Origin of the sequence: Bacillus sp. 220_BSPC (assembly GCF_001054655.1) — a bacterium.
GTDB classification, from domain to species: domain Bacteria; phylum Bacillota; class Bacilli; order Bacillales; family DSM-1321; genus Peribacillus; species Peribacillus frigoritolerans.
Window position 1 is genome coordinate 1 of sequence record NZ_JVPL01000185.1, and the last position, 57,671, is coordinate 57,671.

Annotated in this window: 60 protein-coding genes and 2 pseudogenes (1 of these 62 running past the window's edge); 46 read left to right on the forward strand and 16 right to left on the reverse strand. The window is 41.1% G+C overall.

All coding sequences use genetic code 11. The features are described from left to right. Nucleotides 1-81: 81 nt before the first annotated feature. Nucleotides 82-510 carry a hypothetical protein gene (locus tag ADA55_RS13110; RefSeq protein WP_048684511.1) on the reverse strand — a complete coding sequence of 143 codons (429 nt, stop codon included), beginning with the start codon at nt 508-510 and terminating at the stop codon, nt 82-84. A gap of 993 nt (nt 511-1,503) precedes the next feature. Between ADA55_RS13110 and ADA55_RS29400 the strand changes: the two genes are divergently transcribed. Beyond that, complete coding sequence (locus ADA55_RS29400) at nt 1,504-1,659, forward strand: hypothetical protein (protein WP_153246131.1); 156 nt, start codon at nt 1,504-1,506, stop codon at nt 1,657-1,659. A gap of 18 nt (nt 1,660-1,677) precedes the next feature. Here the strand turns inward: ADA55_RS29400 and ADA55_RS13115 are convergent, their stop codons facing one another. Both ADA55_RS13115 and ADA55_RS28495 read right to left on the reverse strand, forming a co-directional pair. Beyond that, complete coding sequence (locus tag ADA55_RS13115) at nt 1,678-2,295, reverse strand: YktB family protein (protein WP_048684513.1); 618 nt, start codon at nt 2,293-2,295, stop codon at nt 1,678-1,680. A 114-nt stretch (nt 2,296-2,409) separates the two neighbouring features. After that, nucleotides 2,410-2,609, reverse strand: a pseudogene (locus ADA55_RS28495) (DUF1054 family protein); the annotation flags it as partial. A 194-nt stretch (nt 2,610-2,803) separates the two neighbouring features. Between ADA55_RS28495 and ADA55_RS13120 the strand changes: the two are divergent. Continuing rightward, complete coding sequence (locus ADA55_RS13120; RefSeq protein ID WP_048684515.1) at nt 2,804-3,001, forward strand: hypothetical protein; 198 nt, start codon at nt 2,804-2,806, stop codon at nt 2,999-3,001. A gap of 394 nt (nt 3,002-3,395) precedes the next feature. Then, entirely contained in the window at nt 3,396-4,199 is an 804-nt protein-coding gene (locus ADA55_RS13125) for an inositol monophosphatase family protein (RefSeq protein WP_048684518.1), read from the forward strand. An 88-nt stretch (nt 4,200-4,287) separates the two neighbouring features. Here ADA55_RS13125 and ADA55_RS13130 read toward each other — a convergent pair whose 3' ends face one another. Continuing rightward, the gene (locus tag ADA55_RS13130; protein ID WP_034314013.1) at nt 4,288-4,470 is read right to left on the reverse strand and encodes a YlaF family protein; all 183 of its coding nucleotides are present in this window, start codon (nt 4,468-4,470) and stop codon (nt 4,288-4,290) included. Between the two features lie 124 nt (nt 4,471-4,594). Between ADA55_RS13130 and typA the strand changes: the two genes are divergently transcribed. Genes typA through ADA55_RS13145 form a run of 3 tightly spaced genes read left to right on the forward strand, consistent with a single transcriptional unit; the run spans nt 4,595 to nt 7,062 of the window. Beyond that, a complete protein-coding gene (typA, locus tag ADA55_RS13135) occupies nt 4,595-6,442 on the forward strand; it encodes a translational GTPase TypA (protein WP_048684521.1) in 1,848 nt (615 codons plus the stop codon). 22 nt (nt 6,443-6,464) lie between these two features. Next, nucleotides 6,465-6,773 carry a YlaH-like family protein gene (locus ADA55_RS13140; RefSeq protein ID WP_034314008.1) on the forward strand — a complete coding sequence of 103 codons (309 nt, stop codon included), beginning with the start codon at nt 6,465-6,467 and terminating at the stop codon, nt 6,771-6,773. 4 nt (nt 6,774-6,777) lie between these two features. Further along, on the forward strand, nt 6,778-7,062 hold the full coding sequence (locus ADA55_RS13145) for a hypothetical protein (RefSeq protein WP_034315418.1): 285 nt from the start codon (nt 6,778-6,780) through the stop codon (nt 7,060-7,062). 37 nt (nt 7,063-7,099) lie between these two features. On the opposite strand, the gene ADA55_RS13150 is transcribed toward ADA55_RS13145, so the two are convergent. The 3 genes from ADA55_RS13150 to ADA55_RS13155 form a co-directional block, all read right to left on the reverse strand. Beyond that, nucleotides 7,100-7,531 carry a hypothetical protein gene (locus tag ADA55_RS13150; protein WP_081088555.1) on the reverse strand — a complete coding sequence of 144 codons (432 nt, stop codon included), beginning with the start codon at nt 7,529-7,531 and terminating at the stop codon, nt 7,100-7,102. Next, nucleotides 7,515-7,715: a YlaI family protein gene (locus ADA55_RS28500; protein ID WP_072272690.1), complete on the reverse strand. Its 201-nt coding sequence runs from the start codon at nt 7,713-7,715 to the stop codon at nt 7,515-7,517. Before ADA55_RS28500 ends, ADA55_RS13150 begins: the two co-directional genes overlap by 17 nt. Nucleotides 7,716-7,859: 144 nt before the next feature. Beyond that, complete coding sequence (locus ADA55_RS13155) at nt 7,860-8,459, reverse strand: YhcN/YlaJ family sporulation lipoprotein (protein ID WP_072272691.1); 600 nt, start codon at nt 8,457-8,459, stop codon at nt 7,860-7,862. Nucleotides 8,460-8,725: 266 nt separating this feature from the next. Between ADA55_RS13155 and ADA55_RS13160 the strand changes: the two genes are divergently transcribed. Further along, nucleotides 8,726-10,057 carry a PhoH family protein gene (locus ADA55_RS13160; protein WP_048684523.1) on the forward strand — a complete coding sequence of 444 codons (1,332 nt, stop codon included), beginning with the start codon at nt 8,726-8,728 and terminating at the stop codon, nt 10,055-10,057. Between the two features lie 62 nt (nt 10,058-10,119). Here the strand turns inward: ADA55_RS13160 and ADA55_RS13165 are convergent, their stop codons facing one another. Then, the gene (locus tag ADA55_RS13165) at nt 10,120-10,623 is read right to left on the reverse strand and encodes a hypothetical protein (RefSeq protein ID WP_048684525.1); all 504 of its coding nucleotides are present in this window, start codon (nt 10,621-10,623) and stop codon (nt 10,120-10,122) included. Nucleotides 10,624-10,844: 221 nt separating this feature from the next. On the opposite strand from ADA55_RS13165, the gene ADA55_RS13170 reads away from it, so the two are divergent. After that, nucleotides 10,845-11,126 (forward strand): YlaN family protein, encoded by a 282-nt coding sequence (locus ADA55_RS13170; RefSeq protein ID WP_034313996.1) that lies wholly within the window; start codon nt 10,845-10,847, stop codon nt 11,124-11,126. 622 nt (nt 11,127-11,748) lie between these two features. Beyond that, on the forward strand, nt 11,749-15,186 hold the full coding sequence (gene pyc, locus ADA55_RS13175) for a pyruvate carboxylase (protein ID WP_048684527.1): 3,438 nt from the start codon (nt 11,749-11,751) through the stop codon (nt 15,184-15,186). Between the two features lie 184 nt (nt 15,187-15,370). Here the strand turns inward: pyc and ADA55_RS13180 are convergent, their stop codons facing one another. Further along, nucleotides 15,371-16,357, reverse strand: a complete 987-nt coding sequence (locus tag ADA55_RS13180; RefSeq protein ID WP_034313992.1) for a COX15/CtaA family protein — start codon at nt 16,355-16,357, stop codon at nt 15,371-15,373. Nucleotides 16,358-16,957: 600 nt separating this feature from the next. Between ADA55_RS13180 and cyoE the strand changes: the two genes are divergently transcribed. From cyoE to ADA55_RS13215, 7 genes are all read left to right on the forward strand, one after another. After that, on the forward strand, nt 16,958-17,896 hold the full coding sequence (gene cyoE / locus ADA55_RS13185; protein ID WP_034313989.1) for a heme o synthase: 939 nt from the start codon (nt 16,958-16,960) through the stop codon (nt 17,894-17,896). A gap of 252 nt (nt 17,897-18,148) precedes the next feature. After that, nucleotides 18,149-19,231, forward strand: coding sequence for a cytochrome c oxidase subunit II (gene coxB, locus ADA55_RS13190; RefSeq protein ID WP_048684529.1), 1,083 nt, complete (start codon nt 18,149-18,151; stop codon nt 19,229-19,231). A 24-nt stretch (nt 19,232-19,255) separates the two neighbouring features. Beyond that, nucleotides 19,256-21,127, forward strand: a complete 1,872-nt coding sequence (gene ctaD / locus ADA55_RS13195; RefSeq protein ID WP_048684531.1) for a cytochrome c oxidase subunit I — start codon at nt 19,256-19,258, stop codon at nt 21,125-21,127. Continuing rightward, nucleotides 21,127-21,756 (forward strand): cytochrome (ubi)quinol oxidase subunit III, encoded by a 630-nt coding sequence (locus ADA55_RS13200; protein ID WP_048684533.1) that lies wholly within the window; start codon nt 21,127-21,129, stop codon nt 21,754-21,756. The genes ctaD and ADA55_RS13200 overlap by 1 nt, the downstream gene beginning before the upstream one ends. A gap of 3 nt (nt 21,757-21,759) precedes the next feature. Then, nucleotides 21,760-22,095 carry a cytochrome c oxidase subunit IVB gene (ctaF, locus tag ADA55_RS13205; RefSeq protein ID WP_048684534.1) on the forward strand — a complete coding sequence of 112 codons (336 nt, stop codon included), beginning with the start codon at nt 21,760-21,762 and terminating at the stop codon, nt 22,093-22,095. A gap of 138 nt (nt 22,096-22,233) precedes the next feature. After that, the gene (ctaG, locus tag ADA55_RS13210) at nt 22,234-23,145 is read left to right on the forward strand and encodes a cytochrome c oxidase assembly factor CtaG (RefSeq protein ID WP_309247788.1); all 912 of its coding nucleotides are present in this window, start codon (nt 22,234-22,236) and stop codon (nt 23,143-23,145) included. Nucleotides 23,146-23,352: 207 nt separating this feature from the next. Further along, entirely contained in the window at nt 23,353-23,814 is a 462-nt protein-coding gene (locus ADA55_RS13215) for a DUF420 domain-containing protein (RefSeq protein WP_048684536.1), read from the forward strand. Between the two features lie 107 nt (nt 23,815-23,921). Here ADA55_RS13215 and ADA55_RS13220 read toward each other — a convergent pair whose 3' ends face one another. Beyond that, the gene (locus tag ADA55_RS13220; RefSeq protein ID WP_034313973.1) at nt 23,922-24,284 is read right to left on the reverse strand and encodes a YugN family protein; all 363 of its coding nucleotides are present in this window, start codon (nt 24,282-24,284) and stop codon (nt 23,922-23,924) included. 345 nt (nt 24,285-24,629) lie between these two features. Between ADA55_RS13220 and ADA55_RS13225 the strand changes: the two genes are divergently transcribed. After that, complete coding sequence (locus ADA55_RS13225) at nt 24,630-25,664, forward strand: CAP domain-containing protein (protein ID WP_226990469.1); 1,035 nt, start codon at nt 24,630-24,632, stop codon at nt 25,662-25,664. 134 nt (nt 25,665-25,798) lie between these two features. On the opposite strand, the pseudogene ADA55_RS27970 reads toward ADA55_RS13225, so the two are convergent. Next, a pseudogene (locus ADA55_RS27970) lies at nt 25,799-26,528 on the reverse strand (transposase). A gap of 545 nt (nt 26,529-27,073) precedes the next feature. On the opposite strand from ADA55_RS27970, the gene ADA55_RS13235 reads away from it, so the two are divergent. From ADA55_RS13235 to ADA55_RS13250, 4 genes are read left to right on the forward strand one after another with little or no spacing between them, the layout of a single operon-like run. After that, nucleotides 27,074-27,505, forward strand: a complete 432-nt coding sequence (locus ADA55_RS13235) for a YlbD family protein (protein ID WP_048684542.1) — start codon at nt 27,074-27,076, stop codon at nt 27,503-27,505. Nucleotides 27,506-27,517: 12 nt separating this feature from the next. Further along, a complete protein-coding gene (locus tag ADA55_RS13240) occupies nt 27,518-27,760 on the forward strand; it encodes a YlbE-like family protein (RefSeq protein ID WP_034313959.1) in 243 nt (80 codons plus the stop codon). Between the two features lie 60 nt (nt 27,761-27,820). After that, nucleotides 27,821-28,246 carry a hypothetical protein gene (locus tag ADA55_RS13245; protein ID WP_048684546.1) on the forward strand — a complete coding sequence of 142 codons (426 nt, stop codon included), beginning with the start codon at nt 27,821-27,823 and terminating at the stop codon, nt 28,244-28,246. A 60-nt stretch (nt 28,247-28,306) separates the two neighbouring features. Next, the gene (locus ADA55_RS13250) at nt 28,307-28,756 is read left to right on the forward strand and encodes a YlbF family regulator (RefSeq protein ID WP_048684662.1); all 450 of its coding nucleotides are present in this window, start codon (nt 28,307-28,309) and stop codon (nt 28,754-28,756) included. Nucleotides 28,757-28,929: 173 nt separating this feature from the next. Here the strand turns inward: ADA55_RS13250 and ADA55_RS13255 are convergent, their stop codons facing one another. Next, nucleotides 28,930-29,253, reverse strand: coding sequence for a hypothetical protein (locus tag ADA55_RS13255; protein WP_048684550.1), 324 nt, complete (start codon nt 29,251-29,253; stop codon nt 28,930-28,932). 138 nt (nt 29,254-29,391) lie between these two features. Here ADA55_RS13255 and ADA55_RS13260 point away from each other — a divergent pair, with 138 nt between their 5' ends. Beyond that, complete coding sequence (locus ADA55_RS13260) at nt 29,392-29,667, forward strand: YlbG family protein (protein WP_048684554.1); 276 nt, start codon at nt 29,392-29,394, stop codon at nt 29,665-29,667. A 54-nt stretch (nt 29,668-29,721) separates the two neighbouring features. On the opposite strand, the gene ADA55_RS13265 is transcribed toward ADA55_RS13260, so the two are convergent. After that, complete coding sequence (locus ADA55_RS13265; RefSeq protein WP_048684555.1) at nt 29,722-30,111, reverse strand: DUF7147 family protein; 390 nt, start codon at nt 30,109-30,111, stop codon at nt 29,722-29,724. Nucleotides 30,112-30,581: 470 nt separating this feature from the next. Here ADA55_RS13265 and rsmD point away from each other — a divergent pair, with 470 nt between their 5' ends. Further along, entirely contained in the window at nt 30,582-31,157 is a 576-nt protein-coding gene (rsmD, locus tag ADA55_RS13275; RefSeq protein ID WP_048684558.1) for a 16S rRNA (guanine(966)-N(2))-methyltransferase RsmD, read from the forward strand. Next, nucleotides 31,158-31,649 (forward strand): pantetheine-phosphate adenylyltransferase, encoded by a 492-nt coding sequence (coaD, locus tag ADA55_RS13280; protein WP_034313942.1) that lies wholly within the window; start codon nt 31,158-31,160, stop codon nt 31,647-31,649. A gap of 39 nt (nt 31,650-31,688) precedes the next feature. Here the strand turns inward: coaD and ylbJ are convergent, their stop codons facing one another. Next, complete coding sequence (gene ylbJ / locus ADA55_RS13285; protein ID WP_048684560.1) at nt 31,689-32,906, reverse strand: sporulation integral membrane protein YlbJ; 1,218 nt, start codon at nt 32,904-32,906, stop codon at nt 31,689-31,691. Nucleotides 32,907-33,212: 306 nt separating this feature from the next. On the opposite strand from ylbJ, the gene ADA55_RS13295 reads away from it, so the two are divergent. Together ADA55_RS13295 and ADA55_RS13300 are read left to right on the forward strand one after the other, a co-directional pair. Beyond that, the gene (locus ADA55_RS13295; protein ID WP_034313939.1) at nt 33,213-34,010 is read left to right on the forward strand and encodes a patatin-like phospholipase family protein; all 798 of its coding nucleotides are present in this window, start codon (nt 33,213-33,215) and stop codon (nt 34,008-34,010) included. Next, entirely contained in the window at nt 34,000-35,025 is a 1,026-nt protein-coding gene (locus ADA55_RS13300) for a SepM family pheromone-processing serine protease (protein WP_048684565.1), read from the forward strand. The genes ADA55_RS13295 and ADA55_RS13300 overlap by 11 nt, the downstream gene beginning before the upstream one ends. A gap of 90 nt (nt 35,026-35,115) precedes the next feature. Here ADA55_RS13300 and ADA55_RS13305 read toward each other — a convergent pair whose 3' ends face one another. Next, complete coding sequence (locus ADA55_RS13305) at nt 35,116-36,321, reverse strand: nucleotidyltransferase (RefSeq protein WP_048684568.1); 1,206 nt, start codon at nt 36,319-36,321, stop codon at nt 35,116-35,118. 219 nt (nt 36,322-36,540) lie between these two features. Here ADA55_RS13305 and ADA55_RS13310 point away from each other — a divergent pair, with 219 nt between their 5' ends. The 4 genes from ADA55_RS13310 (at nt 36,541) to ADA55_RS13325 (ending at nt 38,914) form a co-directional block, all read left to right on the forward strand. Then, nucleotides 36,541-37,062: a YceD family protein gene (locus tag ADA55_RS13310; protein ID WP_048684570.1), complete on the forward strand. Its 522-nt coding sequence runs from the start codon at nt 36,541-36,543 to the stop codon at nt 37,060-37,062. Nucleotides 37,063-37,127: 65 nt separating this feature from the next. Further along, entirely contained in the window at nt 37,128-37,301 is a 174-nt protein-coding gene (rpmF, locus tag ADA55_RS13315; RefSeq protein ID WP_034313929.1) for a 50S ribosomal protein L32, read from the forward strand. 70 nt (nt 37,302-37,371) lie between these two features. Next, nucleotides 37,372-38,214, forward strand: coding sequence for an enoyl-CoA hydratase/isomerase family protein (locus tag ADA55_RS13320; RefSeq protein WP_311765529.1), 843 nt, complete (start codon nt 37,372-37,374; stop codon nt 38,212-38,214). Between the two features lie 79 nt (nt 38,215-38,293). Next, complete coding sequence (locus ADA55_RS13325; RefSeq protein ID WP_048684572.1) at nt 38,294-38,914, forward strand: RsfA family transcriptional regulator; 621 nt, start codon at nt 38,294-38,296, stop codon at nt 38,912-38,914. A 44-nt stretch (nt 38,915-38,958) separates the two neighbouring features. Here the strand turns inward: ADA55_RS13325 and ADA55_RS13330 are convergent, their stop codons facing one another. Further along, on the reverse strand, nt 38,959-39,447 hold the full coding sequence (locus tag ADA55_RS13330; protein ID WP_048684574.1) for an N-acetyltransferase: 489 nt from the start codon (nt 39,445-39,447) through the stop codon (nt 38,959-38,961). Nucleotides 39,448-39,916: 469 nt separating this feature from the next. Here ADA55_RS13330 and ADA55_RS13335 point away from each other — a divergent pair, with 469 nt between their 5' ends. The 16 genes from ADA55_RS13335 to ADA55_RS13410 form a co-directional block, all read left to right on the forward strand. Next, nucleotides 39,917-40,801, forward strand: a complete 885-nt coding sequence (locus ADA55_RS13335) for a 2-dehydropantoate 2-reductase (RefSeq protein ID WP_048684575.1) — start codon at nt 39,917-39,919, stop codon at nt 40,799-40,801. Between the two features lie 4 nt (nt 40,802-40,805). Further along, nucleotides 40,806-41,198, forward strand: coding sequence for a DUF3397 domain-containing protein (locus ADA55_RS13340; RefSeq protein WP_048684577.1), 393 nt, complete (start codon nt 40,806-40,808; stop codon nt 41,196-41,198). A gap of 109 nt (nt 41,199-41,307) precedes the next feature. After that, a complete protein-coding gene (gene bshC, locus ADA55_RS13345) occupies nt 41,308-42,936 on the forward strand; it encodes a bacillithiol biosynthesis cysteine-adding enzyme BshC (protein ID WP_048684580.1) in 1,629 nt (542 codons plus the stop codon). A gap of 341 nt (nt 42,937-43,277) precedes the next feature. Then, nucleotides 43,278-43,709, forward strand: coding sequence for a division/cell wall cluster transcriptional repressor MraZ (mraZ, locus tag ADA55_RS13350; RefSeq protein ID WP_034313914.1), 432 nt, complete (start codon nt 43,278-43,280; stop codon nt 43,707-43,709). A 52-nt stretch (nt 43,710-43,761) separates the two neighbouring features. Continuing rightward, nucleotides 43,762-44,694 carry a 16S rRNA (cytosine(1402)-N(4))-methyltransferase RsmH gene (gene rsmH, locus ADA55_RS13355; protein WP_034313911.1) on the forward strand — a complete coding sequence of 311 codons (933 nt, stop codon included), beginning with the start codon at nt 43,762-43,764 and terminating at the stop codon, nt 44,692-44,694. A gap of 32 nt (nt 44,695-44,726) precedes the next feature. Next, nucleotides 44,727-45,083 (forward strand): cell division protein FtsL, encoded by a 357-nt coding sequence (ftsL, locus tag ADA55_RS13360; protein WP_048684582.1) that lies wholly within the window; start codon nt 44,727-44,729, stop codon nt 45,081-45,083. A gap of 2 nt (nt 45,084-45,085) precedes the next feature. Further along, complete coding sequence (locus ADA55_RS13365; RefSeq protein ID WP_048684583.1) at nt 45,086-47,242, forward strand: penicillin-binding protein; 2,157 nt, start codon at nt 45,086-45,088, stop codon at nt 47,240-47,242. A gap of 112 nt (nt 47,243-47,354) precedes the next feature. Beyond that, nucleotides 47,355-49,277: a stage V sporulation protein D gene (locus tag ADA55_RS13370; RefSeq protein ID WP_034313905.1), complete on the forward strand. Its 1,923-nt coding sequence runs from the start codon at nt 47,355-47,357 to the stop codon at nt 49,275-49,277. Between the two features lie 158 nt (nt 49,278-49,435). After that, nucleotides 49,436-50,908: a UDP-N-acetylmuramoyl-L-alanyl-D-glutamate--2,6-diaminopimelate ligase gene (locus ADA55_RS13375; RefSeq protein WP_048684585.1), complete on the forward strand. Its 1,473-nt coding sequence runs from the start codon at nt 49,436-49,438 to the stop codon at nt 50,906-50,908. Between the two features lie 89 nt (nt 50,909-50,997). Continuing rightward, entirely contained in the window at nt 50,998-51,975 is a 978-nt protein-coding gene (gene mraY / locus ADA55_RS13380) for a phospho-N-acetylmuramoyl-pentapeptide-transferase (protein WP_034313901.1), read from the forward strand. Further along, entirely contained in the window at nt 51,976-53,328 is a 1,353-nt protein-coding gene (gene murD, locus ADA55_RS13385) for a UDP-N-acetylmuramoyl-L-alanine--D-glutamate ligase (protein ID WP_048684588.1), read from the forward strand. It abuts the gene before it with no gap. A gap of 151 nt (nt 53,329-53,479) precedes the next feature. After that, a complete protein-coding gene (spoVE, locus tag ADA55_RS13390) occupies nt 53,480-54,586 on the forward strand; it encodes a stage V sporulation protein E (protein WP_034313896.1) in 1,107 nt (368 codons plus the stop codon). A gap of 354 nt (nt 54,587-54,940) precedes the next feature. Next, nucleotides 54,941-55,849 carry a UDP-N-acetylmuramate dehydrogenase gene (gene murB, locus ADA55_RS13395; protein WP_034313894.1) on the forward strand — a complete coding sequence of 303 codons (909 nt, stop codon included), beginning with the start codon at nt 54,941-54,943 and terminating at the stop codon, nt 55,847-55,849. A 129-nt stretch (nt 55,850-55,978) separates the two neighbouring features. Further along, entirely contained in the window at nt 55,979-56,761 is a 783-nt protein-coding gene (locus tag ADA55_RS13400) for a cell division protein FtsQ/DivIB (RefSeq protein WP_048684592.1), read from the forward strand. Beyond that, the gene (locus ADA55_RS13405) at nt 56,748-57,440 is read left to right on the forward strand and encodes a DUF881 domain-containing protein (protein ID WP_048684595.1); all 693 of its coding nucleotides are present in this window, start codon (nt 56,748-56,750) and stop codon (nt 57,438-57,440) included. Before ADA55_RS13400 ends, ADA55_RS13405 begins: the two co-directional genes overlap by 14 nt. Before the next feature lie 43 nt (nt 57,441-57,483). Then, a protein-coding gene (locus ADA55_RS13410; protein WP_048684597.1) for a DUF881 domain-containing protein crosses the window boundary here: on the forward strand, nt 57,484-57,671 show its start. 523 nt of this gene lie beyond the right edge of the window; the window shows 188 of its 711 coding nt (coding positions 1-188); it begins with the start codon at nt 57,484-57,486; the stop codon falls past the right edge of the window.

Genomic DNA, 57,671 nt, shown 5'->3' on the forward strand with positions numbered 1-57,671 from the left:
GATGAACATATGCGTTTCCCATAACCCGATTTGGAAATGTGGCAAAACAAAAAGCGGGGTCGAAATGACCGCCGCCGTTTTTTATTTATAGATTACGTTGATTTCAATTATATCGCCTTCACGTTTATATTCGATTCGTTCAATTAGTTTTTTGAATCCTTCGTTCTTTTCCTTCACCGAAAGACCTTCTTCAAATAGTTTATTTCGATCGATTTCCTTCCAAAACTTCATTCGTTCTTTCCGCTTCACTTCGTCAACAAAATCATTCGATTGCGAAAGACGTTCCAATTCTTTCGAAGCCGCTTGAATTTTCATTTCTTCGACTTTCTTACGTTTCTCGAATTCTGGACGGTCAATGATTCCGTCAATGAATAGGTCTTTAATCCGATCAATTCTTTCCTTTGACTTATCGACCGATTCCATTTGTATTGCAATCAAAGCCTTGCCGCCCTTAGTCGCTTTTTGTTCGTCTTGGGTAACATTGAACAACTTCTTCGAAAAGTCTTCCATATCCGCCCGCAACGCCTTCAAAACAACGTGTTCGGGGCAACCCGCATTTTTGTAAGCACGTCGAAAACTTCAAGGTTGATTTCGATATCCACAACAACGGAACGATCGAAGAACTATTCGAACAAGTCGATAAGGCATTCGAAATGGCGGACGAAAGCATTCCCGAAACACACACGATTCAAAAATATCTTGGCGGCAAGAAGCAAGCGTCATTCAACAAATCCGAATAAAGGGGGCGTCCTTTGTTGTTTTGGAACGGAATGACGTAAAGAGTAATTTAAACGATTTACCCGCCGACTTACCACCGTTTGAAATCGCTTCGGAGTATATTTTTACAAGGGGAAGAATATCGAACGAAATTTAAACGTTAACGTGCGAATTTCAAATCCTTCAATAAAGCTGCTGCTATTTGTATCAGCAATTCATGAAAAAAACGTAAAACGAATTGAAAAGGCAATCAAGAAAACGGCAATAAAAGGTACGGCGATTGCCCGTCCTTTTGTTTATTAAACTAATATTGTAAACAAAAGTTCAGTTGACGTTATACATAAAAGAAATCTTTGTTAACGGTGAACCTGGGGCGAATCGGGTTTTCATTGTTGAAAGACCTTCTTTATATACGGCTGGACAATCAAGAACGTTTAGAGTTCTCATATCGAAGGACAAACCGTTACCTTCAGGAATGTTGATTGATTTCTCCGACCAGTATTCAATAAAATACTTATCGGGTACACGGGAACAAGAACTCGAATTATAACGGCGGTGGTGATCTCTGTCTTTTTTTGTTGGAACATATTTCACTCAAGTTGAACGATTATAGTCCGTTTAGACCCGTTTTCTCGACTCACGGCGTTTCAAATAGCTTCTGGACGGACGCAGTATCCAACGAACTTGACGCCTTCCCGTGTGAATTCAAAAAGATTCTTTCCGACCGTCACAATCACCCGTTTTGAAACCACAACTTCGGTATCAACCGAAAAGGTGGAATTCGAAATGAAAAAAGAACTTATACGAAACAAGATGTTTAAGGTTGGAAAGTTGACCGCCACGGTTAGAAGTAATGAGCCAAGTGATGAAGCGGATGAGGATTTCAATTCTTGGATAAATAAAAAGGCATATGAAAAAGCGTCCGAACCCGTTCAAGCATAGCGGGCGAAGACGCTTTTTTTATTTATATGCTAATTTATATAATGGAATAAGCGTTTCAAACGTTTCTTTCGCAAGTTTCACAAATGCGTTGCCGTCCGTCAAGATCGGGTCGTTTGCCGCAACGTGTCGTCCAATTAGGAATTCCGCTTTCTTGACGTCCCGAAAACGTTCAAGTGACGCTTTCAAGTCGATTTCCTTCATTGATATTGCGTCCTTTTTCATGTGGTCAAGGGATACAACAAAATCGCTTGGAACTCTTTTTTCTATTTTGTCCAAATTATTCAAGAACGTCTTTGCGATTTCCGTCTTGTTCGGCAATTCATAAATGAACGCAAGCCAAATAAAAACATGGTCGTCGAATAATCCAATTTGAAAATGCGGGTGTTGCTTATATCCCCGTTTGTTTGCCGCTATCGCAAGCCATGTATCTTTCGGGGCGTTGACGCTTCGACGTGCGTGTTTTGCAATATGCAAAAACATTTCGTTCCCAAGATTCACGGAAAGTTCGTCCGTCAACGCTTGCCCGATCGATTGGAACTTCGGTTGAATCCGTTCTTGAATCGCTTTCATTCTTTCGTCAAGACCTTCTATATTAAATGTATCAAAATCATTCTTCGTGAATCCTTCAAATTGCATTATCGAAAATCTCCTTCGTGAAGTTTAGATTGAATTAGGTAGGGGTAAATAAAAACCAAGTAAGGACAATGAATTATAGAAGTTATACTTTGTGAGCAACCCATGTATCATTGGGGGATTCACTGTCCGTCTAGCATGCTTTGCAACGTGAGGGTGCATTTCATCGCCGGTCATAACTGAGAGTTTTTGAGAAAAGTGCTCTCCCAGGGCTTGTAATTTAGGCTGGATCCGTTCTTTTAAGCATCCATGCGTGGTTCCAATCCATCAATTTTAAAAACATCAAAATCATCTGCTGTAAAACTTTCTATATTCATTTTCATCTCTCCTACCGTAATATCTGCACATATTGTAGCATAAGTAAAAGTAAAATTTAAAAAATACGATTCGGGTTGGCAATGAAAAATTCCTTATAGATTTAAGCACAAATTAGTTGCTATTTGAGGTAGGAAGTCATATGATAATATAAATTCAGAAAATTACGTTAATTAACGAAGGGAGAATGTTAATTATGAAACAAGTCATGAACCAAGCATTAAAAGCTAAAGAAGTTGAAAGACATAGAGCTGCAGTGTTAAGAATGGAAATGGACTATGAATTAGCAACCCTTTTTGAAGCAATCGATGAAGAGAATGACCAAAAGAGGTCACAATGCAAGCAAAGACTAGAACGCATCCGCTTGGAATTGTTGAAACTGAAAGCCTTGTAAATGATTGGCTGCAGAGACCTTGAAGGAGAATGAATTAAGGAAATGAATCAATTTCAATACAAGGAATTTTATTATAGATGAACGGACACTTTATTTTATTAAAAAATAATGTGTCCGTTTTTCATTAAATGTCCAATATATATAAGGTGGAATATCATTTTGTATCAAGTCCCTTTAATAAGGAAGGGGAACGTCAAATAAGGGAGAATATTCTTGCTGGCTAAAACATGATTACGATTAATGGATGGGCAGTCAAGGAACCTTCTTTCCTCATCAGTTAAAAAAATGGAAAATTTAAGATGTTAAAAGCTTGAAGGCAAGCTATATTTGCTTTAATCTTTAAAAGAGGATCATTTTAATGTAGTTTCTGATCATAAAGGACGGGGATATTATAATGGCATCGGTCAAGGAAATGGATACATATGCGAAGTTATGGATGAAAGAAGCCGGTACTCGGCTAAGGGCGTCCTTCAAAACCAAGTTGAATATTGAAATGAAAACGAATCCGAATGATTTGGTAACTAATATGGATAAGGGGATAGAAAAGTTTTTTTGCGAAAAAATTGGCGAAGTTTTTCCAGAACACCGCATTTTTGGTGAAGAGGGAATGGGCAATGATATTAAAGACCTAAAAGGTACGGTGTGGATCATCGATCCAATTGATGGAACTTTGAATTTCATTCATCAACAGAGGAATTTTGCGATTTCCCTTGGGGTTTATGTGGATGGCATCGGAAAGATTGGCATGGTTTATGATGTCTTTAGTGATGAATTATATCATGTGATTAAGGGACAAGGAGCATTTCTGAATGATCAAAGGCTCCCATCTCTTGAAGAGGCATCGGTAAGCAAAGCGATCATTTCCATTAATGCAAGCTGGGTAACGGAAAACCGGAGGATCGACCCGAGTCTTTTGGCACCGCTGGTCCGGGATGCAAGAGGAACACGTTCTTATGGCTCGGCAGCGTTGGAGCTGGCATTCGTGGCCGCTGGAAGGATTGATGCATACATAACCATGAGACTCATGCCTTGGGACTTTGCCGGGGGAGTTTTACTGGTCGAGGAAGTGGGCGGGGAAGTTAGTAATATTAAAGGTGACAAATTGGATTTTTTAAAAGGCGACTCACTTTTCGTATCAAAACCAGGGCTACACAACGAAGTATTTGAAAAATACTTATCAGGAAACTCCAGCCATTAGTATCAAGGACTGATTGCGGCCATGATAAATGTCTCGGATAGAAATAATTAACAAAAAAAACTCGCTGTCTGTCAGCGAGTTTTTTATATTATAACTTCCCGGCTTCACGTAATTTCTTCTTCTGGGTGAAACCGAACCCCATGATTCCGCAAAGAATAACGATTGCAGCTAATATTCCAATCAAGCTTTTTTCAGCAATGAAGATGCCAATGGAGCCAATGCTGGATGTTGCCAATACCGCTAATATTAAGAAATTCCATTTAATGTTCATTAATATCACCCCTAATATATCTATTGTACATAATTTCTGTATTTGTTTCTAGTATGTTTGTGATATAATATGTAAGTTAATACTAGTGATACGTTTTACACAAACTTTTTTAGGAGTGAATTTTTTGAAATTAAGAGAAAATATTCGTAATATAGCCATCATTGCTCACGTTGACCATGGTAAAACGACGTTAGTGGATCAGTTGCTAAAGCAATCTGGTACTTTCCGTGAAAATGAACATGTGGAAGAACGTGCGATGGATTCTAATGCGATTGAAAAAGAACGCGGAATTACGATTCTTGCGAAAAATACAGCAGTTCAATACCAAGATACAAGAATCAATATTTTGGATACACCTGGTCATGCCGACTTTGGTGGTGAAGTGGAACGGATCATGAAAATGGTTGATGGCGTTCTACTTGTTGTTGATGCATATGAAGGCTGTATGCCGCAAACTCGCTTCGTGTTGAAAAAAGCATTGGAACAAAAGATCACGCCAATCGTTGTCGTGAACAAAATCGATAAAGATTCTGCACGTCCAAATGAAGTGGTCGATGAAGTAATTGACTTATTCATCGAACTAGGAGCTGAAGAAGAACAATTAGACTTCCCAGTTGTCTTCACTTCAGGTATCGCTGGTACTGCTAGCTTGGATTCAGATCCTGCTAAACAAGAAGAAGACATGACCCCACTTTTCGAAACAATCGTCGAAACGATCCCTGCACCAATTGATAACTCAGATGAACCGCTTCAATTCCAAGTGGCTTTACTTGACTATAATGATTATGTAGGACGTATTGGCGTTGGCCGTGTATTCCGCGGTAAAATGCATGTAGGTCAACAAGTTTCATTAATGAAACTTGATGGGAAGGTTAAACAATTCCGTGTAACGAAAATCTTTGGTTATATTGGCTTGAAGAAAGTTGAAATCCAAGAAGCCGTTGCCGGTGATTTAATTGCCGTTTCTGGTATGGAGGATATTAACGTAGGGGAAACGGTTTGTCCGACCGAGCATCCTGAAGCTCTACCTATCCTGCGTATTGACGAGCCAACATTACAAATGACTTTCCTTGTAAATAACAGCCCATTCGCAGGCCGTGAAGGTAAATTCGTTACAGCCCGTAAAATTGAAGAGCGTTTGAGAAACCAATTACAGACTGATGTCAGCTTAAGAGTCGAAAATACTGATTCTCCGGATGTCTGGATTGTTTCAGGTCGTGGGGAGCTTCACCTTTCCATCCTGATCGAAAACATGAGACGTGAAGGTTATGAACTGCAAGTTTCTAAACCGGAAGTTATCGTTCGTTTGATTGATGGCGTCCGTTGTGAGCCGGTTGAACGTGTACAAATCGACGTACCTGAGGAGCACACTGGTTCGATCATGGAATCAATGGGAGCCCGTAAAGGTGAATTATTGGATATGATCAACAGCGGAAGCGGTCAAGTTCGTTTACTGTTCACGATCCCAGCTCGCGGACTTATTGGCTATTCAACTGAGTTCTTAACGATTACACGCGGATATGGTATCATGAACCATTCATTTGACAGCTATCAACCAATGGCACAAGGTCAAGTCGGCGGAAGACGCCAAGGTGTACTTGTATCCATGGAATCAGGAAAAACGACACAATACGGTATTATGCAAGTAGAAGACCGCGGTGTTATTTTCGTTGAGCCAGGTACGGATATTTATGAAGGCATGATCGTCGGGGAACATAACCGTGATAGCGATTTGACTGTTAATATCGTTAAAGCGAAACAAATGACAAATATGCGTTCAGCAAATAAAGACCAAACTTCTTCCATGAAAAAACCAAGAATCATGTCCCTTGAAGAAGCTCTGGAATATTTGAACGATGACGAGTACTGTGAAGTAACTCCGGATTCAATCCGCCTTCGTAAAAAAATTCTAGATAAAAACGAGCGTGAAAGAGCAGCTAAAAGAAAAAAAGTTGCTGTTGAAGAAAAATAAATAGCAAGAGGAGGAGAAAAGATTGGATATCCAAGAGCGATTATCATTTTTTGCAGCATTGTACAGAGTGGATGAAAACCCTGAAGCAGGAATGTGGTATTTATATTTGACGGTCTTTGGATTATGCATCCTTGTCTATCAGTTAGGTTTTGCCAAAAAGTTACCATTGCTAAAAAATGTTGTCATTTATGTGGTAATGGCACTTGGATGTACCCTTCTTTCTTTCTTTGCGGTGTTTCTCCCTATGGGGGAGGCATTAGTCATCGCTTCGCTTGTTCTGGGGATCTATAGGATCCGTCTTCATAATTCGAGAAAAGAAGAACAGGCTTAAGATGATGAAATCATTACAGGATGCTTTATACAATTGGTTGACGATCAAAGTTGTCTGTGATGCAAGGCCTGATGATTCAGCTGCACGCGATACAGAAATGTTTTTCATGCAGATGCTGAAAGACGATCATCAGGTGATAATCGATTCGGTTACAAAAACAGAACCTTTTTATTTCGTCGAGTACCTTTTGGGAGACGAAATGAAGAAGCAGCGTTATCCGATTGAATTGATTGATATCATGTTGGACCAAATTCAGTTAGAGCCAGAAAAGTATAAAAATATCGAGTAATGATAAAAGAACCGTGCGATTTACGCACGGTTCTTTTTTATATTGCTTTAGGGAGGGAAAGTCCGTAAAAAAGATGTAAGATTGTCCACAAAAAGAAAGCTGTCAAATCAGAAGGAAGGACAACTTCTGTTTTTGACAGCGCCGATAGTGGGAAGTAAAGCATGATGGCGGGAATGATCGTGATAAAAGCAAGTGCGTATTTGTTCCATTTCCTGAAAGCTTTCAAAGGATGTAGTATATAAACGTAACTATACGTAATTGCCAGTGAGAAAAGGAGATGGAAAAAGAATAATGATTCCTCACTCCAGGAAACGGCTCCAATTAGGGGGAGGAAATCCACATTCAATAAAAGCTTATACACTTGTTTACCGGATAGCATTTCGACCCACTTCATTATCCATCCAAGCAGAAGTCCATTGATCAGGCCAATCAGAGTAACCTTGTGGAAAGTTCTACCATTCATCTTCATTTTTGATCGTCCGGTAAAGACGGAAGTTACCGGTGGCAATCCGTTCGTTCGTACGCTCTTCAATGCGTTGGTTGCATGTATTGCACATATAGGTATGTATAGGACGGTTGCGAAGTTTCTTTGCTTCCGGGCTATCGTCGGGAATAGATTCAATTTGATCGCATATTACACATTTAACCTTCATATTAGTTGAACCTCACTTCAATTTGAATATGCTTTTAAGTATACCAATATTTTTATGGTAAAACGAGGATAAAGTGAAACTAACAGTTGAAGTTGATTGTTAGGTATGAAAAAGACCCGAAGATTCACTTCGGGTCGGGTAAATTCATTCTTTAAAGTGATTGGATTGATCATTTTGCTCTTTATCGAGTTCTTTTCTTTCCGTATCATCATCAAGTTTATTTTTTTCCTTTTCGATGTTCTTAGATGGCGTTGGGGTTAAAATATCACCAGGAACCTCCGGGATGACTCGACTTGTGATGTCAGCGAGTTCATTTAGTATCCCGGTTACCGGTTTGCCGTCTTTAATATCTTTGGCCACCTCCCTGATCCGCTCATTTAAATCCGGGTCAGCGACGATGATGGCATTTGCACCGTCAGGATCATGTTTTAAAGTTTCTCCGACTGAGTACTTTATAGTCCCAACCTGTGAACGCTCAATATCTTGGTCGATATCTATTCCGACGATGGCGTATTTGCCAAGTACGACTGCGGTGGCATCGTTCACCTCTGGAATGGACTTAGCCAAACCGGTGAGTCTCTCCGCTGTTTGCTGACCTGTATTCCTGTCTGCTTCCTTAATGGTCGTATTATTGACTTTCGTTATATTGTTTTGCGCATTATTTTCAGACACTTCATTTTTATTATCCATTGTGCAACCTGACATCAACAGAACAGCAGCGAGCGACAATATGATTTTTTGCAATGTAAAACCTCCTTAATGTTTTCCTTTGGTTCCAGCCTGTCCATCGCTACCTAGTCTGATGCAACTGAGTATAAAATGCAGCCAAACATGGAGAAATCAATGGTGGGGATTGCATTCTTTGCTGGAAGTTTTCTTTATAGTCTGTAAATGTTCTTCTATCTTTATGCAAAGGAACATATATTTTATCAACAGTCTCGTCCGCTACATAACTGCTGAGTGTAGTAAATGGTAAGACATATCCTATAGAGCAGGCAGGAGGCGTCATATTGGGGAAAAAAATATATGTTTTAGATACGAATGTCCTGTTGCAGGATCCGTATTCGATTTATTCATTCGAAGATAATGAAGTTGTCATTCCAGCAGTCGTATTAGAAGAATTGGATTCAAAAAAAAGATATATGGATGAAATCGGAAGGAATGCCAGGCAAGTATCGAAATTGATCGATAGCTTTCGTGAAAAAGGAAAGCTGCATCAGAGCATTCCGCTTCATAATGGTGGCAGCATAAGGATTGAACTCAACCACCGTTCATTTCACAAACTTCAGGAAATTTTTGTTGAGAAAACGAATGATAACAGGATATTGGCAGTCGCGAAAAATTTATCTTTGGAAGAAGAGACGAAGGAAGATGGAAAAACGGTCATTCTTGTTAGCAAAGATACTCTAGTCAGGGTTAAAGCTGACGCCATCGGTCTAGAGGCAGAGGACTTTTTAAATGATCGCGTTGTAGAACTGGATCATATATACGCTGGGCACAAGGAAGTGTATGTATCGATTGATAACCTGAATAAGTTTTATGAAAAAAGTTTTCTTTCACTGGAAGAACTGACAAAAGATGCATATTATCCAAATCAATTCCTATTGATGAAGGACACGCTGGGCAGTTCAGCTTCGGCGATTGGGATAGTGGATGAGAACTGCAGGACCGTTAAGAAATTGATGTATGAAGGGGAGCATATTTGGGGAATTAAACCGAGAAATGTCCAGCAGACCATGGCCCTTGATTTGTTGCTTCGTTCGGATATCCAGCTTGTGACGCTCATTGGTAAGGCGGGGACAGGCAAGACTTTATTGGCATTGGCAACAGGGTTGATGCAAACTGAAGATTTGTCACAATATAAGAAACTTTTGGTTGCCAGGCCCATTGTTCCGGTCGGTAAAGATATTGGTTATCTGCCAGGGGAAAAAGAAGAAAAATTAAGACCATGGATGCAGCCTATTTTTGATAATCTCCAATTTCTGTTCAATACGAAAAAACCTGGGGAATTGGATGCGATTTTAGCAGGAATGAGTTCGATCGAAGTTGAAGCCCTCACCTATATCAGGGGAAGGAGCATACCGGATCAGTTCATCATCATCGATGAAGCGCAGAACTTAACGAAACATGAGGTCAAGACAATCTTGACGAGGGTAGGCGAACGGAGCAAAATTGTCTTAATGGGGGACCCGGAGCAAATAGATCATCCTTATTTAGATGAATATAATAATGGTTTGACCTATGTTGTGGAAAAATTCAAGACCGAGCGTATTGCCGGCCATGTTAAATTGATAAAAGGGGAAAGATCGGGATTGGCACAACTGGCAGCTACACTATTATAATGCAATCGGCAAGGGATTTCCCTTGCCGATTGCCAAAATTTTTGGCAAGAATGAACGAAGTATTATTTAACGGTGAAAGACCGTACATTTTTTATCGGTTCATTGATGTTGGAAGCGTCTCCGAAATAAATTTCCAGGGGGCCGCCCTCGGATATTTTAAGCGGCTTTCCATCCTTGGAAAAGCCCAGGAAAAATTCAAGTGCCGTTTCCAACGGGAATGTAAGCTCCTCATCATCGGTTGTAACGATGACTTCGGTCACCCCATTTTCAGGTTCGGCGTTTTTTAAAAAAGGTTCAAAAGGGATGCCGAAAGTCCCTTCCAGCAATCTTTGCTTCTCGAACTTTCGTTCCGTTTTTATAGTGGGTGGCATTATTGCGCCTTCCTGTATTTCTTTTTGCCAATGCTTGGAGGCGGCAATCGTATATTCTTCTAATTCATTGACTTGGACTCTTTCAGCGTGGAAATATGTATCGATTTCAACTTTACGGTCATCAAAAATCCATACTCCAGGATCTAGCGTAATTGGATATTTCACTTTTCCATTTATAAATACGATGGGTTCCAAATATCTCATTCCTTTCTGTTGCTCTTTAATGATTATAATCAATTATAATTGAAATGTCACATCTTCAAGATGGTGAACAAATTCCATGGCTGGGTATATTCATTTGAGAGGGGATCGTGATATCTCAAAGGCAAATTGTTTGTCAATGTCCTTGCTTTTTCATAAAACTAAAGGTAGAATTTAGAGATAAGATTTAATCGCTCTGAGCGGGGGGATTTAACATGGCATCTGATATGCTTGTCAATCATCGAGAAAAAGCTTATGCTTTATTAAAAGCAGATGCTGACAAGATTCTAAAACTGATAAAAGTTCAAATGGAAAATCTCACTATGCCTCAATGTCCTTTATATGAAGAGGTACTTGATACGCAAATGTTCGGCCTATCACGAGAAATCGATTTTGCCGTACGCTTAGGTTTGGTAGAGGAGACCGAGGGTAAATCCCTTTTGGAAACCCTTGAACAGGAATTGTCAGTTTTGCATGAAGCATCGTTAAAAAAATAATAGATAAAACATACTAACTCAAACAAATCTCGATGATTGTTTGAGTTTTTTATTTATATACACAATTAATGAATAATGTTATACTATTTTTTAATAGTGACATACTAATTAATTCACAGAAGCTCAATTTGAGTTTTCTTATTCTTTTGAATTTTTGATCTAAGTTCAATAGCCATCTTCCATTTTTTAAAAATTCCCAATCATGCATTAAACATGTGGGATTTTCCGGTCATATGGCTTTGATCAATAATGGATCGATAGTACGGGAGTCAGATCTAATTCCCTGTTTTTTTATACGAATATATGTAATTTTTTATTTTTTTATTGTATTCAGTTAATTTTAGTATTATTGTTATATTAATTGAATGTTAAATCAAATTGATAATATATTATTATAGCTAAATTTTAATTAGGTAATGGTATAGGGCTCTTTTTAGTCTTTATCGGATGTGAATAACGAAAATATAAAATATATCGAAATAATTACATCAGCGATAAAATGAGCTTAAACAGATTGGACTCCTTATTTGGGAAATCAATTCATGAATAAAAAGTGGTGGAAATCTTTCACGCTTTTTTTCTATATATTCAATAAAAATACATATTGATTAGGGTGGTAGCAATGGGGAAACGTATAGAAAAAGTACTTGCGGCAAATCGCGGGGAAATAGCGATAAGGATTTTTCGGGCTTGTACGGAATTAGACATTCACACAGTTGCAATCTATTCAAAGGAAGATTATGGTTCTTATCACAGATATAAAGCGGATGAGGCATATTTGGTCGGGGAAGGCAAAAAGCCGATTGATGCATACCTGGATATTGAAGGCATAATCGCGATTGCCAAAATGAGTGGCGTCGATGCGATTCATCCCGGTTATGGTTTCCTTTCAGAAAATATTGAATTTGCGAAACGTTGTGAGGAAGAGGGCATAATCTTCATCGGACCAGAATCAAGACACCTAGATATGTTTGGTGACAAAGTAAAAGCTAGAACACAAGCTGAACTGGCGGATATTCCGGTTATCCCTGGTAGCGATGGACCGGTGACCAGTGTTGAAGAAGTCAAGGAATTTGGTGAACAATACGGTTTTCCAATTATTATAAAAGCATCATTAGGCGGCGGCGGACGCGGAATGCGAATTGTCGGAAAAATCGAAGAAGTTGAAGAGGCTTATGATCGCGCAAAATCAGAAGCTAAAGCAGCTTTTGGTAATGATGAAGTCTATGTAGAGAGATTCATACAAAATCCGAAGCATATCGAAGTTCAGATTTTGGCTGATACTCATAGGAATATCGTCCATTTATATGAGCGTGACTGTTCCGTTCAGAGACGGCATCAAAAAGTTGTGGAAGTGGCACCTTCCGTTTCCCTTACCGAAGATTTAAGGGAAAGGATTTGTGAAGCAGCAGTCAAGTTGGCTAAAAATATTGATTATGTAAACGCTGGTACGGTCGAGTTCCTTGTCGCAAATGGCGAATTTTACTTTATTGAAGTCAATCCACGGGTGCAGGTTGAGCATACGATCACTGAAATGATTACGGGCATTGATATCGTTCAATCTCAAATCATGGTGGCTGAAGGGCATGAGCTCCATGGCAAGAAGATCGGGATTCCCGAACAAGCAGGCATTAAAACTCATGGATACGCGATTCAATCAAGGGTGACGACCGAGGATCCATTGAATAATTTCATGCCTGATACCGGGAAAATGATGGTGTACCGTTCCGGTGGGGGATTCGGTGTCCGTCTGGACGCAGGGAATGGGTTCCAAGGTGCGGTCATCACACCATATTATGATTCCCTTCTCGTTAAACTTTCCACTCATGCGCTTTCATTTGAGCAGGCAGCTTCCAAAATGGTTCGTAACCTTAAGGAATTCAGGATTCGTGGTATTAAAACAAATATCCCCTTCCTTGAAAATGTTGTAAAACATGAAAAATTCATTAATGGGGAATATGATACATCATTCATTGATTCAACACCGGAATTATTTAGCTTCCCAATTAGAAAAGACCGTGGGACAAAAATGCTTTCATATATCGGAAATGTGACCGTGAATGGATTCCCGGGAGTCGAGAAAAAGAAAAAACCTGTTTTTGATCCAGCACCAATTCCGAATGTTGGTGGCCTCCCGCTTATCTCGGGTACAAAAAATATACTTGAAGAGCAAGGAGCAGAGGGACTGGTCAATTGGATCAAAGAACAGAAAGAGGTATTGATCACCGATACGACTTTCCGTGATGCACATCAATCTTTACTTGCGACGAGAATTAGGTCGAAAGATATCCTTGATATCGCAGAACCTACAGCAAAACTGCTTCCTGGTTTATTTTCAATGGAAATGTGGGGCGGGGCAACTTTCGATGTCGCATATCGTTTCTTGAAAGAAGATCCGTGGGACAGGCTGTTAAGTTTCACGAAAAAAGCACCGAATGTCCTATTACAAATGCTTTTAAGGGCTTCAAATGCAGTTGGTTACAAAAATTATCCTGATAATGTCATTCGTGAATTCGTAGAGAAATCAGCGGATGCAGGCGTTGATGTTTTCCGTATCTTCGATAGTTTAAACTGGGTTAAAGGGATGGAATTGGCTATTGATGCAGTCCGTCAATCCGGCAAAATTGCAGAAGCTGCAATTTGTTATACAGGGGATTTGAATGATCCATCACGCAGCAAGTATAATATCGACTACTATAAAAATATGGCGGTGGAATTGGAACAAGCCGGTGCCCATATTTTAGCGATCAAGGATATGGCCGGCCTCTTGAAGCCTGATGCTGCTTACCGCCTTGTCTCGGAACTGAAAGAATCGACATCCCTTCCGATTCATCTGCATACCCATGATACAAGCGGAAATGGAATTTACATGTATTCTAAAGCGATTGAAGCCGGTGTGGATATCGTTGATACGGCGATTGGTTCTTTAGCTGGACTGACTTCGCAGCCAAGTGTACAAACACTTCATTATGCATTGGAGGGTTCAAGCAGACAGCCTAAGTTGGAAGTCGATTCACTAGAGCGTTTAGGAGAATACTGGGGTGAGGTCAGGAAATTCTATCATGACTTCGAAAGCGGAATGAATGCACCTCATACCGAGGTTTACAAACACGAAATGCCGGGCGGCCAATATAGTAATCTGCAGCAGCAAGCCAAAGCAGTTGGGCTGGGAGACCGCTGGCATGAAGTGAAAGAGATGTATCAGCGCGTCAATGTAATGTTCGGCGATATCGTTAAAGTGACTCCTTCATCCAAAGTTGTTGGGGACATGGCTTTATTCATGGTCCAAAATAACCTGTCTGAAGAGGATGTTCTGACAAAAGGTAAATCCATCGATTTCCCTGATTCAGTCATAGAGTTATTCGAAGGCTATCTAGGTCAGCCAGTTGGGGGATTCCCTAAAGAGCTTCAGGAAGTTATCCTGAAAGGGAAGAAACCTATAACGGTAAGACCGGGTGAGTTATTGGAAGAAGTGGACTTTGCAGCACTTAAAGAAGAATTATTCAAGGAATTGGGACGGGCAGTCACTGATTTCGATGTGCTTGCATATGCCCTATATCCAAAAGTATTCCTGGAATACAATAAAACGATTGAGTTGTTTGGAGATGTTTCCAACCTCGATACCGCGACTTTCTTATATGGTATGAGGTTAGGGGAAGAAATCGAAGTTGAAATCGAAAAGGGTAAAACGCTTATCGTAAAATTGGTTTCAATCGGCCAGCCATTGGCTGATGGAACACGGGTTGTGTATTTTGAGTTGAATGGTCAATCACGTGAAGTGATCATCAAGGATGAAAACATTAAATCTTCCGTTGTATCAAAAGTAAAAGCTGATTCAAAAAATAAAGAACAAATCGGTGCGACAATGCCAGGTACGGTAATTCGTGTAGTGGTCGAGAAAGGAGATCAGGTCAAGCAGGGTGATCACCTGATCATTACGGAAGCGATGAAAATGGAAACCACCGTGCAAGCACCATTCTCCGGGACCATCAAAGATATTTATGTAAAAGATGGAGAAGCGATCAGTACTGGAGACTTATTGATAGAAATAACTAAGTAATATCGCTGACTGTGACCTTCTGAATGATTTAGGGTATATGGGGTATGCTTGAGGTTTCAAGCTGCCCTACACCCTCTTTCAAGGCAATCCACGGTCATCTTAGGACAAAACAAAAACCACCGTTCCCCAGGGGAATGGTGGTTTTTGTTTTGTCCTATTATATTATTGATTGAACAATCAGAAATTAACGGGCGGGTACTGTTGGTGTTATATCCTTTTCATCCTGTCCTTTGACTGTGTGCGTGGAGTTTCTTTTTTGCTTGGCCAGTGCATTTTTTTTGCTTCTTGATGTCAATAGCATCAAATAGCTCATTACACCAAAAAAGCAGGCAATGAATAATGCGTGTGTCAATGCGATATATAAGTTTTGCCTTGAGAAAATGATGAAGGCTCCAGCGGTAACCTGTAAAAATACGAGAATGAATGCAGCCATCCAACCGCCATATAACACTTTTTGATTTTTGTAATGTTTTTTTGCGATATAAGCCACATATGATACCCAAATGAAAATGGCGCCTGCGATTGCACGGTGTCCCATCTGAATCCATTCATAAAGGTTAGAGGGGAGTGCAAGGCTGTCATTTACACATAAAGGCCAATCCTTACAGATAAGACTTGATTCTGTATGCCTTACAAGAGCACCTGTATATACGACTACGAGACAAAAAATCAATACGCCAATGATATGGAATTTCATTCGTTTGTCAACTATAAGTTTTTCCGCTTCGAACTTCTTGTCTACTTCAAAAATCAACAATGTCAGTAAAAAGACGGCAGCAAAGGAAATAAGCGATATGCCGAAATGAAGGGCAAGGACAAAATCGGATTGTGACCAAATGACGGCAGCGGCCCCGATTAACCCTTGTAGTAACAGAAAACCAAAAGAAAGGACGGATAAGAAACGTGCTTCACGGATATGGCCGATTTTTTTCCAAGACATATACGATAAAATTAAAACCAAGAATCCTCCAGCACCTGAAACGAGACGATGGGAAAGTTCAATGACCAATTCAATCGTGATTTTGTCCGGGATCAATTGGCCATTGCACAATGGCCAGGACCTGCCGCATCCCATGCCGGAATCCGTCTTCGTGACTAAAGCTCCGCCAAGTAAGATGAAAAGCATTACAATCGTTGTTAAAACAGCAAACCATTTAAGAGACGATTTCACTAGTAGTCCCACCTTTTTCTCTGTAGCAAATTAGGATTGTTCCATAAAATTAATAATAGCATAAGATTTTTCATAATATTTGTCGAACTTCCTCGATATTACACAAAATAGAATGATTTTACAAGTTCAGTTAATATTATAACTATTAATTAAAATGCCTGAAATAGTTGAAAGTTACAAAAGACTTTGATAGAAATAAAGGGAGTGTAAACCTTCAAGTAGGAGCAAAATAGGGATAGAGCCTAGGGGATGATGAAAATAGCATACTATTCATGTTCTTGATGAACATCTTACAGGAGCAGTAAATTATTGAGACACAAATTGGTCAAAAAATATCCGAAAAATTTTCACAAAAGCTTCCAAAAATGTGTTTTAATATATTGAAGAAATGATTTTACTAAATTTTACTGTTATTAAGCATGATATTAAGAATGATAGCTCTCGATGGATTCCATTGACGACAGTCATTGGTAAATAATTTACTTTTTGTTTACGCTTCCTTGGTTACAAATATCAAAAAGTATGAAATAATGTTCTATAGCATATGTAAGTATTTTTTTGCATTTGCGTCGTGCTGAATGATTTAAAGGAGGAAAACAAATGTCAGAAACAAGGGGTTTGTCAGAAGCTGTCATGGAGGACAGTAAAGCCGCCCTTCAATCGGATATACCTGAAACAACAGCTTGGAAGGATTTTCTCGCACTTATAAAAGTGGGGATCGTCAATTCAAATATAATTACAGCTTTTACCGGCGTGTGGTTAGCTCTTCATTTTTCGGGGCTTAGCTTTTTAAGCAATCTAGATGTAGTGTTTTATACACTTGCAGGTTCGGCGCTCATAATGGCGGGATCTTGCAGTTTCAATAATTATTATGACCGTGATATCGATCATTTAATGGAAAGAACGAAAAACCGTCCAACGGTAACTGGGAAAGTACAGCCTTCAAAGGTATTGGCGTTAAGTTTCGGCTTAATTGCTGCAGGGCTGATTTTACTTGCATTGACTAATATGACAACTGCCATACTGGGTGCATTCGGCGTCTTCGCCTATGTTGTTTTATATACTATGGTTTTCAAACGTAGATTTGTCTCGAATACGATAATAGGAAGTATATCCGGAGCTGTGCCTCCGCTTATCGGGTGGGCTGCGGTAGACCCGGGCCTTGATAAGATCGCCTGGGTCCTGTTCGCGATCATGTTCTTGTGGCAGCCGCCTCATTTTTATGCACTTGCAATGAGGCGTGTCGAAGAATATCGAGCAGCTGGAGTACCTATGCTTCCGGTCGTAAAAGGATTCAAGGCTGCAAAAAGGTCGATTATGCTATGGATCATCTGTTTAATGTTCATTCCTTTCTTTTTAACCCCATTAGGAACACCGCTAGTTATTCTTGCTGCATTATTGAGCACAGGTTGGCTTATTTTGGGAATTAAGGGGTATAAAAAGAAAGACGATGTTAAATGGGCAACATCCATGTTTGTATATTCTTTAAATTATATGACCATTTTATTTGTAGCGATGGTTATTGTCACACTGATCTAGTTTTGGTTTAAATAAACTGGCGGCCTGTTCTTTTACAGGCTCCAGTTTACTGATAAATAAAGCTCTGACCGCCATTCATACATATTAACGGAACCAACAGGGGCATACATAAGAGCGGTTACATGAATCAACTTATAATTCCTTAGATTAGGGATTCTTTCTTTTTAGAAATTGACATAGAGAGAATATTCGCAATTGCGCCCATTTTTATTTTTGTGAGAAAATTTTGACGAAAGAGGGGTTTCTGAAGCTATGAAAAAAAGGCTGCACAAATGGCGCCTAATTGCTCTGCTGGGTATTGTAGGACTTGTCCTTTCGGGCTGCGGCGAACCATTTCTATCCGCGCTGAAGCCAGCTGGCGATGTTGCGCAATCTCAGTATGACTTACTGATATTGAGTACACTAATCATGGTACTGGTTATTATTGTTGTGATTATTTTGTTCGTTGTAGTTTTACTACGCTTCCGTCGGAAGGAAGGCGACGAAACAATACCGAAACAAATTGAGGGAAGTCATAAACTCGAAATTATCTGGACTGTTATTCCTATCCTTCTTTTAATTGTTCTGGCTGTTCCAACCGTCGTCACGACTTTTGACTTAGCCGACACAAAGGCAATGGATAAGAAAGATAAGGATGGAAAAACGAAGGATGCACTTGTCGTGAATGTTAGGGCAAACCTTTATTGGTGGGAGTTTGAATATCCAGACCTTGGCGTTGTAACAAGTCAGGACCTGGTTGTTCCGACAGATCGAAAAGTGTACTTCAATCTAACTGCTTCAGATGTTAAGCACTCATTCTGGGTACCGTCCGTCGGAGGAAAGATGGATACAAATACAGAAGGGGTCAATCAGTTTTTCTTAGAATTCGACGGTGAAAAGGCAGAAGATTCGAACAACTTATTCTACGGAAAATGTGCTGAACTTTGCGGTCCTTCACATGCTTTGATGGATTTTAAGGTCATAACGAAGTCTAAAAGCGATTTTGAAGCATGGACTAAAGATATGAAAGCCTCGAAGGAACCTGTCGTTGAAGGTGATCTAGCCAAACAGGGTGAAGATGTCTTTAATCAAAGTTGTATAGGCTGCCATGCGGTGACACCAAATGACAGCAGGCCTGAAGCTGCTCGTCAGGCTCCGAATCTGGCTACATTCGGTGAGCGTGAAAAAGTAGCTGGCGTATTGGATCATACGGAAGAGAATGTGAAGAAATGGATCAAGGATCCTGAGAAGTATAAGCCGGGCAACACGATGACCGGTACTTACGGTGAACTTTCGGATTCAGATATTAATGCACTGGCAGCTTATCTATTAGAGCTTAAGGTGGAAGACAAATAGAACATTGATTAAGGAGGTTAAATCGTGAGTACGTACGCTAATAAAAAAGGATTTGGCGCTACGCTTTGGGATTATCTGACGACGGTAGACCATAAGAAAATCGCCATTTTATATCTTATCTCTGGCGGGTTATTCTTTGTAATCGGCGGTTTGGAAGCGATGTTTATCCGTATCCAGCTTGCAATCCCAAATAATGACTTCGTAAGTGCCGGATTTTATAATGAAATATTGACCATGCACGGTACGACTATGATATTTTTGGCAGCCATGCCGTTGGTGTTTGCTGTAATGAATGCGGTCGTACCCTTACAGATAGGGGCACGTGATGTTGCGTTCCCATTTTTGAATTCGTTAGGTTTTTGGCTGTTTTTCTTTGGAGGAGTCTTTCTGAATCTTTCATGGTTTTTAGGGGGGGCTCCTGATGCGGGCTGGACATCATATGCATCACTTTCCCTGCACTCCGAAGGCCATGGTATTGATTTTTACGTCCTGGGATTACAGATATCAGGATTGGGAACATTAATTGCGGGGATCAATTTCCTTGTAACCATTATCAATATGCGTACACCTGGTATGACATATATGCGTATGCCGCTGTTTACATGGTCAACTTTCGTTGTTTCCGCATTGATATTATTCGCTTTTCCTCCGCTTACGGTAGGATTGGTGTTAATGATGTTCGACAGGATGTTCGGCTCGAATTTCTTTGATGTAGCAGCTGGCGGGAATACGATCATTTGGGAGCATTTATTCTGGATATTCGGTCATCCGGAGGTATATATCCTAATCCTTCCTGCTTTCGGAATTTTTTCCGAGATTTTCGCTACCTTCTCAAGAAAAAGATTATTCGGATATTCATCGATGGTATTTGCAACCGTCTTAATCGGTTTCTTAGGTTTCATGGTTTGGGCGCATCACATGTTTACCACTGGTTTAGGTCCTATCGCGAATGCAATCTTTGCCGTGGCGACCATGGCTATCGCAGTACCGACAGGTATTAAGATATTCAACTGGATCTTTACGATGTGGGGAGGAAGCGTCAAGTTCACGGTACCGATGCTTTATGCAGTTGCCTTTATCCCAACATTCACCATGGGTGGCGTGACAGGTATCATGCTCGCATCAGCACCTGCTGATTATCAATACCATGATAGTTATTTCGTTGTTGCCCATTTCCACTATGTAATCGTCGGTGGGGTTGTATTGGGCTTACTGGCTGGAATCAATTTCTATTGGCCGAAAATGTTTGGAACGATGTTAAGCGAGAAATTGGGACAAATCACATTTTGGACGTTCTTGATCGGTTTCCATTTAACATTCTTCATCCAACATTTCTTAGGTCTAATGGGGATGCCTCGCCGCGTATTTACATTCTTGGACGATCAAGGTCTCAATACAGGTAATATGATCAGTACAGTCGGTGCCTTCTTAATGGCATTTGGGGTATTGGTTATGGTCATCAATATCATCATTACATCTGTTAAGAATGAGAAAGTCGGCAATGATCCATGGGGAGACGGCCGTACGCTTGAATGGGCCATTCCATCACCACCGCCGTTTTATAATTTCAAACAACTTCCGCTTGTCCGCGGATTAGATCCTTACTGGGTTGAAAAAATGGAAGGGAAAAAGGAAATGACTCCTGCTGAACCACTTGGGGATATCCATATGCCTAATTCATCCATTCTGCCTTTAATAATTTCTTTCGGTTTATTCGTAGCCGCATTCGGTGCTCTATATAATATGGATGATAAGCCATGGTCACTGCCTATCATCATTGTCGGGCTTTTGATCACTTTCGCTTCAATGTTTATCCGTTCCGTTAAAGACGATCATGGATATCACATTCATAAAGAAGAACTTATGGACGATAAAGACAAGGGAGGTAAGGCATAATGCAAACAGATGAAAGATTCACGGATGCCACTTGGCCTGCTTCTCCCGAGAAAGCGACTTTAGAAGGTAAAAATAAGTATTTGGGATTCTGGTTGTTTCTTGGTGGAGAGACGGTACTATTCGCCTCACTTTTTGCAACTTACCTTGCATTGAAGGATAAAGTTCCAAATGGTGATGCAGCCTTAGCTAAAGACTTGTTCGAATTACCACTGACATTTGTAGCAACCATGCTGTTATTGACCAGTTCATTAACCAGTGTGTATGCGATGTACCATATGAAAAATAACCATTTTAAACAAATGCAAGCATGGCTTGTCATTACGGTTGCACTTGGTTTTGCTTTTCTAGGTCTTGAGATTTATGAATTTAATCACTATGTTCATGAATTCCATCATACCTTTACGAGCAGTGCATTCGGCTCCGCGTTCTATACGTTAGTTGGTTTTCATGGAGGACACGTTGCTTTCGGTTTGGTTTGGATCATATCTCTAATGGTTCGGAATGCAAGAAGGGGCTTGAATTTATATAACGCTCCTAAATTTTATGTTGCGAGTCTATATTGGCATTTCATTGACGTAGTCTGGGTGTTTATCTTTACTGTCGTATACTTAATGGGAATGGTGGGATAACTGATGGCGAATGAACAATCAAATTCAGCGAACCCGAATGTCGATTTAAAATATCGCCGTAAGAAAAATGCTGAAGAGATGAAACACCAAGTGATATCATTTACACTTATGATTTTCTTTACATTACTTGCTTTTGCTGCTGTAGGAATTGAGGGTTTTTCACATTGGTTCATTAAACCAGTCATTTTGCTGCTGGCAGTTGTACAAGTGATTTTCCAATTGTATTATTTCATGCATATGAAGCATAAAGGTCATGGCACCATTGCATTGTTCTTATTTTCCGGGCTTGCAGTCGGCTTGATAACGGTCCTTGTGTTCACAACGATTGTTTGGTTATAGACCATAAAGAAAATCGGCTATTGAATGATAGCCGGTTTTCTTTATGTGATGAGCTAGAAAATGAATCCAAGTTTATCTATATTTGTTACCAGGTTTCATTTTAGATATAATGAAAGTAAGAAAAAGTTCATGAACGAGGTGATTTTTTTGTCTATTGATATTTTCGGATTTCGTGCTTTATGGAGTCCTTATTATTTTGCCGTCCTCGTACTTATAACCGTTGGCTATTTTTGGCTGGTGACAAAAAAAAGGGAAAAGTTTTCGGGCAGTTCATCGCTTTCCGTTAAACAGGCTACTTATTTTTTGATAGCCATGTTCCTTCTATATGTTGTAAAAGGATCGCCACTGGACTTATTGAGCCATATCATGTTCAGTGCCCATATGTTTCAAATGGCACTGCTTTATCTCGTGATCCCGCCTTTATTTATCATTGCGGTTCCAGATTGGCTTATAAGAACTTTCATAAATTCAAGGGGAGTGAAGACGTTATTTCAATTTTTCACGAAACCTCTTGTCGCCCTTTTACTATTTAATGTTCTTTTCTCTCTGTACCATATCCCGTTAGTATTCGACTTTATCAAAACTGGTATGTGGTTTCATGCCGGATACACGGTCCTTTTATTTACGACTGCCGTTTTGATGTGGTTCCCGCTTGTCAATCAACTGCCGGAACGTGAAAGTCTATCAGGTGTGAAAAAAGTAGCTTATATTTTCGGCAGTGGCATTCTAATGACCCCTGCTTGCGCTTTAATCATTTTTGCTAATGATCCGATGTATGATACATTTACGAATGCGGAATCTTGGGCGAGTGCCATGGAACTTTGCGTTCCTGCTTCAGCACTGTCGGGCTTAACGCTCAGTGGCCCGGAAATGTTCAATGGACTGCCGTTGCTTGAGGATCAACAGCTTGGTGGGGTTCTGATGAAGGTGATTCAAGAAATCGTTTTAGGCTATGTATTAGGTGTCATTTTCTTTGCTTGGTTCAAAAAGGAGAATGGCGGCCAAAGTGATATCGATCCGATACCTTCGGATTTTCAGACTGTAGAATAATTGTAAGATAAAAGACTTGTCTTGGGGCGGACAAGTCTTTTATCTGCCTTTGCCTGATTTTCGAATTAAAGCAGATTGCCAGTGATTTGACTTGGCTATTCTTTAAAAGTGAGCATTCTGTTAATAATCCTTGATTTTATTGAATTTTACGATTGCCTCTTATAAAATGGTAGTTGATTAATAAATATAGAGAGGACTACACTTCATATGTCTTTACCAATCCTTCCAACGATAAGTACAGCCTTCATTGTATTAAGTGCCATCACTGTTGCAATAGGCTGGTATCAAATTAAACAACGCAAAATCGAGACCCATAAAAAAACCATGATGGCAGCTGCGATTTTTGCGGTGATCTTTTTCACTATATATCTTTCTCGGACGGTCTTCATTGGTAGTACGTCATTTGGCGGACCCGATGACATAAAAATTTATTATACGATTTTTTTGATTTTCCATATAACGCTTGCAACAACTGGAGCTGTTTTGGGGATCATCATGCTTACCACTGGGTTTAAAGGTAAATTCGCGATTCATAAGAAAATCGGGCCGGCGACCAGCATCATTTGGTTTTTCACTGGGATTACTGGAGTAGCTGTTTACATCCTGCTTTATGTGATTTATCATGGCGGCGAAACAACATCTTTAATAAAGGCGATCCTTGGATTTTAAAATGACAAAAAGCCTGGTGCAAAAAAAGCATCAGGCTTTTGTATTGAACAAAAAAGAGAGCATCACACATGATCCTCTCTCTTTGACCCACTTTTCGCTAACGGCTTTTACAGGCCGTTGAATTGTGTAAGTTCTTCTTTGATTTGAGCGAGGATTTTTTCACTTTGTTTAACTAGTGATGCAGGGAAATCCTCTCCTTCACCATATTCAACTCCGTGTGGATAATAGTGTTTTCCTAATAGAGGAACCATTAATTTGATGACGGCCCTGTGAGCGCCAACATCGCCCTCTGTAGCATAGCCAAGTATTCTCAGGTAAAACGTGCCTTCTTTTAATTCGAACTTACGATCGTAACTGACTCTTTCGTAATCCCATTGTTCTGCTCGTATTAAACCATATTGCGGCATTAGGTCATCTAGTCGGTTTAAGTCGGCTGTGATGTTTTCGATTCCAAAGCTTTCAAATTTCACGAGTAGTACCTCCTATGTTTACTATTGAGAATTAAAATGACATACCGGGAAAATATTATGTACATGAATATATTAAAAATCTCCAAGTATGTTTATAATATACCATTTTATCCTATATTTTATAATAGTACGAAATGGTTGAAGTTGCAATGAACTCAACCATTGTATTTCAATCATTCACAAAAGTTCCATTTTTTAAATAAATTTAATGAAGGGGCAGTCTATCGTAAATTAGAAAATTATGATTGAACAGTGATATAATCAGGAAAGAAAGGTTTTTGCATTGGATACATAAATTAGATAGAGAGAGGGAGTGTTCCTCTGCGCAGTTTAGGTAAGGTGTTGGTGTTAATCATTATTTTTTTCGTAATCGGTATTTATCTTAATATCGGCGATGAAGATGAAGGGAACCCTCTTATTGATGGTAACAAAGGTGTTAACCCCAATGGACATATAAATGAAAGAAGCACTTCCTCTGAAAAGGAAGGGGTTACTGAAGTGACAGAAGGTCTGGCAGTAACGATCGGGAAAAATGCAAAAGAGATAGAAAGGGAATACGGTAAGCCGGATCGAATTGATTTGTCTGCCTATGGATATGAATGGTGGGTTTATAAAAAGGACTATAATAATTATTTCCAATTAGCCGTTGAAAATGAAAAAGTGGTATCTGCTTACGGAATCGGTGATGAGGTCAATGTCGCTCCTTTTAAAATTGGACAATCGATTGATGCCATCTATTCCAGTTTATATGTGGAACCTACTGTTGATATTGAAGTTGGTCACAGTTCCTATCGTTTTGAATTGTCGGAGGAAGATATGAACATGAGGCCGTTAATTGATTTAGGGAATATTAATGTTCAGCTTTATTTGGATAAATTCACGGGGACTGTTTCAAGCATCCGATTTTTGAATGATTCCGCCCTATTGAAACAAAAGCCATATGAGTTGACCTATCATGGTGAACTTGTGACAGTTAAGGACCTTTCAGATGAGGACATGGCGAAAGTGGAAGATGGAAATGAGCAGCAAATATTCGATATTACGAATATCATGCGCAGCAGATTTGATTTGAAGCCTTTAGAATGGGATGCCGCTACTGCGGAGGTTGCTTACCTTCATAGCCGGGAAATGAAGGACACCCCTGAAGGAACCCATGTTTCTGAAACAAAGGGGGATTTGGAAAATCGTCTTGATGCAGGTCATGTGAAATACAGGGCGGCCGGTGAAAATATAGCAGCCAATTATGTGGATGCAGCTGCAGTCATGGAAGGTTGGCTAAATAGCAAAGGGCATCGGGATGCGATGCTGAGCGAGGAATTTACAGGTCTGGGCGTCGGGGTATATAAAAAGTATTACACCCAGAATTTCATAAAGAGATAAAAAAATGGACCCGGTTTGGGTCCGTCTCAGTTTGTAGACAAAAAGGGTTCGGAATTAAAAAATTCCGAACCTTTAATATTCCCTTTGAAATTTTGACCAAAGGTTAAGAGATTTAAGCACTTCGAGCCACTATGTTATGCCATTTTAGGACCTTGCCATGTCCACGTGGCCATCTTCTTTATTTATGGCAGCGAAAGTAAGCATCGCATGCATCGGCAATTTTTCAAGTCCCCTTAAAGTAGTCCATCGCATACCATGCTTTTCTTTTGCATCTGCGAATATACGCTCAACCGTTTCTTTGCGTTTCGCATATATAGATTTTATATCTTGATGAAGACGCAATGATCTGCTTCTTCCTTATCAAATTTATCTAGTGGAAAAGGCTTCTTTCCATGGTTTTCACGATCTTGATTTATTTCATCTGGAAGACGTCATTGATATGCTCGTGTTTCTATGCGTACGATTTTCTTTTCAATTTGCGCTTATTCGCATTGGCTTTCACATGTGTGGAATCGCGAATACGTGTTCAGCGCTTATTAACTTTCTATCAGCAGCTGTTATTAAGGTGCGATAGAAAATCTGTTCAAACGGGTCTGTATCTTTAAAACGTCGCTCATAATTTTTCAGAACTTTGAGAAGTGAGGTGCTTATTTAAGAACCAACGGTAAGCCATATTTTTTTCAGCTTCTTCAATCGCTTTACGCATGGAACGAATAACGAAGGTATATTGAATGAATGACAGTTTAACTAAAATAACTGGAACAATACTGCGCGTCCTACCTCTGAATACATACCTTTCACCAAGTCATAAATGAAAGTGAAGTCAATGGAAGCCTCACTGACCAAATGGTTCGCCGGCACCAGTTAATCTAAAGTAATCATTACAAGTTGATCTCGAATGGAAATATGTTTCGAAAGCATCCTCATCACTTCAAGTTTTAATAGATCTATTTCAAAACAAAAGACTGTAGGCTAAAACATAGTTGATTGGAACGGCAGGTGCGAGACTCCTGCGGGAATAGCGAGTCCAAGGGAGACCCCACAGGCGCAAGTGCGCCGAGGAGGCTCCCGGACCGCCCGCGGAAAGCGAGTGCCTGAAGTGGAAATCAACGTCGAAATTTGTACAAGCAAAAAAATGTAGACAAACTCGTTTTTCATCGAGTTTGACTACAGTCTGAAATGGACCCGGTTTGGGTCCGTTTTCTTGTTGTGGATCATATTTTTAAATTGAAAAAGGTCCCAACCATTTGCATTCCCCTCGATGAGGATCGTTTGCTAAAGGAGGTTTTTACATAACGAACTTGGACTCCGCTTCCACGCCCCATTGCATTTGAAAAGGAATTTATGCACTTTTTATCTACCTTTAGCATATGGTGCAATAGGCGATGTCTAAGTGTGAGGTGAGAGTAATGGCAAAAAGAAAGCGGCCCTCCGTGGATGGATTTCGGGAGTTTGTAAAGGAACATCCTCATTTAGTGAATGAAGTGAGAAGCAAACAAGCAACATGGCAGGAACTTTTTGAAGAGTGGTATTTACTCGGAGAAGATCATCCGCGCTGGCAGGCTGACGGCAGTGTGGGTGAGCCCAAAGAGGATACAGGATCTCCATCACCGCCGGTTGAAAAGGGAGACCAAAGCACTGAGTTGATCGGTTCGTTAATGAGTGCCGTTAAAAACATGGATATGGGGCAGATTCAACAATATATTACGAATGCCAATCAGGCCATCGGTGCAATCCAAGGAGTGCTATCTGCTTTCCAAGGGAATAAATCAGGTGATACCAGTCCTCCCCCAAAAGAAAAAGAGCAGAGAGCTAACCCTTTTTTATTCACCAAAGATTAAGGAGGGTTTTTCATGCGCCAGAATATATATGAATTCATTCAAACAAACGAAGATATGCGAAATTATTTGAGGGTTCAGCCTGCATGGTACAAAAGATTAATGCGTAATCCACATGAAGTGGATGTGTTTGAAACCGAAGCTAAATATTATTTTGAGAAGTCGATTCCACATCGGGTCTCTAAATTTTCGGAAAGCGTTCAGGTTGCCTCAATGATGCTTCATATGTTTCAAGCGATGAATGCTCCAAGTGAATGAAGAAAATAAGAGTAAATTACTCCTTTTGGCGAACAATAAAAGCAAAAGGGGGACGATGGAATGAGAAAGTTGATATTGGCTCTAACAGTGTTGATGGCAGCGACGGGTTGTGGCAAGAAAATACCCGAACCTGAAAACTCAGGAGTAGCCATACAAGGTGTATCTACACTAGAGGCTGCCACCACTGTATCGAGCATCAAAAACTCAGATGAGGACTTTCGGGTAAAAACATTTGTAAAAGGCAACTCCGTCTACGTTGAGTGCTACTTGAAAAACTATGGTTTTTCTGAATCAAATCCTGAACAATTGGCGACTGTGTCCGTATTTATTGATAATCAAAAGAAAGTCGATATGAAAACGGCAGCATTTATCGTAAAGGATGTCCCGAATGGCATGCATAAGATAAAGCTGGAGATTTTGAATGGTGCAGGTGAAAAAACAGGGCTGCAAAAAGAGATTGAGGTACATATCACTTCCTCGATTTAATCAAACCATTAGCATCTAAAAGGGAGAAATGGTAAAATGGTTGTGGAGGTGAGCTTGTTAATGCTTGCTACTATGGAAATCATCGACATTTTACATCAGGCTGATGGATTAGCTGAAATGATCCTTCATTCTGAAATAGGGGAAGAATACCTCCTTAGTTTATATAAATTACAAAAGGACAAAGAGGCCCAGCGGATAATTTCCAAGTTTACTTCGCTTAAGGATCTATTTGAAGATGTTCAAAGGTTCGGTAAATATCATCCGGATTATAAACGCATTAATTTAGAAACGAGGCAAGCTAAACGAGACATGGATATGCATCCTGCCGTTGCAAGGTTTAAGCGGGCGGAGACCGAGTTGCAATCCGTTCTTGATGAAATAAGCGGAAGAATTGGCCGAGCTGTTTCTGAACAGGTCAAAACCCCGGCTGGGAATCCATTTTTTGTTTCATCCGGCGGATGTTCAACGGGAAGCTGCGGAACCGGGGGAAGTTGCGGGTGCTCTGCTTAAGGTAATGGCCAGATTGGGAACATTCAGGGCCGGTATATAACATGCAGCCATCGAAATTCGACATTAATACGGAGTTCGGTGGCTGTGTCATGTTTGGAACCTCGCCGAAACATGGTCATGAACCGATGCATGTTCTTTCATTGTACATATTCCGGATACGTGGCAAAAAGCGATTAACTGCGATATAAAATACAATCCGGACAAAGGTTGCCGCAGCAAAACATCTTTTGCTGCGGCACATAAAAACGATGCCGGAATACATATAAATGTTCTTCCTGCCGTACGAAAATGGTTTCACAATGAAGCTGCTTGCCACGCATTGAAAGGCTTGCGGCTGTTTTTATTAAGAGAGAAAGCTTACCATCATCATTTGGTGCCGGATGATAATGGATATATATAAAGGGGATTCCTGTGAACTTTTTTATCGAAGCTTGGGTAATTTCATCATTATCCAATAGATGATCAATAAATTGATGCCAAATTTGGTTTAAATCCATCGTTTGTTTGGCTCCCTTCACAGTGTATATATTCATAATAGTGAGAGAATTTTGTTTATAATCTTTTTTTCTTGGTTGAAAGTAAAGATTCTGCTATGCTACACTTAGTTAAAACCTTTATAAAAGGGAGTTATTGATATGCTTGGAGCGAGACAGGGAATCATCGTCTATTTACATACATTGAAACAAGCCAAAATGCTTAGGAAATTTGGAAATATCCATTATGTTTCAAAAAAGTTGAAATATGTCGTGCTTTATACGAATATGGATGAAGTGGAACCACTGGTGGAAAAACTGAATAATTATTCGTTCGTTAAAAAGGTGGACCTTTCTTACAAGCCTTTTTTGAAGGTGGAGTTCGAAAACTCCAAACCGGATAAAGCGAAAGAATATGATTATAAAATGGGAATTTGAAAAAAGCTGACTCATGCGGAGTCAGCTTTTTCATTTTCAGGGCAGCAACATCTTTCAACCTAATGGCGGCAAATATCTATTCATTCGCAAAATGCCGATTAAATGCTGGTAGTACAACTCGATTTCTGCAAAGAGCACCGAAGGTTTCACGTCGATTTCAATAATTGGCCTATCCAGTTCCTCAGCCAAGTTCTCAAAAAGTTCATAGCGTTTGTTTTTGGTGGCATGTGGGTTAGGGATACCTTCACGGCAAATGTAAAGCGGCTGGAATTTCCCGGGATCTGTGGGCTCCATGATGATGACCAATGACGTTACCTTTTTATCATTTATAGTAGTATGCATGGCCAAGAGCCTTGCAACTCGATGTTTCTGATTGCGGCCTACTTCCAGCAACTCATATATATCGGAATATCCTTGTCCAATTTCAATAAAACGTTGAATCAATTAAACCTCTCCTAACTAACTTATTATTCATTACTTTATCATTATCCCTCATAAAAGAGAAGGACAACTTCATTGACGAATGATGATAAAGGAAATTAGAAATAAGTGGTTTATCAATAAAAAAAGCCCTGCAAAAATATGCAGGGTCCTTCTATGTCTAACTAAGGACCAGAAGGCAAAGGGAGAGGAGAAACCGGAGGAAGAACTTATGGGGAAACGTAAGCCTTCTCCGCGGTTGGCAACAACACCTAAAAAGGAATGTTGTTATTCACATTATTGCCAAAAACCACTTTATTATTCAACATGTAAAAGATTTATAAAAAGAATGGATATCTACTATCCGTGGTACGAAATAATATGTTCTTTTCATCATTGAAATGAAGCCAAATGGGTTTAAATATTGGCTAGCTTTTTCTAATATGTTAGGATAGGAAAGTAACAGAAATTTGTCATAAAATGTGGTGAGAATGATGAGGGTCGTTTCCGGAATTTGCAAAGGAAGACCACTTAAGGCTGTACCGGGTACAGGAACCCGGCCGACTACTGATAAAGTCAAGGAATCCATTTTCAACATGATTGGTCCTTATTTCGAAGGAGGGCTGGTCCTCGACTTGTTTGCCGGAAGCGGTGGACTGGGAATTGAAGCGTTAAGCAGAGGCATGGAAAAAGCCATATTTGTCGACCGGGATTTTAAAGCAAATCAAACGGTTAAGGCTAATTTGGAACTATGCAAGTTTTCAGACCGTGCAGAAGTTTATAAAAATGATTCAGAACGTGCATTAAAGGCTTTGGTGAAAAGGGAAATGACTTTTGAATTGATTTTTCTTGATCCACCTTATAAGAAACAAAAGCTAGTTGAGATTCTTGAAGAAATACATAAATACCGATTGCTGAACGATATGGGATACATTGTTTGTGAGCATGGCCATGATGTTACTTTGCCAGAAAAAGTTGGTGACTTTACCGTTAAGAGAAAAGAAGTTTATGGCGTCATTGCCGTTACGATTTATCAATGGGGAAACGTACACGAACAGGGGGAACTATGAATGTCCAAAATAGCGATTTGTCCGGGGAGTTTTGATCCAATAACATTTGGTCATCTTGATATCATTCAAAGGGGAGCGAATGTTTTTGATGAGGTATATGTGGTCATCGTGAACAATTCAGCGAAAAACTCTCTTTTTACAGTGGAGGAGAGACTGGAACTGATTACTGAAGCGACTGCCCATATGCCGAATGTTAAAGTGGATTTCTATCAGGGATTGACGGTCGACTATGCTGAAAGCGTTTCCGCGAATGCCATCATCAGGGGATTGAGGGCGACTTCAGACTTTGAATATGAAATGCAGGGAACTTCGATGAACCGATTCCTTAACAATAAAATAGAGTCATTCTTTATCATGACGAAAAATCAATATTCTTTCTTGAGTTCGAGTATCGTGAAAGAGGTAGCGAAGTATGGCGGGGATATTTCCGAACTAGTGCCAAGTGTCGTCCAGAAAGCTCTGGCCAAAAAATACGAGGAACTGAAAGGATAGAAAAAAGAGCATTGCCAACGCGCAATGCTCTTTTTTGGTTTACGAAAGGCCTTTGAATAACCTTTTGGTAAATATGATGATGTATAGGATCAAAAACACGAGTGTTAGAATGGGACCTATTTCAAGCATGCTTTGATATAGGGAATTCGCGTGGTCACCGGATCCGCTGACCGGGAATGCGTTTATCGGGCTGCCGCTGTACATTTTGCCTTTATAGAATGGTTCCCAAAGCAGGACGGTGATAATGGATGCAAGAAGGCCATGTGCAATCCTAGCCAGAAAAAAGGGAGTGAAACGAATGTCCGTTGCGGCAATGATGCTGGCAACTTGCGCTTGAATGCTGAACCCGTTGAAAGCTAAGATGAAACTTGTCATCACGGTTTGCTGAAAGAGTGTCGCCTCTTCGACCGTGCTGGTTAATTTTGAACCTAGAGTCATTTCAAACATACCTGATATGAAGGGAAGGCTTAAGGAATCCGGGAAATTAAAAATATGTAGAATTCCTCCGACCCCAGATGCTAGCAATCCGGTGATGTTCATATGAAATAAAAGCTTGTTCACCACAGAAAAGAGAATGATGAACCCCCCGATCATCAATAGGGTTTGGATGGATGAGAGTACTGCATCTCCAAGTAAACTGCCAAATGGTCTTGTTTCTTTTATTCTGGTTCGATGCATTTGACTAAAGGCTTGTCTTATGGAGGGGAGCTTGGTCAGTACTTTTGCATGGGATTTTTCTTCTTTCCAACGGTAAAAACGCATGATGATGCCTACACAAATATTTCCTAGGTAGTGGGAAAGTGCAAGGATGATCCCTAAATGAGGGTTGTGGAAAAAACCAACGGCAACGGCAACGAATAGGAACAATGGATTGGATGAATTAGTAAAACAAACGAGTCTTTCAGCTTCAATGCGGGTCAATTGTTCTTCCTGACGAAGCCTTACAGTGAATTTCGCCCCGGCTGGAAACCCTGATGCAAGCCCCATCGCCCAAACGAAACCTCCCACTCCTGGTACACGGAATAAGGGACGCATAAATGGTTCGAGCATGACACCGATGAACCTGACAACCCCAAAACTGATTAATAACTCCGAGAAAATCAAGAAAGGCAGAAGCGAAGGGAAAACAATTGTCCACCAAATATTCAGTCCGCCTTTGGAAGCTTCAAAGGATTCTTGGGGGAAGATGATCAAGCCAACTGCCATCATCGTGACGGAGGTAGCTAACAGTACTGTTTTAGATTTTGATTTTAGCAAAATTCAGCCTCCTCTTGAAGGTTACTAAATAAGGGCAGTTCGTTTCGTATATAATAAAATATGAACTTCTTTTTCTCGAAAGTAAGCGCATGATGGAATAAGGATTGTACCGACATGTAAAGAGGGATGATCCGCACAATGGAATTTCCGCGCAGCCCTTCACTTACATTGGCTGCATGGAATATATCTGCCATGCTTGTTTCACTGTCAATATAAATAATATGCTTCTATAAATCCGTTTAAGACCATAACTTTGAATGAGTGTTATTTCAATATTTTGAACTAGTTAAAGCGGGAGGGATATCTTTGTCGAAACCAAAGGTCGGGCTTGCACTTGGGTCAGGAGGAGCTAGGGGGTTTGCACATATTGGCGTGATAAAGGTATTGCAGCAAGAAGGCATTCCGATAGATATGATTGCTGGAAGCAGCATGGGAGCAATGGTTGCAGCCTTTTATGGAGCGGGGTCGGATATCGAGAGGCTGTATAAGTTGTCCCGTGCATTTAAGCGGAAGTATTATTTGGACTTCACCATACCTAAGATGGGCTTCATTTCGGGTAAGCGGACAAAGGATTTAATCAGGGTATTTACATATGGCAAGAAATTTGAAGAACTTGATATTCCTGTGGCGGTGGTAGCCACTGATATAAAAACGGGGGAAAAAGTCATTTTTCAGGAAGGTCCCATCGCGCCGGCTGTAAGGGCAAGCATCTCCATTCCCGGGATTTTCATTCCCGAAAGAATCGGAAACAGACTGCTTGTTGATGGCGGCGTAGTTGACAGGGTTCCTGTTTCAGTTGTGAAGGATATGGGAGCAGACATCATAATTGGTGTGGATGTAGCCCACGTGAAACAGGATATGGAGATAAACTCCATATATGACGTCATCATGCAAAGCCTCGATATCCTGCAAATGGAGCTGGTTAAAAGCAGGGAGTTTGCTTCAGACGTCATGATACGCCCCAGGGTTGAGAAATACAGCTCGAAATCATTTACAAACGTACAGGAAATAATTAGTATTGGAGAAGAAGCAGCAAGAGGTAAGATAGATCAAATTAAGCAGAGCATTGTTACTTGGAAGGAGTCCTTTGAAGATGAGCCGTAAAACGTATGTACGCACTTTCCTGGTGGTGGCTATACTTCTCATAGCATCAGCCCTTTATTCCCTACCTTTTTATGTATCGAAACCAGGAATGGCTAAAGAATTGGAGCCAATCATTGAGGTATCGGGAGGAGATGAAGCAAAAGGAAGCTTTATGTTAACCACTGTAAGGATGGGCCGGGCGAATATATATTCCTACATGATGGCGAAGTGGAGCAAATATCAGGAGCTTTATCCTGAAACCTCCATCAGAAGCGAAGATGAAACAGATGAAGAATATAATATCAGGCAGCTCCATTTAATGGATGGTTCTAAAAATAATGCCATTAAGATCGCATATGAAAAAGCAGGGAAAGAAGTCGAATACGAGTACCTGGGTGTATATGTTTTGGACGTGCTAAAAGGAATGCCAGCAGCAAAAGAGCTGAAAGCGGGCGATCAAATCATTCAAGTTGATGATGTTAAATTCAAGTCTGCACAGGAATTCATGGACTATATTAACGAAAAGAAGGCTGGAGATGAAGTTAAAATAGTTTATAAGCGGGAAGAGACGGAGAAAACGGCCGTTCTTTCATTGCAGCCTTTTAAAAATGACCCAAATAGGGTAGGAATCGGCATTTCGCTGGATGACAATCGAAGAGTGACCACAAAACCGGCGATTGCCATAGATTCAGAACATATAGGCGGTCCTTCGGCTGGTTTAATGTTTTCGTTGGAAATTTATAATCAATTAACGAAAGGCGATCTTACAAATGGATATGACATAGCGGGTACAGGGACGATGTCTGATGATGGGACAGTCGGTCCAATTGGTGGAATTCAACAGAAAATTGTTGCAGCCGATAAGTCTGGAGCCGAAATATTCTTTGCCCCGAATGAAAACGGAGCAGCGGGTTCGAATTATGAAGATGCACTCATTGCAGCAAAGGATATTGACACTGACATGAAGATCGTGCCGGTTGACAACTTTGAAGATGCAGTAGCCTATTTAACTAAGCTAAATGGAAAAGAAAAATGAAAAAAAGCGCAGGCAGTCATCTACTGTTTGCGCTTTTTTCATTTTTCTTTTTACACTTAAGGATGATACGGACCAAGCTTGAATCCTTCTTCATTTGAAAATGACGGGAGATTCATATTCACGTTTCATCAATGCAGCTTGATGCGGCTCGGGCAAGCCCAGTGCATAAACCTGTGCCGCTCGCAAGTCCATATCGATGTCCTGCTCCCGATAGGACGAAAGTTTAGAGACGAGAGGGAGGGGCAAGCCTTTTTTTACAGAACGAAGATATTCTTGTCCCCGGCCATTCATGCCAAGAAGTCTGATATAGGCCGGTTGGTCATTATGAATCACCTGTTCCTTGAATGTATGCGTCAATATATGGACACACATCCGCTGCAGCCGTGTCCATGTGTAGCGTTTTGTCTTCAGCGCTGCCATGAATCCAGAAAAGCTCGAAGATTGGTTGGCCATCTTCTTCATTCGGTGCTCTATGCCTTCCTCAACTTCGTATATTCCTGCCAATTCGGTTAAAGAGGAGGAAAGGATACGGTATTTCAACATGGACCAATACATTTCCCAGTCATGCAAGGCATGGTAGTGCGTTAAATATTGCTCAAGGCCACTCATCGTCGCTTGAGGAATGTAACTGGAAACAGAATGTAATTCCTGGTGTTCATGGATGGCTTTACGTATCCCCGTTGCGCTGGCAATAGGGTCTTTGGACAACTTTGTTTCATGGTACCCGGCAGCGACCCTTTGAATCGTATAAGGGCGAATGGAGTAGCCGTTAGAAAGGGCAGCACTTACATATTCCTTTCCAAGGATATTATTCGGCTTCGTCAAATCCAATGCCGCATCACCATGGATGATCGAACGATAAGCCTGGGCAGCACTTGCCGGATAACTATTACCGGCATCCATGGCCGATTTGATTGCGGCATCGAATGCAGCGGAATTTTCCGAAAGGATTCTGTGGGCGATGATGAATGGTTCAATTTTGCCATCCTCGCTTCCGAAGCAAAAGGAGTCACAGCCAAGGGATTCCAAAAGAGCAATAGATCCTTTTGCAAATATTTCAGCCTTCTGTGTCGCGAAAGCATATGGCAGCTCAATGACAAGATCAATGCCGCCATTCAAGGCCATTTCAGCGCGTGTCCACTTGCTGACGATAGCGGGCTCGCCACGCTGTAAGAAGGGCCCGCTCATAACAGCGACAACAACATCTGCACCTGTTTTTTCTCTACTTTCTCTTGCATGTAAAACATGTCCATTGTGAAAAGGGTTATATTCGACTACTAAACCGCAAGCTTTCATTCGTTCACCTCAGAGAAAAACTTTGTATTTTATCAACTTAGTGCTAAAATAGTATTTCAAGTAAAATTACTATAAGTAATCGTCTGGATTTTTTGTTAGAAATGATTCATAAAACTTAGACAATCAGTTAGGATGACTACATTATAGTGTAAAGAAAAAATATTGACAAACTTATAATTGAAAGCTATAATTATTTTTGTTGCCTTGAGGTGATTTCATTTGAAATGGACGATTAGTCAACTTCAAAAAATTCGGGACAAAGATTTACGGTTTGATGAACTGGTGGATGTCTTGGACATTAGAGAAAGAGACCCGCAAATTCGCGATGTTTCTCCGATCAGAGTAGCAGGAAGAGCTGATATCAGCTCGACCGAGATTACTTTTCACTTGCATCTTTCAGGTGAATTAACATTACCTTGCTCCCGTACACTGGTAGACGTTAAATATCCGATTGATATTGATACAAAGGAAACCTTTCTTTTAAAGGCAGATGGCACAGATTTCTACGGAGATGATGTCACTGTTGTGGAAGGCGACGTTGTAGACCTAATACCGGTAATTAAAGAAAATTTATTGCTAGAAATTCCGATGCAGGTTTTTTGTGAGGATGTCGATTCGAATGAAGCTGCTCCTCAATCTGGGAAAGACTGGGCTGTTATTTCCGAAGAGGAAAATGAGCATAAGGTTGATCCGAGATTTGCAAAGCTTGCCGACTTTTTTGACAACAATAAAGAATCTTGATTGGAACGAAAAATCGTTAATCCGATTTTTCCAGCTTTTTTATATTTTTTAAGGAGGTGGGAATAATGGCTGTACCTTTTAGAAGAACGTCGAAAACTGTAAAAAGAAAACGTCGTACGCACTTCAAGCTTCAAGTACCTGGTATGGTAGAATGCCCGAGCTGTGGTGGAATGACTCTTTCACATCACGTTTGTAAAGAATGTGGAACATATAAAGGAAAAGAAGTTGTCGCAAAATAATTTCTTGACCTACTTGAGAGCTTAGCTCTCTTGATGCAACACGCTAATCAAAGCGCAGGGATTTTTCTCTGTGCTTTTTTTACAAATATATTTGGCAGAATATTTCGAATCATTAGCGTTTGCCGATGATTTTGGAGAAGGTGTTTACATGGGTCAGGTGATTGAAGTTGAAATGGATAAACGCGGTTTCATGAAGCTCCTATTTAATAGACCGGAGAAAAGGAATGCCGTGAATTATCAGCTGATGGACGAACTTGAGTCGATATTGTCGGAAGCTGCAAGCGATGATGAAGTTAAGTTGCTGGTCCTGACCGGCGCGGGCTCTGAGGCGTTCTGTTCAGGCGGGGATCTAAGGGAATTTCAGGATTTGCATACAGAAGAAGAGGCCTTTTTTATGTTATCGAAAATGGGTGAAATTCTGTATAAACTAGCAGTTTTCCCAAAACCGACAATGGCGCTAATCAATGGAAGTGCTTTCGGCGGCGGATGCGAAATAGCGACAGCTTGTGATTTCAGGTTAGCAAAGAGGGAAGCTAGGCTAGGGTTTGTACAAGGTACTCTAGGAATAACGACTGGCTGGGGCGGAGCTTCGCTCTTACTTGAAAAAATACCAGAGCAAAAAGCGCTAAAGCTATTATTGGATGCAAAAATACATAAAGCTGAGGAAGCGAAGGAACTTGGTTTCGTAGATGAGGTAGTCGGAGAAGGTACGGATGGATGGGAATGGTTTGCGGAAGATTTTCTTCGCCATGAGACAGGGGTATTGATGGCCTATAAACGATTGCTGGTCCATAAATGGCAGGATAGCGGGCTTAAAGGAAGAATGGATGCGGAAATCCGTGAATGTTCCAAACTGTGGGCGAGTGATGAGCACCATGCTGCAGTCGAGCGTTTTCTAAATAAGAAAAAATAAATATTACACGCTCTATATATCTTCTATCTTTCCTAGCATGTGCATATTATGAATTAAAACTTGCTAAGGAGGTAGAGAGATGACGATTGCGAGACAAGATGCATGGACTCATGATGAGGATCTGTTGTTGGCTGAAGTGGTACTGAGGCATATACGGGAAGGCAGTACACAATTAAAGGCGTTTGAAGAAGTGGGGAAACAGTTATCAAGGACATCTGCTGCTTGTGGGTTCCGTTGGAATTCCTTTGTTAGGAAGCAATATAAATCAGGGATAGAGCTGGCGAAAAAACAAAGGAAGGAACAGGTAGTCAATAATCCTGAAGTGGAAAGGGATTCGATTGCAGCGGTCGAAAATGTCACGATTGAAGAAATAACGCCCGAGCATGAAGATAAAGAATCTATTACCCTTCAGGAAGTTATATTATATTTAACCAAAATGGATGAATTCTTTCAGCTTGATAATAAGGAAAAAGAACGGATTTCTGAGCGTTCCCTATTTCTTGAACGGGAAAATGTCCGATTACTGGAAGAGAATGTCCTGCTTAAGGAAAACCTGAAAGCTGTTGAGGAAGATTATCGTGCGTTAATGCAGATCATGGAGCGCGCAAGAAAACTTAGTGTCCAGGAGGACGAAAAGGCGAATCCGAAGGTGAGTTTTCAAATGGATAAGAATGGTAATTTGGAAAGGGTCAATAAATAAAAAATGCGGGTGGGAAAATCCGCCCGCATTTTCTTGATGCTTCCTTATTCTTGTGTATCTATTTCTTTCTTATCTTGTATGTCAAATGGGCTCCAAATCAGCGGGTTTTCTCCGAGGTCCCTGTCCAAGTCATAGGAAACAGCAGAAAAACCCATCTTTTTCCAAAAGTCTTGTGAATGGACTCTTGGGTTGGTTTTGATAGGCATGTTCAGGCTTTTGGCGAATTCGACCAAAGCTCTTCCATAACCTTTTTTCTGATAGTTAGGCAGGACTTCAAGTTTCCAAAGAACAAGGAAATCCCTGGAATTGTCAAAATACTGGTCGAATTTAGCGCTTCTTTTATACAGGCTCATGCGAGCTACAAGTTTATCGCCATAAAAGATTCCGTAAAAAGGTGATTGGCTGTCATTTTCGATGATGTTACCCTCTAAATCATCTAGCATGGACAGTTCCTGTATCCCATATTCTTTGAATTTTTTGAATTCCTCAAGCGTTTTAAAATTTACAAGTAATCGTTCAACCTTGTATTCCATAAAAAAGCTCCCCCTTAATTCTGATAAACCTCTTCCGATAGTACCCTTTGAAAGTCATCCCACTGATCTTTGCCATGTGGAATTTCAACTTAGGTTAAATCTAGTATGACATCATCGACTTATCCTAGCTGACTAAATGCTTATAGCCTTTTATCCCCCGCCCTTTTCCCTTCAATTTCTCTTCGGGTGAGTTTGGAGTTATCTTTTGTTCCTGTAAAGTCTTCAAAATGGCTAAGCTTTTCGTATCTAATATACCATTAAATTAACACTTAAAGAAGAAAATATATCTTCAATGGCGTATTAATCATTCTTTCCATTGGTATTTTATGATGAGCCATCGATAATGGCAGTTCCATCGTTTCATTCAATCAGATTGGCTGCGTTTTCCAACGATGGGAAAATTGGTGCAGGCTAAAAAAGATAATGTGATAAAATAGTAAATATATTTCAAAAAGTAAGGAAGGTTATTATGAGAATTGGAATCATTGGCGGAGGGGCCATAGGGCTGCTGTTTGCGTCCCATTTAAGTGAAAAACATAATGTGACTCTCTATACTCATACTGCGGATCAGGCGTCCATCATCCAACGTGATGGAATCCGTCTTATTGCGGATGGTGAAAACCGACTGCTGACGGGCATCATTTCCAAAGGGCTGGATGAAGGGATATCGGATGTGGATCTTCTTATAGTGGCCGTCAAGCAATATCACCTGCCGCAAATACTGCCTAGGATCAAAGGTATTAAGGTTCCATTGCTATTCTTGCAGAATGGCTATGGGCATATTTCTTATTTAAAGCAGCTTCAATCCCCGACCATATATGTGGGGGTAGTGGAGCATGGAGCATTGAAACATGACGGGAATACCGTGGAGCATACGGGGCTTGGCATTACAAGGATCGCTTCCTTTAGAGGGGAACTTGGGCAACTATCGCTCGTGAATGAAAGGATCGATCATTTTCCTTTTACGACGAGTGAAGATTTTCACTCGATGCTGATGGATAAACTTGTCGTCAATGCGGTGATAAATCCATTAACGGCGATACTTGGTGTGGAAAATGGCGGTTTAATCACTAACTCTTTTCACAACCAATTATTTCAAGATCTTTTTGGGGAAATCTCCGGTATTTTGGAAGTTCAAAATAAGGATGAGTCATTTGAACATGTGAAATCCGTTTGCATGGCAACTGCTGAAAATCGATCGTCCATGCTAAAAGATTTAGAAAATGGCCGTAAAACGGAAATTGATGCCATTTTGGGTCATATCCTCTCGGAGGCAAAGAGTAAAGGGAAAAGTGATTGCCTGACGTCTTCTCTATATAAGATGGTCAAAGGAAAAGAGTCTCAGGGGGGATGAGGATGTGCCGTACGTAGTTTCAAGTCTTGCCGCGATATTTATTACCTTGCCTTTCGTAGGGTATATACTTTTTTTTATAGGTGCCAAACAATTCACTGGAAACCATCGGCGCTCCGTTCAATTTGCAATGGACATGAGTACGCTACTATTCGTATTATCCGTCCATTATTTGATCATTACGATTTGGGATATGCAAATTCTTTGGGTGATCATGCTCATCATGATCATCAACGCATTCGTGGTGGTTCTTGTCCATTACAAGGTAAAAGAAGAAATCATTTTCCATAAGGTATTAAAGGGTTTTTGGAGAGTGAACTTCGCCTTCTTTTTCGTGGCTTACCTTCTATTGTTTTCCATTGGAATAATTACAAGTATTACGAAGATATTGACTACATAACATAGAACATCGCATCAATTTTCTGCTGCTGGGCAACTTCTTTTGTTTTCTTAAACCGGAATGTTATACTCTAAAAAGAATTGTAGTTGCAGAGAAAGGGAGAACAGAAATGGAGATGAAAGATCTCGCGTTACCATCTTTAAACCGTTTTGCATCGGACTATTTACAAAACCGTTTTGAAGCGGAGGATTATTTTCACTATGACTTGTCTAAGCCTGACATTTATCTCAATAGATATGAAGAATTGATGAACCGCTCTTTTTCACGTGATGAATTGTCGGATTACATACAACAATACATGTCTCGTCTTTCATTCAGTGAGGCAGTTAAGGGTAATATTGAAAGGTTGCGCAGGGATGATTCCGTGGTTGTGATTGGAGGACAGCAGGCAGGGTTATTATCAGGGCCGCTGTATACCATTCATAAAGTGATATCGATCATTAAGCTTGCGGAAGAACAGGAAAAAAAACTGGGGCAGCCAGTCATTCCGGTTTTTTGGATAGCTGGAGAAGATCATGATTTGGCTGAAGTCAATCATGTTTATGTTATGAAAAACGGAAAACCCGATAAAAAAACCTACCCTTCCTACCAGCCATATAAAACAATGGTTTCCGATGTGGAGCTGGAAACGGAAAAGGCAGAGAAGTGGCTTGAGGAAATCATTGAAACATATGGAGAAACGGAATTTACGAACAAACTCCTGATTGATATGAAGGAAACCATTAAGAGATCGAATACTTTCGTCGATTTCTTCGCCGAGCTGATTCATGAATGGTTCAAAGAATATGGCCTTTTACTAGTCGATGCCGGAGATCCGGATTTAAGGCGAATCGAGAAGACATACTTTGAATCGATGGTCAATGAAAGTGGACGGATTGCTGAAGTGGTCGAGGAACAGCAATCATTCATGCATGCAAAAGGGTATGCAAAAATGATTGAAATGGATAAACAGGCCGCTAATTTATTTTATTATGATCCAGAAAAAAAAGATCGATGTTTACTCGAACGTGTAGAAGGCGGTTTCAGCGGAAAAAACGGTGAGGTATCATTTACCGGAGATGAACTCTTGCAGATAGCCAGAAATCATCCAGAACGATTAAGCAACAATGTCATTACACGCCCGCTCATGCAGGAAATGCTTTTCCCTGTATTGGCTTTCATTTCTGGGCCAGGGGAAATAGCCTATTGGGCAGAATTAAAAAAGGTGTTTGAGTTGTTTTCCATGAAGATGCCGCCAATCATTCCTAGGTTAAACATCACGCTGGTGGAGCGGAGTATCCAAAGCGACCTTGAAGAAATGGAACTCAGTTTGGAAACTGTTCTGACTGAAGGGACCGCTAATGCTGTGGAAAGTTACCTTGATTCCGTTAAAGATGAGACGATTGACACCCTGTTCGGGACGCTGAAATCACAGCTTGAAGAGAACCATGAAAAGCTATTTGTCCACGCTGTCTCTTTGGATAGAGGACTCGAGCCGATGTTGAACAAGAACATTGAATTCATTCAAAAGCAATTGAATTTCATGTATGGCAAAATCGGTGACCGTACAAAGGAACGACATTCGGTCATCTTGAAAAAATATGATCGGATAGCAAATTCGCTGTACCCTCTCGAATCACCCCAGGAGAGGATTTGGAATGTGTTTTATTACTTGAATCAATATGGGCCAGAGCTCGTAAGGGATATGATGAAACTGGACTATCGCTTCAATAATCAGCATAAATTGATTTTCATTTAGAAAAACCATCCGTTTTGGGGAAAAGTGGCGGATAGATCATTTTGAATACGGTTGCCACAAACCAATCCTGATGGAGGGATTGAAATGTGAAAAAAGACAGGTGCTAAAGCCTGTCTTTTTTCTGTTTCCTGAGTACTTGTCAGGCGGGGCTTCGACAGTAATAGTGGGCCTGCGTCTTAGTTTGAGTGCATTCGAGGGAAATGCACGTTTCTTTGAATAATTTGGCTAAATAAACTTAATAAGAAAAGAAGGTAATTTTTACTTGGAAGGAGAAAGTAAAAACAAGTGGAGAAAGGTGGGGGAATGTGGTACATTGAGATTAGAATGTGGGGGTATTGGGTATGTTCATGGGAGAGTACCATCATAACATCGATATAAAGGGCCGTTTGATAGTCCCGGTGAAATTCAGGGAAAATCTCGGGGAGCAATTTGTCCTTACCCGCGGACTCGATCAATGTTTATTTGGTTACCCTATGGAAGAGTGGAAGCTGCTAGAAGAAAAGCTGAAAGCCCTGCCTTTAACAAAAAAAGATGCCCGAGCCTTTACCCGTTTTTTCTTTTCTGCAGCTACAGAATGCGAAATTGATAAACAAGGGCGAATTAATATCCCCACGCCGCTTACTTCATATGGCCAATTGGAAAAAGAATGTGTAATTCTTGGTGTTACCAATCGTATTGAGATTTGGAGCAAATCCCTTTGGGAAAACTATTTTTCAGCTTCGGAGGATTCTTTCGCTGAGATAGCAGAAAATATGATTGGCTTTGATATTTAAGGCTGCCCTCAGATATAGAGTCACTCAATAACCGATTGGAAGGATGTCTAGCATGTTTCAACATACAACAGTGTTATTAAAAGAGACGGTTGATGGATTGAACATCAAACCTGATGGAATTTATGTGGATTGTACTTTAGGAGGAGCCGGTCACAGCGAATACTTACTTTCACAGCTCTCTGACAAGGGCAGGCTTTATGCTTTTGATCAGGACGAAACGGCGATTCGGAATGCTAAGGAAAAATTGGAAAGCTATGGCGAACGTATTGTTCTTGTTCCTAATAATTTTAAATACTTAAAAGAAGAGTTGAATGCCCGGGGAATCGAGAAAGTGGACGGGATCCTTTATGATTTAGGTGTGTCATCCCCACAATTGGATACACCGGAGCGTGGTTTCAGCTATAACCATGATGCACCTCTGGATATGAGGATGGACCAAAGTGCTGCCATTTCTGCCTATGATGTCGTGAATACTTGGTCATTCCATGATTTGTTGAGAATTTTCTTCCAATATGGAGAAGAAAAGTTTTCGAAACAAATTGCCAGGAAAATTGAAGCGGCACGTGAAATAAAACCGATTGAAACGACGTTCGAACTTGTGGAATTAATTAAGGATGGGATACCGGCCCCGGCAAGACGTAAAGGCGGGCACCCTGCGAAACGAGTGTTCCAAGCAATAAGGATCGCTGTGAATGACGAACTTGGTGTCTTTGAAGATTCCCTGGAGCAGGCCATTTCGCTTTTGGATAAAGAGGGAAGAATATCTGTCATTACATTCCATTCGCTCGAAGATAGAATTTGTAAAACGGTATTTAAAAAGGCCAGTAGCATGCCGGATCTTCCGCCTGGACTTCCAGTTATCCCGGATGAATTCAAGCCAACTATGAAAATAATTACGAGAAAACCGATTTTACCTTCAGAAGAAGAATTGGAAGGGAATAATCGTTCCCGGTCGGCTAAGCTAAGAATCGCCGAAAAGCAATGATTACAGAAAAAAATCAGTGAGGGGGAACATGAATGAGTTCCATAGCCAAAAAAGTACAAGAACTGCAATATGAAGACCAACAGCAGCAACAGACACAGCAAACAGTGGTCATCCGTAAAGCGAAGATATCCATTGGTGAAGTTTTCTTACTATGTGCCCTTGCTATCATGGTCACCTTCATGGGAGTGAAAATAGTCTCTAATCAAGCGGCCATCTATGAAACGAATAAAGAGATCCAGCTAGTGGAAACATCGATTGAAGAACAGGGTAAAGTGAATGATGATTTAAAAGTGCAGGTTGCTGAACTTAGTACATACGAGAGAATTTGGAAAAAAGCTGCAGCGCTAGGGTTCAAGTTAAATGAGAATAATGTGAAGGGTGTGCAGTGATAATGCAGAAACAAAAAAATATGAAGCATGGGGCAGCCGGATTATTCTTCTTATTCGGCCTGCTCTTTTTTGTTTTAGTCTGCCGCTTTTTGTATATTCAGGTGACGGGTACAGCTGGCGGGGAGGTACTGGCTTCGAAAATCGACAAGAAATATGAAAAAAAACAGGTCATAGAAGCAAAAAGGGGAAGCATACTCGATACAAAAGGTGAAGTCATCGCCGAAGATACTTCCTCCTATATCTTAAGGGCAGTACTTAGTGAAAAGGAGCCGGAGCATGTCAAGGATCCGGAGAAGACCGCGAATGAGCTTGCTAAATATATCGACATGGATGAACAGGACATCTATGAAAGACTTACGAAAAAAGGGGCATACCAAGTGGAGTTTGGCAGTGCCGGCAAGGATTTGACTCAGGTCGTCAAGCAGAAAATAGAAAAATTGGAACTGCCGGGAATTACATTCGGAAGGACCAATAAACGTTTTTATCCGAATGGGATTTTCGCCTCCCATCTGATTGGCTATGTAGAAAAGGATGAAAAAACGGAAGAAATGGCTGGTAAGTTCGGCATCGAAAGGTACCTCAATAAAGAATTGCAGGAAACGGATGGGAAGCTGACATATGACAGTGACTCATGGGGTTTCCTCTTACCGGATAAGAAGGAAAAGGTCGTTGCTCCTGATAATGGCAATGATGTCATGCTTACGATCGACAAGAAAATACAAACATTCTTGGAAGACTCGATGAGCAAGGTGCAGGAAAAATACGATCCCGAACAAATCATAGCGATTGTCTCCAATCCCAAAACGGGGGAAATTGTGGCGATGGGGCAAAGGCCCACCTTCCATCCGACAACGAAAGTCGGCCTAACGGATACATGGCGTAACCTGGCAATTGAAGAAACCTTCGAACCGGGTTCAACCATGAAAACCTTCACCCTTGCCGCGGCTGTTGAGGAAGGGGTCTTTAATCCGAATGAAAGCTTTGTTGCAGGAACCTACAAAGCCGGATCGGGTAAAATCGGGGACCATAGCGGAATCGAAAGAGGAAAGAGCATGACCTTTCTGGAAGGGGTTCAACGTTCCTCGAACGTCGCTTTTGCCACACTTGCAATGGATAAAATAGGAGCCGATACGTTCCGAGAGTATTTGACTAAGTTCGGATTTGATAAAAAAACGGGAATTGACCTGCCAAACGAGATAACCGGAAAAATTCAATACAAGTATAAGCTTGAAAAAGTGACTACCTCCTTTGGACAGGGTTCGACCGTTACACCGATTCAACAAATCCAAGCTGCATCCGCAATAGCCAATGACGGAAAAATGATGCGGCCGTACGTGATAAAAAGCATTTCCGATCAGGATACCGGAAAAATTTTGAAAACGACTAAGCCGAAAGTGACAGGGCAACCGATTTCGGCAGAAACTGCAAAACAAGTACGTGATTATTTGGAAACGGTAATTTCTGCGAAAAAAGGAACAGGGAAAAAATATGCCATTGATGGATATCAAGTAGCGGGGAAAACCGGTACTGCACAAATTGCGGGTCCGACAGGTAGATATTTAGAAGGGAAAAATAACTATGTGTTCTCCTTTTTAGGAATGGCTCCAAAAGATGATCCGCAGTTGGTCATGTATGTGGCGGTCAAGCAGCCCAAGTTAGGTGTATCTTATGTTGGGGCTGATCCATTGTCAGAGATATTTAATCCTGTCATGCAAAATAGCCTGCAATATCTAAACATAAAACCTTCTGAAGTTAAAAAACAAAAAGCAAATAAAATCAAAGACTATACGAATCAAACCGAGAGTTCAGCTGTTACAGAACTGAAGGAACTTGGTTATGATGTAAGTACGATCGGAAGTGGACGTAAAGTGCTCGACCAATCCCCGAAAGCGGGGAGTGTACTCTTACAGGGTGAAAAGATAATCCTCAGGACGGACGGCGAAATGAAAGTTCCTGACATGAAGGGATGGTCCTTGCGCGATGTCATGAAATTGGCTAAGGTTGCAAAACTGGATCTGAAAACCGAAGGTACGGGATACGTGAGTAAACAGAGTCTTGAGGCCGGGAAAAAGGTTAATGAAGGGGAAACCTTCAATATTGAATTATCCCAGCCAGATGGGGCTGGTGAAGATATACCGACAAAAGAGAAAACAGAGTGAAGACAAAGAGGGGATCCAATTGGATCCCCTCTTTATTTCTTTCGAATTTTCTAGTCTAGCATCGAGTAGACAAGCATATATTGAAGCATGTATGAAATGGAGGTGCCTGTTTTTGCGTGTTTCGAATGTTACTGTCCGAAAACGGCTGGCAATCGCATTGGCGATCGGTATCGTTGTTTTTTTTATCATTGATATCCGATTGGGAATTGTACAGTTTTATCTAGGGGATAAGTTGACGGGGCTGGCTAAAGATTCCTGGAGCAGGAATATTCCTTTTGAAGCCAAACGAGGAGAAATCCTTGATCGGAATGGTGTCGAGCTGGCAACGAATATATCTGCGCCAACAGTGTATGTCATCCCAAGACAGATTGAGAATCCTGGGGAGACGGCGGAACAGCTTGCTTCAATATTGGATATGACAAAGGAAAAGGCTTATCAATGGTTAACGAAACAGGCGATGAGCGTCAGAATTCCGGAAGGCAGAAAGATATCTCACGAAAAGGCGAAGGAAATTAAGGCATTAGGGATAAAGGGTGTATATATCGCTGAAGATTCAAAGCGCCATTACCCATTTGGTGAATACCTTTCACATGTTCTTGGCTTTACAGGCTCTGACAATCAAGGGTTGATGGGTATTGAATTGTCTTATGATAAGGAACTAAGCGGGGAAAAAGGGTTCGTTAAATTTTACTCCGATGCAAAAGGGAAAAGGCTTGAGAATATGGCCGATGACTATAAGCCCCCTGTTGATGGTGATAACTTGAAGCTGACCATCGATAGCAAAATCCAAACAATTGTGGAGAGGGAGCTCGATAATGCGGAGGCGACATATGATCCCGATGGTATAATTGCCATTGCAATGGACCCGAACACAGGGGAAATATTGGCAATGTCCAGCAGGCCAACCTTCGACCCTGCCAATTTTCAAAATGTCCCCTCAGAAGTGTATAATCGTAATTTACCAGTTTGGAGTATATATGAACCAGGATCGACTTTTAAGATCATCACGCTTGCTGCGGCGCTTGAGGAAGGGAAGGTCGACTTACAAAAGGAACATTTTTATGATTCCGGACATGTGGAAGTGTCAGGATCAACGCTGCATTGCTGGAAAAGCGGAGGACATGGGGATCAAACTTTTCTTGAAGTGGTGGAGAACTCATGTAACCCGGGTTTTGTAGAATTAGGGAACCGGCTTGGTAAAGACAAGCTGTTTAAATATATAAATGATTTCGGTTTTGGGCAAAAGACGGGAATTGATTTAACCGGAGAAGGAAAAGGAATCATGTTCAACATGGATCGAGTGGGTCCGGTAGAGCAGGCAACTACTGCGTTTGGACAAGGTGTAGCCGTAACGCCCATTCAGCAGGTGACAGCGGTATCGGCGGCCGTGAATGGCGGGACTTTGTATACACCATATATCGCGAAGGAACTCGTGAATCCAAAAAATGGGGAAGTGCTAATGCGAAAGACCCCTCAGGCGAAGAAAAAGGTGATTTCAGAAGCAACCTCGAAGAAAGTCCGGGAAGCGCTTGAATCCGTTGTCGCCCAAGGAAGCGGTAAAGGAGCATTCGTGGAGTCGTACCGCGTCGGCGGGAAAACGGGTACAGCCCAAAAAGCTGAAAATGGCAGATACCTTGAAAATAATTATATTCTCTCATTCATTGGTGTCGCTCCAGCGGATGATCCGCAAATAGTCGTGTATATAGCTGTGGATAATCCGAAAGGAACGGTACAATTCGGCGGGGTCGTTGCCGCACCGATCGTTGGGAATATCATGGAGGATTCACTTAGGGCCATGGGCGTCAAGCCAAGGAAGAACCAGATTGAGAAGGAAACGGTCTGGACGGATCCCGTCATGGTCGAGGTACCCGACGTCGTGGGTCTCAGCAAAAAAGAGTTGCAAACCCAGCTCATCGACCTTAAGCTTGATATTGCCGGAAATGGGGATAAAGTCATAAATCAAGCCCCAGATCCAGGTGTTAAAGTAAAACAAGGCTCTACAATAAGAATTTATCTTGGCGAAAATACAGAATAAGTATAATATAATATATGAATAGTTAAAGCGGCTGAAGAATCATCAGCCGCTTTGTTTACGGAGTCGGGATAACCCCGTATAATTGAAATTGGTTTCTCGACAAGCCAAGGCTAATCACATATAATGAATCCTCAAATTAAGTTGAGAGGGATGGAAAAATGAAGCTTCACAAATTACTATCTTATTTACACTCCTTATTTACGTATGAAGGAGAAAATCCTGAAATCACCTCCATTGAAAATGATAACCGAAAAGTCATAGACGGAAGTTTATTTGTTTGTATAAAAGGTTATACAGTCGATGGTCATGATTTTGCCGAACTTGCTGTAGAGCATGGAGCTGCAGCAGTCATTGCCGAAAGGCCGCTTGACCTCGATGTTCCCGTGATCGTAGTCAGGGATTCGAGCAGGGCGATGGCAGTTCTTGCCGATGCATTTTATGGCCATCCGACTCAAAAGATGCGCTTGATCGGAATTACAGGAACGAATGGAAAGACGACGACCAGTCACTTATTGGAAAAGATTTTCGAGGATCGACATGAAAAAACAGGCTTGATTGGCACGATGTATACAAAAATTGCCGATACGGTATATGAAACCAAGAATACGACGCCAGATAGCGTTACATTGCAGAAGGCTTTTCATGAAATGGCCGAAGCATCCGTTTCCACGGCCATTATGGAAGTTTCATCGCATGCACTTGAGCTTGGGCGCGTCCATGGCTGTGATTATGATATTGCCGTCTTTACGAATCTCACACAGGATCATTTGGATTTTCATAAAACCATGGACAGATACAGGCAGGCAAAGTCCTTATTTTTCTCACAGCTTGGCAATGCTTACATAGAAAATCGCCCTAAATATGCTGTGCTTAATGCTGATGATGAGGCAACAGCCGATTTCATTAAAGCGACTGCTGCTACAGTCGTTACATACGGCATAGACAATGAAGCGGATCTCAGGGCCAAGGATATAAAAATTGATGCAAATGGCACATCGTTCACCTTGACAGCAGGTAAAGAAGAGCGATACATTCAGCTGAAGCTAATTGGTAAATTCAGTGTTTATAATGTACTCTCTGCCATCTCTGCTGCTTTGTGCGCCGGTAACGATCTGGATGAGACCATTAGATCCATCGAGGATATAAAAGGTGTTGCAGGCCGTTTTGAGCTCATTTCAGCGAATCAGGACTTCCCGGTCATTGTTGACTATGCCCATACTCCGGACAGTTTGGAAAATGTTCTAAAGACTGTTGGTGAGTTTGCTAGAAAGAAAATTTACGTGATAGTGGGCTGCGGCGGGGACCGAGACAAGACAAAGCGTCCAATCATGGCGCAAATTGCATGCAGCTTGGCGACTGACCCGATCTTCACTTCGGATAATCCACGCAGTGAAGATGCTGCCCAGATCCTCCGCGATATGGAAGCTGGTGTAGCAGGCAAAGAATATACGGTTATTGAAGACCGCAGGCAGGCGATAGCTTACGCAGTTTCCAAGGCGGAAGAGGGCGACGTTATATTAATTGCTGGAAAGGGCCATGAAACCTATCAATTGGTCGGTGACGAAGTGCTTCACTTCGATGACCGTGAGGAAGCGGAAAAGGCGATTCAAAGTCGTTTGGGTTCAGTTTGAACCAAGGCTGAAATTGCCCTGCAACAAATAGGAAAAGACATCAAGCAGAATTTTATATTTGAATTGTGTTAGGAATGAGGGAATAAGGAATGTTGGAACAAGTGATTTTTTATACGATTTTGGTGGCGTTTTTAGTAACCGTTCTTCTTTCGCCGATTTTCATCCCGTTTTTAAGAAGATTGAAATTCGGGCAAAGTATTAGGGAAGAAGGCCCGCAATCGCATTTGAAGAAAACGGGAACACCCACCATGGGCGGTTTGGTCATATTATTATCTGTTACCATCGCTACACTGGTCATGACTTTGAAATTTTCGGCACCTTCAACCGAAACGTATTTATTATTATTCGTTACTTTAGGTTTTGGTTTATTAGGTTTCCTTGATGACTTCATCAAAGTGGTCATGAAGCGTAACCTGGGACTGACTTCCAAGCAAAAACTGCTTGGACAAATTGTGATTTCGGTCATCTTTTACTTCGTCTTCAAGCAGACAGACCGTTTTAATCCTGAATTGACGATTCCAGGCACTGACTTTGCTTTTGATTTTGGCTGGTTTTATCTGTTCATCGTTATATTCTGGCTGGTAGGCTTTTCAAATGCCGTCAATTTGACGGATGGGCTTGATGGACTTGTCTCAGGGACATCAGCCATTGCCTTTGGTGCTTTTGCCATCTTGGCCTGGAGTCAGTCACAATATGATGTCGCCATTTTTTCGGTGGCGGTTGTCGGTGCAGTACTCGGATTTTTGGTATTCAATGCACACCCGGCAAAGGTTTTCATGGGGGATACGGGTTCCTTGGCCCTTGGGGGAGCGATCGCAACCATCGCCTTGTTAACGAAGCTTGAAATCCTCCTGGTCATCATTGGCGGAGTCTTCGTCATTGAAACGCTCTCGGTCATCCTTCAGGTAGGATCTTTTAAAACGACTGGTAAACGTATTTTTAAAATGAGTCCGCTTCACCACCATTATGAGCTTTCCGGCTGGTCGGAATGGCGTGTCGTCGTCACTTTCTGGACAGTGGGGCTGCTGTGTGCGGTACTCGGAATCTATTTAGAGGTGTGGATATAATTGAAAGAGACTGCAAAGTATTCAGAGAAAAAGATATTAGTATTGGGTTTGGCAAAAAGCGGAGTGATGGCAGCTTCGCTTCTACATAAATTAGGTGCTTTCGTGACGGTTAATGACATGAAGCCATTATCGGAAAATCCTGAGGCTCAAGGACTTCTTGAACAGGGAATCAAAGTCATCTGCGGCAGTCATCCAATCGAGCTTCTGGATGAGGGGTTCGAGCTGATCGTGAAAAATCCGGGAATTCCCTATCGGAACCCTATAGTAAAAGGGGCATTGGAAAAAGGGATTCCTGTTATCACGGAAGTTGAACTGGCCTACCAGATAAGTGAAGCACCTTTCATAGGAATCACTGGTACAAATGGGAAAACGACCACGACAACATTGATATACGAAATGTTGAAGTCCGGTGAAAAATCCCCGCTGATTGCCGGTAATATCGGGACAGTGGCATCTGGTGTTGCTGAACATGCAAAACCAGATGACTCGATCGTCATTGAATTATCATCGTTTCAGTTAATGGGAATAGACGAATTTCGTCCTGAAATCTCAATCGTGACAAATCTGTATGATGCACATTTGGATTATCACAGTTCCAAACAGGAATATGTCGAAGCAAAAGCTGCCATCACGAAAAATCAAATAGCATCAGATTTCATGATTTATAATGCAGATCAAGATCTTGTTTTATCCATGGCGAAAGAGACCAAGGCTGAACTTGTTCCTTTTTCAGCTGAAGTGAAACATGAGAATGGAGCCTATGTGGAAGATGGTGCCGCCTGTTTCCGAGGGGAAAAAATCATTGAAGTTTCAGAGATAGCCCTTCCCGGGAAGCATAATTTGGAAAATGTGCTCGCCGCCATCTCAGCGGCCAAGCTGAAGGGTGTAACTAATGAAGCCATTCAGACTGTACTGAAAACATTTTATGGTGTGGAGCACCGTCTGCAGTTCGTGGCAACGATCGATAACCGTAAATTTTATAATGATTCGAAAGCTACGAACATTCTTGCAGCATCCAAAGCGTTAACATCCTTTACGGAACCTGTCATTTTATTGGCAGGCGGTCTGGATCGCGGAAATGAATTTGATGAGTTGAAACCGGCGATGAAAAATGTCAAAGCCGTGATAACTTTTGGTGAAACGGCGGAAAAAATTGAACGGGTAGCCAAAGAAATAGGAATAGCGAATATAAAACGTGTCGATAATGTAGAAAAGGCCGTGCCGGCTGCATTTGAATTATCAAATGAAGGCGACTGTATTCTTCTCTCCCCGGCTTGTGCAAGCTGGGATCAATATAAAACTTTTGAGCAAAGAGGAGACATGTTTATGGAGGCCGTGCATAAACTTAAGTAAGAGCTTTCGCATAGAGAAGTGAACCTGCTTCTACGTTGACACCATGAAAAAAAGCGATAATGAGCCGTTATCGCTTTTTTTTTGACTAAAGTGCTGACAAGCAATCAGCACTGATGTTTATATTCGTAGGCTAAAAACTTCCTAGAGGTGGATGTCCGTGCCATTAAAAAAATCGAATCCTGATCTCATTCTCATTATCGTCACCTTAAGTCTTTTGACTGTTGGATTAATCATGGTTTACAGCGCGAGTGCCATTTGGGCAACATATAAATTTGATGATTCGTTTTATTTTGCTAAAAGGCAATTGCTTTTTGCCTGCGTCGGTGTCATAGCCATGTTTTTCATCATGAATGTGGATTACTGGACGTGGCGGACATGGGCCAAAATCCTTATCATCATTTGTTTCATTATGTTACTGGCTGTGCTTGTACCAGGTATAGGGATGGCGAGAAATGGTTCGAGGAGCTGGATTGGTGTGGGTGCTTTTTCGGTCCAACCCTCTGAGTTCATGAAGCTGGCGATGATCGCTTTTTTAGCTAAGTTTTTATCAGAACGGCAAAAGCTGATCACCTCCTTTAAAAAAGGGATGCTTCCATCCTTGGGTTTAGTGTTTTTGGCATTTGGTTTGATCATGTTACAGCCGGACCTTGGAACGGGAACGGTAATGGTTGGAACGTGCATTGTCATGATTTTTATTTCCGGGGCAAGAATCAGTCATTTTGTCGGCTTGGGGCTAATTGGGGTAGCAGGTTTTATTGGTCTGATTTTGTCAGCGCCTTACCGGATAAAAAGGATCACGTCTTTTCTGGATCCATGGGAAGACCCTTTGGGCAGTGGATTTCAAATGATTCAATCGTTTTATGCAATCGGGCCAGGGGGATTGTTCGGATTGGGACTCGGGCAAAGCCGCCAAAAGTTTTTCTATTTACCCGAACCGCAGACTGATTTCATTTTTGCCATACTTTCCGAGGAACTTGGCTTCATCGGGGGTTCTCTTGTCATTTTATTATTTGCGCTAATGCTTTGGCGGGGCATTCGGATCGCACTTGGTGCCCCTGATCTATACGGGAGCCTTGTAGCGGTGGGAATCATTGCAATGGTCGCCATTCAAGTGATGATCAATATAGGGGTGGTAACGGGACTTATGCCGGTTACGGGTATCACCTTGCCCCTCTTAAGTTATGGCGGTTCATCGCTGACGCTCATGTTGATGGCGATTGGGGTGCTCCTGAATATTAGCCGATATTCGAGGTTCTGAAATAAGTAAAAAATGTGGTTTGGCAAAAGGGAAGTCCTGTTGAACGCAGGGCTTCCCTTTTTTACGTTGAAAACCCTTCCAGGAAAAACATTTTTTTGGTGGGGCTTGCCGAAATTTAGAAATAAATGAAACGCCGCTTAAATATTACCATGTATGAATGTTGGGGAATCCACAATAAATATTGGCAATACGTCTTTGTTTAGACTATAGTATAAGAGGGTTAGGCCGTACTGGGGCTTGCTTCTATTCATTTTTCTGCTAAAAAGGCGTTATTAATCTTGTAATATAAGTGACCTCATGGAAGAGGAAATGAAAATTATAACTTGGAATTTTGGAACAACAAGGAGGTTTATCATGGATAATGTGATAAAGCAATTAACTGAAATGAAAATCGGCAAAGTTCTTGAACAGGAACCGCTTGCAAATCATACCACTATGAAAATTGGGGGGCCGGCTGATTTATTCATCATGCCGTCATCCATTGAAAATATAGAAAAAACGATGCAGGTCATCAAAGAAAATGGGATGCCGTGGAGGGTGATTGGCAGGGGCTCGAACCTGCTGGTCAGTGATGGCGGAATTGAAGGTGCCGTGCTTAAATTGGGTAGAGGACTTGATCATCTCGAGATAAATGGGACGGAGATCAAAGCAGGAGCTGGGGTATCACTTGTCAGCCTCTCCGTACAAATCAGTAAAAAAGGATATGCAGGATTGGAATTTGCCAGTGGGATTCCTGGTTCCGTCGGCGGAGCAGTCTATATGAACGCTGGTGCACATGGTTCCGATATGAGTGAAATCCTCAAGCAGGCACATGTTCTTTTTGAAGATGGAACTCTAGCTTGGCTTTCGAAAGAGGAAATGGAGTTTTCTTATCGAACTTCTCTGCTTCAGAAGAAAAGACCTGGTATCGTACTGGAAGCAATTTTTCAATTGACAGAGGGGGATAAAACCGAAATCGTTGAAAGAATGCAAAATAACAAGAATTATCGTAAAGATACCCAGCCGTATAATCTTCCATGTGCCGGGAGCATATTTAGGAATCCACTTCCACACCATGCTGGTAAATTGGTCGAGAATGCAGGCCTGAAGGGACATTCTATTGGCGGAGCTCAGATTTCACCGATGCACGGGAACTTCATCGTTAACACAGGTAATGGAAGTGCAGCGGATGTTCAAGCCTTGATACAGCATGTGAAGGATACTGTATATGATAAATTTGAAGTTGAAATGGAAACAGAAGTGGAGATCATTGGAAGAAAATAATGAGATTCATTATATCCAAATATTGTGATATAATGTGTTACCTTTAAAGTTTGTTAAGAACATAATATTGAGTTTTCTTGATTTCGCACTGTCAAGAACCATCCATTTTTTCAGGAAGAGGTGAAGGGGATGGAAAAGGGAAAAATCGTTTCCATTGAGGACCGCATCCCGAAATTAAAACAATTAAGAAAAAGCAAAGCAAACAGGCGACTTGTTCTTTTGCTGTCCCTTTTCTTCATTCTTGTTGCTTGTGTGCTATATTTCTTATCCCCGTTGAGCTATGTGAAATCCGTGCAGGTAGAGGGGAATCGGTATATTACTTCCAAACAGATCATTAAATTGAGTAAGGTGAAGAAGGATCGAAGCATCTGGAAGGTTGATACAGGGACAGCCGAAGCCAATATCAAAAAAAATCAAGAAATAAAAAGCGTTAAGGTGACACCGGTATTTCCTAATTCCATTAAAATTACGGTTTCGGAACATAACAGGATGGCATATTTGTCCAATAATGGGAAGTTTGCACCCATTTTGGAAAACGGGTCCGTTTTAGAGGAGTTAGCAACAGGAGAAATTCCAGTATTTGCCCCTGTTTTAATTGGTTTCAAAGAGGGTAAAGCATTAAAGTTGCTTTTAGAAGAGCTGGACAAGCTTCCTGTCGAGATCCAGAATGCCATTTCGGAAATTCATTACGCTCCTACAAAAACCGATGAATACCATATCGTCATGTTCATGAACGATGGGTTTGAAGTAAGTGCGACAAGCCGGACTTTATACGAGAAAATGATTCACTATCCATCGATAGTCAGCCAGCTGGATCCAAATGTAAAGGGAGTCATCGATCTGGAAGTTGGTTCTTATTTTAAAGCATATGAAGACGCTGAACAAAAGGAAGACACCAATGAGGAAAATTAATGGCAAACGGGTGGTTTTACCCCTGGTTTGTGTGGTTCTCGGATTCATGATTGCCTTCTCTTACAATCTGACCAAAGAAGGTGAAGGTGCAGGGAAGGACAAAGCCTGGGATCAGGAATATGAGCTCAGGCAGCAGCTGATCGAACAAGAGAAGCAGAACCGCGAACTTCAGAAGGAACTCCTCCAGAAGCAAGAAAATGTATCCCAAATAGAAAAAGACCTAGCGCAGGAAAAGCAGCTTTTTTTCAATTTGGCAAAGGAAACGGAAAAATACCGAATGTTTCTCGGAAAAGTGAAAGTGAAAGGCTCAGGCCTTCAGGTGACGCTTGAAGATGGTACAGATATGGAATCAGAAGCCAATGTTAATAATTACCTCGTCCATGAACAGCATGTCTTCAAGGTCGTCAATGAACTATACATATCAGGTGCAGAGGCAGTTGCGATTAACGGTCAAAGGTTAAATCATGATTCATACATAATCTGTAATGGGCCTGTGATTACAATCGATGGCCACCAGCATCCTGCTCCCTTCATCATATCTGCGATAGGGGACCCGGAAGTCCTGGGTGCTTCACTGGATTTACCGGGTGGCATCAAGGAACAGCTGGTTAATGAGAATATTATCTTTACAGTGGAAAAACAAAAGAATATCATTTTTGATCCAATTATTGGAGGGTGATCGTGACCGCCGGATTCGATGAAAGATTGGTGAGAAACTGGAAATGAAAAAAAAGCTTTCTTTTAGTTTGGTTACGTTGATTGCTGGCTTCATGCTCGCTATTCAATTCAATTTGGTGAATCAGCCTGTCGTATCCGATACAAGGGATATGTGGGAACTGAAAAATGATTTATTGAAAGAACAGCAGACCCAGGCGGAATTAATAGAGGGTATCAGTAAGCTTGAGGGAAA

Excerpts from the sequence above, each read along its gene's own strand:
- ADA55_RS13110 (WP_048684511.1), bottom strand. The coding sequence starts at position 510 with ATGGAAGACTTTTCGAAGAAGTTGTTCAATGTTACCCAAGACGAACAA.
- ADA55_RS29400 (WP_153246131.1), top strand. The coding sequence starts at position 1,504 with ATGAAAAAAGAACTTATACGAAACAAGATGTTTAAGGTTGGAAAGTTG.
- ADA55_RS13115 (WP_048684513.1), bottom strand. The coding sequence starts at position 2,295 with ATGCAATTTGAAGGATTCACGAAGAATGATTTTGATACATTTAATATA.
- ADA55_RS13120 (WP_048684515.1), top strand. The coding sequence starts at position 2,804 with ATGAAACAAGTCATGAACCAAGCATTAAAAGCTAAAGAAGTTGAAAGA.
- ADA55_RS13125 (WP_048684518.1), top strand. The coding sequence starts at position 3,396 with ATGGCATCGGTCAAGGAAATGGATACATATGCGAAGTTATGGATGAAA.
- ADA55_RS13130 (WP_034314013.1), bottom strand. The coding sequence starts at position 4,470 with ATGAACATTAAATGGAATTTCTTAATATTAGCGGTATTGGCAACATCC.
- ADA55_RS13145 (WP_034315418.1), top strand. The coding sequence starts at position 6,778 with ATGAAATCATTACAGGATGCTTTATACAATTGGTTGACGATCAAAGTT.
- ADA55_RS13150 (WP_081088555.1), bottom strand. The coding sequence starts at position 7,531 with ATGAAGATGAATGGTAGAACTTTCCACAAGGTTACTCTGATTGGCCTG.
- ADA55_RS28500 (WP_072272690.1), bottom strand. The coding sequence starts at position 7,715 with ATGAAGGTTAAATGTGTAATATGCGATCAAATTGAATCTATTCCCGAC.
- ADA55_RS13170 (WP_034313996.1), top strand. The coding sequence starts at position 10,845 with ATGGCATCTGATATGCTTGTCAATCATCGAGAAAAAGCTTATGCTTTA.
- pyc (WP_048684527.1), top strand. The coding sequence starts at position 11,749 with ATGGGGAAACGTATAGAAAAAGTACTTGCGGCAAATCGCGGGGAAATA.
- cyoE (WP_034313989.1), top strand. The coding sequence starts at position 16,958 with ATGTCAGAAACAAGGGGTTTGTCAGAAGCTGTCATGGAGGACAGTAAA.
- coxB (WP_048684529.1), top strand. The coding sequence starts at position 18,149 with ATGAAAAAAAGGCTGCACAAATGGCGCCTAATTGCTCTGCTGGGTATT.
- ADA55_RS13200 (WP_048684533.1), top strand. The coding sequence starts at position 21,127 with ATGCAAACAGATGAAAGATTCACGGATGCCACTTGGCCTGCTTCTCCC.
- ctaF (WP_048684534.1), top strand. The coding sequence starts at position 21,760 with ATGGCGAATGAACAATCAAATTCAGCGAACCCGAATGTCGATTTAAAA.
- ADA55_RS13215 (WP_048684536.1), top strand. The coding sequence starts at position 23,353 with ATGTCTTTACCAATCCTTCCAACGATAAGTACAGCCTTCATTGTATTA.
- ADA55_RS13235 (WP_048684542.1), top strand. The coding sequence starts at position 27,074 with ATGGCAAAAAGAAAGCGGCCCTCCGTGGATGGATTTCGGGAGTTTGTA.
- ADA55_RS13240 (WP_034313959.1), top strand. The coding sequence starts at position 27,518 with ATGCGCCAGAATATATATGAATTCATTCAAACAAACGAAGATATGCGA.
- ADA55_RS13245 (WP_048684546.1), top strand. The coding sequence starts at position 27,821 with ATGAGAAAGTTGATATTGGCTCTAACAGTGTTGATGGCAGCGACGGGT.
- ADA55_RS13250 (WP_048684662.1), top strand. The coding sequence starts at position 28,307 with ATGCTTGCTACTATGGAAATCATCGACATTTTACATCAGGCTGATGGA.
- ADA55_RS13255 (WP_048684550.1), bottom strand. The coding sequence starts at position 29,253 with ATGGATTTAAACCAAATTTGGCATCAATTTATTGATCATCTATTGGAT.
- ADA55_RS13260 (WP_048684554.1), top strand. The coding sequence starts at position 29,392 with ATGCTTGGAGCGAGACAGGGAATCATCGTCTATTTACATACATTGAAA.
- rsmD (WP_048684558.1), top strand. The coding sequence starts at position 30,582 with ATGAGGGTCGTTTCCGGAATTTGCAAAGGAAGACCACTTAAGGCTGTA.
- coaD (WP_034313942.1), top strand. The coding sequence starts at position 31,158 with ATGTCCAAAATAGCGATTTGTCCGGGGAGTTTTGATCCAATAACATTT.
- ADA55_RS13300 (WP_048684565.1), top strand. The coding sequence starts at position 34,000 with ATGAGCCGTAAAACGTATGTACGCACTTTCCTGGTGGTGGCTATACTT.
- ADA55_RS13305 (WP_048684568.1), bottom strand. The coding sequence starts at position 36,321 with ATGAAAGCTTGCGGTTTAGTAGTCGAATATAACCCTTTTCACAATGGA.
- rpmF (WP_034313929.1), top strand. The coding sequence starts at position 37,128 with ATGGCTGTACCTTTTAGAAGAACGTCGAAAACTGTAAAAAGAAAACGT.
- ADA55_RS13325 (WP_048684572.1), top strand. The coding sequence starts at position 38,294 with ATGACGATTGCGAGACAAGATGCATGGACTCATGATGAGGATCTGTTG.
- ADA55_RS13330 (WP_048684574.1), bottom strand. The coding sequence starts at position 39,447 with ATGGAATACAAGGTTGAACGATTACTTGTAAATTTTAAAACGCTTGAG.
- ADA55_RS13335 (WP_048684575.1), top strand. The coding sequence starts at position 39,917 with ATGAGAATTGGAATCATTGGCGGAGGGGCCATAGGGCTGCTGTTTGCG.
- bshC (WP_048684580.1), top strand. The coding sequence starts at position 41,308 with ATGGAGATGAAAGATCTCGCGTTACCATCTTTAAACCGTTTTGCATCG.
- mraZ (WP_034313914.1), top strand. The coding sequence starts at position 43,278 with ATGTTCATGGGAGAGTACCATCATAACATCGATATAAAGGGCCGTTTG.
- rsmH (WP_034313911.1), top strand. The coding sequence starts at position 43,762 with ATGTTTCAACATACAACAGTGTTATTAAAAGAGACGGTTGATGGATTG.
- ftsL (WP_048684582.1), top strand. The coding sequence starts at position 44,727 with ATGAGTTCCATAGCCAAAAAAGTACAAGAACTGCAATATGAAGACCAA.
- ADA55_RS13365 (WP_048684583.1), top strand. The coding sequence starts at position 45,086 with ATGCAGAAACAAAAAAATATGAAGCATGGGGCAGCCGGATTATTCTTC.
- ADA55_RS13375 (WP_048684585.1), top strand. The coding sequence starts at position 49,436 with ATGAAGCTTCACAAATTACTATCTTATTTACACTCCTTATTTACGTAT.
- mraY (WP_034313901.1), top strand. The coding sequence starts at position 50,998 with ATGTTGGAACAAGTGATTTTTTATACGATTTTGGTGGCGTTTTTAGTA.
- spoVE (WP_034313896.1), top strand. The coding sequence starts at position 53,480 with ATGTCCGTGCCATTAAAAAAATCGAATCCTGATCTCATTCTCATTATC.
- murB (WP_034313894.1), top strand. The coding sequence starts at position 54,941 with ATGGATAATGTGATAAAGCAATTAACTGAAATGAAAATCGGCAAAGTT.
- ADA55_RS13400 (WP_048684592.1), top strand. The coding sequence starts at position 55,979 with ATGGAAAAGGGAAAAATCGTTTCCATTGAGGACCGCATCCCGAAATTA.
- ADA55_RS13405 (WP_048684595.1), top strand. The coding sequence starts at position 56,748 with ATGAGGAAAATTAATGGCAAACGGGTGGTTTTACCCCTGGTTTGTGTG.